Origin of the sequence: Coprococcus sp. TF11-13 (assembly GCF_003481085.1) — a bacterium.
GTDB lineage: Bacteria > Bacillota > Clostridia > Lachnospirales > Lachnospiraceae > Coprococcus > Coprococcus aceti.
Genome location: NZ_QUKK01000007.1, coordinates 464 through 58,134, shown reverse-complemented (window position 1 = coordinate 58,134; position 57,671 = coordinate 464). Strand labels below are relative to the sequence as shown.

At 40.5% G+C, this 57,671-nt stretch carries 50 protein-coding genes and 1 pseudogene (1 of these 51 cut by a window edge); 38 read left to right on the top strand and 13 right to left on the bottom strand.

All coding sequences use genetic code 11. From position 1 onward, the window contains the following. Positions 1–2,214, top strand: the 3' portion of a protein-coding gene (locus DXD11_RS11600) for an SIR2 family protein (protein ID WP_118758433.1). Its footprint begins 210 nt before the window's first position; 2,214 of the gene's 2,424 nt are visible here — the last part of the coding sequence; its start codon lies beyond the left edge, outside the window; it ends in the stop codon at positions 2,212–2,214. A gap of 99 nt (positions 2,215–2,313) precedes the next feature. Here DXD11_RS11600 and DXD11_RS11595 read toward each other — a convergent pair whose 3' ends face one another. After that, positions 2,314–2,739, bottom strand: coding sequence for a hypothetical protein (locus DXD11_RS11595; protein WP_022215937.1), 426 nt, complete (start codon positions 2,737–2,739; stop codon positions 2,314–2,316). 286 nt (positions 2,740–3,025) lie between these two features. On the opposite strand from DXD11_RS11595, the gene DXD11_RS11590 reads away from it, so the two are divergent. Beyond that, on the top strand, positions 3,026–3,946 hold the full coding sequence (locus DXD11_RS11590; RefSeq protein WP_055223542.1) for a hypothetical protein: 921 nt from the start codon (positions 3,026–3,028) through the stop codon (positions 3,944–3,946). A 99-nt stretch (positions 3,947–4,045) separates the two neighbouring features. Here DXD11_RS11590 and DXD11_RS11585 read toward each other — a convergent pair whose 3' ends face one another. Both DXD11_RS11585 and DXD11_RS11580 read right to left on the bottom strand, forming a co-directional pair. Continuing rightward, a complete protein-coding gene (locus tag DXD11_RS11585) occupies positions 4,046–5,527 on the bottom strand; it encodes a nucleotide sugar dehydrogenase (protein WP_022215939.1) in 1,482 nt (493 codons plus the stop codon). Positions 5,528–5,736: 209 nt separating this feature from the next. Then, positions 5,737–6,840 (bottom strand): endonuclease/exonuclease/phosphatase family protein, encoded by a 1,104-nt coding sequence (locus tag DXD11_RS11580; protein WP_118016818.1) that lies wholly within the window; start codon positions 6,838–6,840, stop codon positions 5,737–5,739. A gap of 195 nt (positions 6,841–7,035) precedes the next feature. On the opposite strand from DXD11_RS11580, the gene DXD11_RS11575 reads away from it, so the two are divergent. Genes DXD11_RS11575 through DXD11_RS11565 form a run of 3 tightly spaced genes read left to right on the top strand, consistent with a single transcriptional unit; the run spans position 7,036 to position 10,776 of the window. Next, positions 7,036–8,670 (top strand): hypothetical protein, encoded by a 1,635-nt coding sequence (locus DXD11_RS11575; protein ID WP_118758432.1) that lies wholly within the window; start codon positions 7,036–7,038, stop codon positions 8,668–8,670. Between the two features lie 24 nt (positions 8,671–8,694). Further along, entirely contained in the window at positions 8,695–9,267 is a 573-nt protein-coding gene (locus DXD11_RS11570; protein WP_118758431.1) for a VanZ family protein, read from the top strand. A 3-nt stretch (positions 9,268–9,270) separates the two neighbouring features. Continuing rightward, entirely contained in the window at positions 9,271–10,776 is a 1,506-nt protein-coding gene (locus tag DXD11_RS11565; protein ID WP_118758430.1) for a C69 family dipeptidase, read from the top strand. A 61-nt stretch (positions 10,777–10,837) separates the two neighbouring features. Here DXD11_RS11565 and DXD11_RS11560 read toward each other — a convergent pair whose 3' ends face one another. Continuing rightward, positions 10,838–11,722, bottom strand: a complete 885-nt coding sequence (locus DXD11_RS11560) for an AraC family transcriptional regulator (RefSeq protein ID WP_118758429.1) — start codon at positions 11,720–11,722, stop codon at positions 10,838–10,840. A 175-nt stretch (positions 11,723–11,897) separates the two neighbouring features. On the opposite strand from DXD11_RS11560, the pseudogene malQ reads away from it, so the two are divergent. The 23 genes and pseudogenes from malQ to DXD11_RS11440 all read left to right on the top strand — a co-directional run. Beyond that, positions 11,898–13,376: pseudogene (malQ, locus tag DXD11_RS14890) on the top strand (4-alpha-glucanotransferase); the annotation flags it as partial. A gap of 48 nt (positions 13,377–13,424) precedes the next feature. Then, complete coding sequence (locus DXD11_RS14885; protein WP_243105865.1) at positions 13,425–15,674, top strand: glycogen/starch/alpha-glucan phosphorylase; 2,250 nt, start codon at positions 13,425–13,427, stop codon at positions 15,672–15,674. Between the two features lie 204 nt (positions 15,675–15,878). Continuing rightward, complete coding sequence (locus tag DXD11_RS11550; protein WP_118758504.1) at positions 15,879–17,396, top strand: response regulator transcription factor; 1,518 nt, start codon at positions 15,879–15,881, stop codon at positions 17,394–17,396. 58 nt (positions 17,397–17,454) lie between these two features. Then, positions 17,455–19,167, top strand: coding sequence for a sensor histidine kinase (locus tag DXD11_RS11545; RefSeq protein ID WP_118758427.1), 1,713 nt, complete (start codon positions 17,455–17,457; stop codon positions 19,165–19,167). Between the two features lie 285 nt (positions 19,168–19,452). Further along, positions 19,453–20,754, top strand: a complete 1,302-nt coding sequence (locus tag DXD11_RS11540; protein WP_117550501.1) for an extracellular solute-binding protein — start codon at positions 19,453–19,455, stop codon at positions 20,752–20,754. A gap of 107 nt (positions 20,755–20,861) precedes the next feature. Next, entirely contained in the window at positions 20,862–22,256 is a 1,395-nt protein-coding gene (locus tag DXD11_RS11535) for a carbohydrate ABC transporter permease (protein WP_118650053.1), read from the top strand. Next, positions 22,256–23,134, top strand: a complete 879-nt coding sequence (locus DXD11_RS11530; RefSeq protein WP_117550505.1) for a sugar ABC transporter permease — start codon at positions 22,256–22,258, stop codon at positions 23,132–23,134. Before DXD11_RS11535 ends, DXD11_RS11530 begins: the two co-directional genes overlap by 1 nt. A 50-nt stretch (positions 23,135–23,184) precedes the next feature. Next, the gene (locus DXD11_RS11525) at positions 23,185–24,882 is read left to right on the top strand and encodes an extracellular solute-binding protein (protein ID WP_118758426.1); all 1,698 of its coding nucleotides are present in this window, start codon (positions 23,185–23,187) and stop codon (positions 24,880–24,882) included. Between the two features lie 2 nt (positions 24,883–24,884). Further along, on the top strand, positions 24,885–25,583 hold the full coding sequence (locus DXD11_RS11520; protein WP_118758425.1) for an HAD family hydrolase: 699 nt from the start codon (positions 24,885–24,887) through the stop codon (positions 25,581–25,583). A gap of 379 nt (positions 25,584–25,962) precedes the next feature. Then, positions 25,963–26,763, top strand: a complete 801-nt coding sequence (locus DXD11_RS11510) for an SDR family NAD(P)-dependent oxidoreductase (protein WP_004851555.1) — start codon at positions 25,963–25,965, stop codon at positions 26,761–26,763. Between the two features lie 423 nt (positions 26,764–27,186). Beyond that, entirely contained in the window at positions 27,187–29,583 is a 2,397-nt protein-coding gene (locus DXD11_RS11505) for a cation-translocating P-type ATPase (RefSeq protein ID WP_118758503.1), read from the top strand. Between the two features lie 121 nt (positions 29,584–29,704). Continuing rightward, complete coding sequence (locus tag DXD11_RS11500; RefSeq protein WP_117550511.1) at positions 29,705–30,265, top strand: TetR/AcrR family transcriptional regulator; 561 nt, start codon at positions 29,705–29,707, stop codon at positions 30,263–30,265. Positions 30,266–30,326: 61 nt separating this feature from the next. Next, positions 30,327–32,177, top strand: coding sequence for a GGDEF domain-containing protein (locus tag DXD11_RS11495; protein ID WP_118758424.1), 1,851 nt, complete (start codon positions 30,327–30,329; stop codon positions 32,175–32,177). A 150-nt stretch (positions 32,178–32,327) separates the two neighbouring features. After that, the gene (locus DXD11_RS11490; RefSeq protein ID WP_118758423.1) at positions 32,328–34,292 is read left to right on the top strand and encodes an oleate hydratase; all 1,965 of its coding nucleotides are present in this window, start codon (positions 32,328–32,330) and stop codon (positions 34,290–34,292) included. A 198-nt stretch (positions 34,293–34,490) separates the two neighbouring features. Further along, positions 34,491–34,952 carry an NUDIX hydrolase gene (locus tag DXD11_RS11485; protein WP_117875288.1) on the top strand — a complete coding sequence of 154 codons (462 nt, stop codon included), beginning with the start codon at positions 34,491–34,493 and terminating at the stop codon, positions 34,950–34,952. A 34-nt stretch (positions 34,953–34,986) separates the two neighbouring features. Next, positions 34,987–35,556 (top strand): hypothetical protein, encoded by a 570-nt coding sequence (locus tag DXD11_RS11480; RefSeq protein WP_147360982.1) that lies wholly within the window; start codon positions 34,987–34,989, stop codon positions 35,554–35,556. 55 nt (positions 35,557–35,611) lie between these two features. Continuing rightward, positions 35,612–36,565 carry a hypothetical protein gene (locus tag DXD11_RS11475; RefSeq protein WP_118758422.1) on the top strand — a complete coding sequence of 318 codons (954 nt, stop codon included), beginning with the start codon at positions 35,612–35,614 and terminating at the stop codon, positions 36,563–36,565. A 244-nt stretch (positions 36,566–36,809) separates the two neighbouring features. Further along, entirely contained in the window at positions 36,810–38,099 is a 1,290-nt protein-coding gene (locus DXD11_RS11470) for an ATP-binding protein (RefSeq protein WP_117875292.1), read from the top strand. 256 nt (positions 38,100–38,355) lie between these two features. Continuing rightward, positions 38,356–38,874 (top strand): cysteine hydrolase family protein, encoded by a 519-nt coding sequence (locus DXD11_RS11460; RefSeq protein ID WP_118235345.1) that lies wholly within the window; start codon positions 38,356–38,358, stop codon positions 38,872–38,874. Positions 38,875–38,897: 23 nt separating this feature from the next. Continuing rightward, entirely contained in the window at positions 38,898–39,446 is a 549-nt protein-coding gene (locus DXD11_RS11455) for a hypothetical protein (protein ID WP_015554548.1), read from the top strand. 207 nt (positions 39,447–39,653) lie between these two features. Beyond that, positions 39,654–40,517 carry an AraC family transcriptional regulator gene (locus DXD11_RS11450; RefSeq protein WP_117551434.1) on the top strand — a complete coding sequence of 288 codons (864 nt, stop codon included), beginning with the start codon at positions 39,654–39,656 and terminating at the stop codon, positions 40,515–40,517. 39 nt (positions 40,518–40,556) lie between these two features. Continuing rightward, entirely contained in the window at positions 40,557–41,075 is a 519-nt protein-coding gene (locus tag DXD11_RS11445; RefSeq protein WP_118758421.1) for a DUF6144 family protein, read from the top strand. Between the two features lie 298 nt (positions 41,076–41,373). Beyond that, on the top strand, positions 41,374–41,610 hold the full coding sequence (locus DXD11_RS11440) for a DUF6061 family protein (RefSeq protein WP_004843528.1): 237 nt from the start codon (positions 41,374–41,376) through the stop codon (positions 41,608–41,610). 151 nt (positions 41,611–41,761) lie between these two features. Here the strand turns inward: DXD11_RS11440 and DXD11_RS11435 are convergent, their stop codons facing one another. The 8 genes from DXD11_RS11435 to DXD11_RS11395 all read right to left on the bottom strand — a co-directional run bounded on the left by DXD11_RS11435 (position 41,762) and on the right by DXD11_RS11395 (position 48,641). Continuing rightward, a complete protein-coding gene (locus tag DXD11_RS11435) occupies positions 41,762–42,370 on the bottom strand; it encodes an ATP-binding cassette domain-containing protein (RefSeq protein ID WP_005608342.1) in 609 nt (202 codons plus the stop codon). Further along, complete coding sequence (locus tag DXD11_RS11430) at positions 42,367–44,307, bottom strand: DUF1430 domain-containing protein (RefSeq protein ID WP_005608344.1); 1,941 nt, start codon at positions 44,305–44,307, stop codon at positions 42,367–42,369. Before DXD11_RS11430 ends, DXD11_RS11435 begins: the two co-directional genes overlap by 4 nt. Continuing rightward, complete coding sequence (locus tag DXD11_RS11425) at positions 44,308–44,757, bottom strand: hypothetical protein (protein ID WP_004843525.1); 450 nt, start codon at positions 44,755–44,757, stop codon at positions 44,308–44,310. It lies immediately after the preceding gene. 67 nt (positions 44,758–44,824) lie between these two features. Beyond that, positions 44,825–45,169 carry a broad-spectrum bacteriocin mediterrocin MdcF gene (mdcF, locus tag DXD11_RS11420; protein ID WP_005608346.1) on the bottom strand — a complete coding sequence of 115 codons (345 nt, stop codon included), beginning with the start codon at positions 45,167–45,169 and terminating at the stop codon, positions 44,825–44,827. A 63-nt stretch (positions 45,170–45,232) separates the two neighbouring features. Then, positions 45,233–45,967, bottom strand: coding sequence for a DUF6040 family protein (locus tag DXD11_RS11415; RefSeq protein ID WP_005608347.1), 735 nt, complete (start codon positions 45,965–45,967; stop codon positions 45,233–45,235). After that, the gene (locus DXD11_RS11410; protein WP_040893156.1) at positions 45,906–47,627 is read right to left on the bottom strand and encodes a MobA/MobL family protein; all 1,722 of its coding nucleotides are present in this window, start codon (positions 47,625–47,627) and stop codon (positions 45,906–45,908) included. Before DXD11_RS11410 ends, DXD11_RS11415 begins: the two co-directional genes overlap by 62 nt. A 328-nt stretch (positions 47,628–47,955) precedes the next feature. Then, positions 47,956–48,270, bottom strand: coding sequence for a hypothetical protein (locus DXD11_RS11400; RefSeq protein ID WP_005608351.1), 315 nt, complete (start codon positions 48,268–48,270; stop codon positions 47,956–47,958). A gap of 140 nt (positions 48,271–48,410) precedes the next feature. Further along, positions 48,411–48,641, bottom strand: a complete 231-nt coding sequence (locus DXD11_RS11395; RefSeq protein WP_004843519.1) for a helix-turn-helix domain-containing protein — start codon at positions 48,639–48,641, stop codon at positions 48,411–48,413. A 171-nt stretch (positions 48,642–48,812) separates the two neighbouring features. On the opposite strand from DXD11_RS11395, the gene DXD11_RS11390 reads away from it, so the two are divergent. The 9 genes from DXD11_RS11390 to DXD11_RS11350 all read left to right on the top strand — a co-directional run bounded on the left by DXD11_RS11390 (position 48,813) and on the right by DXD11_RS11350 (position 56,571). After that, on the top strand, positions 48,813–49,442 hold the full coding sequence (locus tag DXD11_RS11390) for a helix-turn-helix domain-containing protein (RefSeq protein WP_005608353.1): 630 nt from the start codon (positions 48,813–48,815) through the stop codon (positions 49,440–49,442). Between the two features lie 86 nt (positions 49,443–49,528). After that, positions 49,529–50,824, top strand: a complete 1,296-nt coding sequence (locus tag DXD11_RS11385) for a tyrosine-type recombinase/integrase (RefSeq protein ID WP_005608354.1) — start codon at positions 49,529–49,531, stop codon at positions 50,822–50,824. Positions 50,825–50,997: 173 nt separating this feature from the next. Beyond that, a complete protein-coding gene (locus DXD11_RS11380) occupies positions 50,998–52,509 on the top strand; it encodes an SMI1/KNR4 family protein (RefSeq protein ID WP_117551463.1) in 1,512 nt (503 codons plus the stop codon). A 154-nt stretch (positions 52,510–52,663) separates the two neighbouring features. Beyond that, complete coding sequence (locus tag DXD11_RS11375; protein WP_118758420.1) at positions 52,664–53,092, top strand: contact-dependent growth inhibition system immunity protein; 429 nt, start codon at positions 52,664–52,666, stop codon at positions 53,090–53,092. Between the two features lie 80 nt (positions 53,093–53,172). Then, complete coding sequence (locus DXD11_RS11370; protein WP_118758419.1) at positions 53,173–53,589, top strand: hypothetical protein; 417 nt, start codon at positions 53,173–53,175, stop codon at positions 53,587–53,589. Between the two features lie 112 nt (positions 53,590–53,701). Beyond that, positions 53,702–54,436, top strand: coding sequence for a MerR family transcriptional regulator (locus DXD11_RS11365; RefSeq protein ID WP_118758418.1), 735 nt, complete (start codon positions 53,702–53,704; stop codon positions 54,434–54,436). Between the two features lie 115 nt (positions 54,437–54,551). Then, positions 54,552–54,989, top strand: coding sequence for a radical SAM mobile pair system MarR family transcriptional regulator (locus DXD11_RS11360; protein ID WP_055274716.1), 438 nt, complete (start codon positions 54,552–54,554; stop codon positions 54,987–54,989). After that, on the top strand, positions 54,986–55,675 hold the full coding sequence (locus DXD11_RS11355) for a radical SAM mobile pair protein A (RefSeq protein ID WP_117551453.1): 690 nt from the start codon (positions 54,986–54,988) through the stop codon (positions 55,673–55,675). Before DXD11_RS11360 ends, DXD11_RS11355 begins: the two co-directional genes overlap by 4 nt. Next, complete coding sequence (locus DXD11_RS11350; protein ID WP_118758417.1) at positions 55,663–56,571, top strand: radical SAM mobile pair protein B; 909 nt, start codon at positions 55,663–55,665, stop codon at positions 56,569–56,571. The genes DXD11_RS11355 and DXD11_RS11350 overlap by 13 nt, the downstream gene beginning before the upstream one ends. Before the next feature lie 165 nt (positions 56,572–56,736). On the opposite strand, the gene DXD11_RS11345 is transcribed toward DXD11_RS11350, so the two are convergent. After that, on the bottom strand, positions 56,737–57,090 hold the full coding sequence (locus DXD11_RS11345; RefSeq protein ID WP_015530645.1) for a cupin domain-containing protein: 354 nt from the start codon (positions 57,088–57,090) through the stop codon (positions 56,737–56,739). A gap of 140 nt (positions 57,091–57,230) precedes the next feature. Between DXD11_RS11345 and DXD11_RS11340 the strand changes: the two genes are divergently transcribed. Continuing rightward, positions 57,231–57,563, top strand: coding sequence for a winged helix-turn-helix transcriptional regulator (locus DXD11_RS11340; RefSeq protein ID WP_015534088.1), 333 nt, complete (start codon positions 57,231–57,233; stop codon positions 57,561–57,563). The last annotated feature ends 108 nt before the right edge of the window (positions 57,564–57,671 follow it).

Sequence of the window (57,671 nt, the reverse complement as noted above, 5' to 3'; positions counted from 1 at the left end):
AAACAAGTCTCAAAGTATTATAAGGAAATGGTTCCTAGAGATGTAAGAGTAAAATATTTAATGGATAAACTTACTGGTGTATCCTTGGAAAAAGAGAAAAAAAGATTTTTAGATATTAATTGGGAATATGTATATACTTTTAATATTGATACAGCAATAGAAGACAATAGTATATATAAGAATGTAATATTGCCAAACAAGCCCGGAGATGAAAAAACGATAGAGACACTTGGTAGTGGCTTGTTTAAAGTACATGGGGATGTGGTTGATTATTGCAAATACAAAAATAGCGAATGTTACATTTTTGATAGTAAAGAATATGCGAGGAGCATAGATGATAATAAATTTATCTTAAATAAAATGAAACATGATTTCACATTTAATAATTTGATTTTTGTAGGATGCAGTTTATCAGAAGAGCTTGATCTATTATCAATGAACATACCGGATACAGAGATGTTTAAAGCTTCTAGATATTATATTACTTCCACAAAGCCGGATAGATTTAGGGAAATAGATTTGGAAACATATGGTATAACTCATATTGTTCTTGTAACATCGTATGAAGATTTTTATAAAAAAATGTATGATATATATATAAAATCTTTAGAAATGCAAAAAGACGAATTGGATGATTTTAAAAATCCTAAAATAGAAATTGGAGAAATGGATATTAGCCTTAATAAGGACTACTTCTATTTTGGAAAAAAATTATTTGATAAACAGAACCAGCGTATACACTTTCCTGGATTTTTTGTACAAAGATCAGTAATATTAAATTCATTACTTCCTGAAATGGATAAATATAGCGTGCAATTTTTATGTGGTGGGCGAGTGTCAGGAAAATCATATGCTCTGGCCTCAATTCCTAAAATAATAAGAGATAGAAATGTATATATATTTGACAGTAGATACACAATTTCTAGACAATCGCTAGAAGAGTTAATGAAAAAAAATAATAGTGTAATTTGTTTTGATACTTCGACTTTACCCAAGGACATTATATTCCAAATTAAAGATAATGCCCAGTTACTATATGATAGAAATATAAACATTGTTATTGCCGTTAATCGTTCGGATAAAGATATAATAGCGTCAATAAAAAAATTATCAATGGGGAATAAAGTTGCCTATTACGAATTAGAGAATATTCTTGATGATTGCGAATTAGAAAATCTTAATAAGAATTTAGGAAGAATTTCTATTCCAATCTTTCATAGTAGAAAAACAATTTTAGATAATATTCTAATGGCAACAAGAGATAGTACAATACAATATAATAAATACCGAGATGCTTTTGAAGTAAAGAATATATACGAAATGATGATATTGATATTGTTGGCAATAAATGAGAAGATATCTTCTCAGGAATTTGTAGACTTTAATATCGAAAGAGATATATATGATTTGTTGAGCAAATTATCACCAATTATAGACGAGGATTATACGAGTTCGATTGAAAGGGACACTTTGAATTCATCATCGTATAAAGTATATGCAAATTCGAAATATTGGATATTAAGAAAATTAGGGGGATATGCCACTGATCCAAAGAAACATAAACTTATAATAGAAGCATATCATAAAATAATAGAAAAACTACTGATTAATCATGGATCGAATTACAAAGACTTAGAAGACTATATAAAGTATGATGTAATTAATGAAATATTTTTTAGACCACAAAGTGGAAATTTAACACTTATAAAGAATTTGTATGATGATTTAGATGATTTATTGTATTCGGAACCGCAGTTTTTTCACCAAAAAGCTAAATGTTATTTGTGGCATTGTGATTATAGTAATGATAAAAAGAATGAGATTAATGAGGCATTGAGATACGTAAAACTAGCAAAGCACAACTTGGAAATACAGGGGAATAGAGAGAATGAGAAAGTAAAAATAGCATTGGCACATATAGATTTTACAATAGCTCTGATTTATGCCAAAATTAACAATATCATGGAGTATAAGGACTTTGATAGATTTAAGGAAGGAATTAAGTATATTTCTGAAGGAATAAAAAATAAAACGAATGAAGATTATTTTTACGGGCTGTTAAAAAGAAATAATAAAAAAGTTAATGATGTTATAGAATTCTATAAGTATGTTGTAACTAATAATTTAGATATTTACAATTTGACAGCAATTGAAAGGAAGAATGTAGACGAATTTGTGACGTTTATGTTTAAGGCCCAAAACAATGAAAATTAGTTAATTGGGTTTGCCTGCTCAGGTAATGGTTAGGAAGAATTATATAAGATCCCCCTTTTCTTAGCAACAAGAAAGGGGGATCTTGTGATATAACGTCAATTATTTTATAAGAGATTCAACAAAGTCAAAAGAAAGTCCGATATTGTCATTTATAGTTAGAGGTTCCACACTAAAATGGCTAGTGCGCTCTAAATCTGGATAAGTACTAAAAATGTCATTAACTAATGATTTAGAGTGTATGACGGCTCCGTTTGTAAATGTTCCCTTGTATTTCTTTCGAGAGATAGGGATACTCTTAAATGTTTTATCATTTGTGAATTGTAGTCGTATTTTCTTAAGTTTTCCTTCGATAGATCCGCAATATACCTCCGCGTATTTTAATGAATAAAATCCAGGGATTAACTCGCAGGCAGTCGCATTTAAAGAAATACGACCATTGTCTTTTGAGATCGTTATTTGTGGAAGTGCCTGTGATGCTTTGTGGGCACGAGTAGAAATAAATGGTTCCCAGTTTATATCTGCCATGATAGTAACCTCTCTTTAGTGTTTTTGATTATAATATTACATATGTATAAAGAAGTCAATAATGAGTAAATGTGTGGAGTGCTAGAGCTTTAGAGTTTTGGAGCGTGAATAAAAGTGTGTTACAAAAAAATATAGATAGGAATATTTAATCAATGAGACATTTATGGAAAATCCAACCTTGAAATACCCCACCCGCTTCTATATAATTAAGATATATTTGTTACGGAAAATGAACTATTCAGCCCGGTTTTACAGGGCTGAAGTTCAATACCAGGGAGGATTTACTATGAGGTTGGTTACAAGATCGGATTTTGATGGACTTGCGTGTGGCGCACTGCTGAAGGAAGCGGGAATTATTGATCATTGGAAGTTTGCGCATCCGAAGGATCTTCAGGACGGATTGATCGAGGTTACGGAGGATGACTGCCTTGCAAATGTGCCATTTGTTGAGGGCTGTGGACTTTGGTTCGATCATCATTCAAGTGAGCATGAGAGACTGGCGCTTGAGGGTAAATACAAGGGGGAGAGTCGTATAACTCCATCGTGCGCTAGAATAATCTATGAGTATTATGGAGGCAGAGAGAGATTTCCGCAGTTTGACGATATGATGGAGGCTGTTGATAAGGTTGATTCAGGTAATCTTACCATCGATGAGGTACAGAATCCAAAGGGATGGATACTTATTGGATTCCTGATGGATCCTAGAACCGGACTTGGAAGATTCAGGAATTTCACCATATCAAACTACCAGCTTATGGAGAAGCTTATAGATGCATGTCGTACCATGACCACTGATGAGATACTTGCCATGCCGGATATACAGGAGAGAATAGTTCTGTATAATGAGCAGACAGAGAAGTTCAAGGAGATGGTCAAGGCACATACCATAGTGGACGGTAATCTTATCATAAGCGATCTTCGCGGAGTGGATCCGATATACACCGGCAATCGTTTCATGATATACAGTATGTATCCTGAACAGAATGTGTCAGCGTGGATAGTAAGCGGACGTGGTGGACAGGGATGTTCGGCAGCAGTTGGATACAGTATCCTGAACCGCACAGCGACCATGGATGTTGGAAGCCTTATGCTCAAGTATGGTGGCGGTGGACACAGGAAGGTTGGTACGTGTCAGTTCAAGGATGACGAGATGGATACAAGACTTCCTCAGATGCTTGAGGAGCTCAAGGCTCAGGCTAATTCATAAGAAATATTGACAAAAAATAACCGAATGATACAAGTTTTAATTCGTATCATTCGGTTATTTTTTATGTTATAAAAATGTTCTTAAAGGTCTTCTTAAAGATTAGTCTCTCTGGAACAGATCTCTTGTGTATACCTTGTCTTTGATGTCGTCGAGGCATGAATTGTACCTGTTGGCGATGACAGCGTCGGACATGGATTTGAATTTGTCTAGGTCATTTACAACTTTGCTTCCGAAGAATGTGGTTCCGTCTTCAAGGGTTGGCTCGTATACAACGACGGTTGCGCCCTTGGCTTTGATACGCTTCATGACACCCTGTATACTGCTCTGGCGGAAGTTGTCGGAGTTGCTCTTCATCGTCAGTCTGTATACACCTATGACACATTCCTTCTCCTGGGCTGCTGAGTAATCCCCGTTATTGTTGTAGTCGTAGTAGCCTGCGATGGAGAGAACGCGGTCTGCGATGAAGTCCTTTCTCGTTCTGTTGCTCTCAACGATGGCGCTCATCATATTCTGGGGCACGTCGTTGTAGTTGGCAAGGAGCTGCTTTGTATCCTTTGGCAGACAGTATCCGCCGTATCCAAATGATGGGTTGTTGTAGTGTGTTCCGATTCTTGGGTCGAGACATACGCCGTTTATGATGTCCTGTGTGTTAAGTCCCTTCATCTCTGCGTATGTGTCAAGCTCGTTGAAGTAGGACACGCGGAGTGCGAGATAGGTATTTGCAAATAACTTTACAGCCTCAGCTTCGGTGAAGCCCATGAACAGAGTGTCTATATCTTCCTTGAGGGCACCCTCCTGAAGCAGTGCGGCAAATGTATGGGATGCCTTAACTATCTTCTCGTCATTCTTGTCTGTGCTGACAATTATCCTTGATGGATAGAGGTTGTCGTACAGTGCCTTTGATTCACGAAGAAACTCTGGGCTGAAAATGATATTTGACGTGTTGTATTTCTTCCTTACGGACTCGGTATATCCAACTGGTATAGTTGATTTGATGACCATGATGGCATCCGGGTTGACCTTGAGGACGAGCTCGATAACGGCCTCAACGGCTGATGTGTCGAAATAGTTCTTGTTGCTGTCGTAGTTTGTCGGAGCAGCTATGATTACGAAATCTGCATCCTTGTATGCTGATTTGCCATCGAGAGTTGCTGTGAGATCAAGCTCCTTCTCGGCGAGATATTTCTCAATATAGTCGTCCTGTATAGGGGATTTCTTGTTGTTGATGAGATCAACCTTTTCAGGGATGATGTCAACTGCCGTTACATGGTTGTGCTGTGCCAGCAGGGTCGCAATGGACAGACCAACGTAACCGGTTCCTGCCACTGCAATGTTCAGTGGGGATGGAGACTCGAGCTTGTGTGCGCCAGCATTGATGAACATTTCTGTGAGGTCGAAGTTCAAAACCTCTGACAAACTTTCGAGCTGCTCTATAGAAGGAACAAAATCCTTCTGCTCTATTCTGGAAATGAGTGCTCTGTTGATACCGGTTGCATCGGCGAGCTGAGCCTGGGTCATACCCTTTTCTTTTCTTCCGTTCATGACAGTGTCAGCGAGACGTGACTGTGATAATTTCTTCATGATCAAAATTCCTTTCTCTGATGAGTATTCTCTATTATTCTTAGAAGTATTATTCAAAACTAGCAACAAATGTTAATATTTATAACATTTACAATGCCATAATACATGTAAAAACGGCATAAATCAAGAGAAAAATGTATTTTAAACATAAAGCCATACACAATTAATGTTAATTAAAATAACATGCATAAAACAACTGAAAATATAGTTTATTTCAACGCAACATCGAGTCTTATCGGATTGTGATCGCTGTTTTTAAAATCCAGATCTATGGTCTCTGTGGAGTTGATCTGCAAATTGCTCGATACTATGAATCCGTCGATGACATAATATTGGAAACTCTCGTGGTCGCTTCCTTCGTATGGTTTGTCCAGGGATCGGCATGTCGGAGCTGAGGAATCGGTGATGCAGGTGAAGGAATCTCCAAATTCAGATACATCTATACTCCCTGGTGCCCACAGGTCAGCGGATTGCTGAGGGTATGCGGACAGATTCACATTTGAAAATGTCTGGTTGAAGTCGCCTCCTGCGATAACGTAGTTCCCTGCTGCCGCCTCATTTTGGAGAATGTCGGCGAGCATCCTGGTCTGGGCGGCTTTGCCCTCGCCTGAGTCATAAGCCTCCAGGTGTAGATTTACTATGACGAGTTCGTGTTCACTTCCGGCGATCGGTATTCTGGACACGATCAGGCATCTTTTCAGGTTGCACAGTCTGATCGGATAGGTAAATGGACATGGAAGTTGTATTCTTTCTGCATCCGATACTTCAAATGTGCTGAGAGTCATTATCCCCGATGTCACTCTGCCGATCGGTGGAAGTGGATATGGAACCATGAGTGTTTTGTAGTTGTAGGCGTATGAGCTTGTGTATGACGGCAGCTTTTCCCTCAAAATATCGGCTTCGTTTATCTTGTGGCTTCTGGATGATCGTTCATCGACCTCCTGGAGAAGAAAGATGTCAGCGGCAAGTGAATTCAGCTCTGATGTGATGGCCTCCATATTGTCATTTACCTGCTTTGCGGTGGAAGTGTACACACTGTCTCCTCCGTCCATGAAAAAGTCAGCATTTGCACCGAGGGATCCGTAGCCGAGATTCCATGTCACGATGGATATGGAGTCGCCGACAGATGGTGAAAGCTTGGCTGAGTCGGTTGCATTTTTGCCAAATGTGCTTCCGGATGTGACCTCAAGGGATTCGGAATCGTCTGGCTTGTATTCTGTTATAGTGAGAACTCCTACAAATATTATGGCGGCCGCAAGGATTACGCCGAGGACGATACAAGTTATTTTTAGAATCTTTTTTGCTATTATCATGTTGGATATTTCCTGTTCTATATTTGTTCAGCCCGTCCAAATGGTTAGTTGGACTGACATGTAAAGTATATCAGACGCGGTGGGTGTAAACAATGTGTAAAATGACTGTCAGTTGCAACTGTGATATAATAATTAGTGGAACGTAACGTAATTACCGCAGGGGCGGGAGAATTGTTTTGGGAGTGGGTGATACATATGAAGAAATCTATTAGAATAACACATAGGTTGCGAAATTCAGATTATCCGATAGCAGAATATTTCGTGCCATATAAACCTGATGTCTTACAGAAAATTGTTAAAAGTAAATTGGTAAGTGAAGAATTGGATATAGTGGCAAGTAAATATGGTAGTTTTGAAGAGTATGCGAAATCGAAATCATTAGAAGCGCTTGACTTAAATTTGGAATCAGTGGAGGATGAAGGTGTCTGGATAAATGATGAGTACAATTTAAGTGAAAATAATATGTGGGATTATCTGGCAGATGTGACACTTATTAATGATACGGTCATGCAGGATAATAGTGATAGCGTTGAGGCACTAAATATGGAAGCACTGCAGACATTTGCCAGCAGGATAAAATATGATTACAGGCGTATCGCAATCTCTATTATGATTTATACAGAGAGATATGTGCATGAAGACTACGTAGATTTTAGTGAAAATAAAAAAACTATATTGACAGATATATACAGATTGATAGATAGGGCGAGCAAATGTAAGGTGCATGATATAGGAGAAATAGATGATATACACGAGAAGTTCCTAACAAGTTATAATAAATTTACTGCTACGAGCTGGAATGAAAATTTAGAGTTTGTACTGGAAAGAGCGGATTCCATAATGAAAAGTATGGTCTCAGATATTGGACAGGAAGAGAAAATAGGCTACTATACAAAGACGCTTAATATTATAAAAAAAGAAATTTTGAAAAGTAGCGGAGAGAAAGTGACGTTAAAAAAGAGATATATTAGGTTTATTTCTAATATAGCCCATGCGTTTAACATCGAAACACATGATATGCCAAAAGATGACAGTGCTATTTTTGAAGCTTGTATTTGGAAAGATAAATTAACAGAAATATATAGACATTTTTTTATTTCTCTGTCTCAAATAAATACAAATGATGAATTAGTGTCAACGGGATCAAACAATTTTGAAAGTATGACAAAACAGTTTACGGAAGAGATTGCAAAAATAAAGTCAGCGTTGAAATTAAAAAAGGATTTTAATCTGGTTAATAAATATTCGGGTAAAAAACAAGGCTGTTATACAATATTTGTATTGCCAAATGGAGAAAAGTATTGGGCATTGAGTGGGACAGATTCGTGGGATAGAAACAAAAGATTGCAGATGGAGATGCTGGTAAAATACATATTTGATAACACGTTTGGATTGCATCATGTTACCAATATTTATACAAAAAATCATGGCATCAGATACTGTCCTATTAGGAAGAAAACTATGCGTTATACAGAGGTAATAGAGCCTGATAGTAACAGCAAGATAAAGTATGTGAGTAAAAAAGAGAAGCTGGGGGACGATCTGAAGACGAGAAGAATCGATAAAAGGAAAGATGATTATTTGAGAAAGATTGGACTTACATATGGATGCTGCGAAAGAAAGATCATGTCATATTTATCGGATTTTAATGGTATAACGATATATTCAAGATGGGCTCCATGTGAAAAGTGTATGCCGGCTATATTCGAGTTAGGGAAATATACATATTATGCATATGCAAAGAATTATATGGAATGGATAAATGGTGGAAAACCAATGAAGTTGGAAAAGTACACTGTCGAGAAATCGTATTTGGTTTCAATAGAATAAATATAAAATTACTGAGGGGAATTTATGTTTGAACTTATTATAAAAGATATAATGGAGGTCGCGGGCTACCTTCCGATAGGCATTTTGTGCGGATGCATAGCAGTCGTGGTTTATCTCGTGTATACAGTGAGTCCTGCAGGAAAAAAGGTCAGTGCCGGCGGACGTGTGAAGAAGTCAATAGTGTGGTTTCTGCTGGTGGTGTATCTGGCGGTGATGGCAGTTACTGTGTTCATGTCCAGAGAGCCGGGCTCAAGGCAAGGCATTGACATGATGTTGTTTCAGACGTGGGGAGTGACGCCCCAGGAGCACGCATTTGTCATAGAAAATATATTGCTCTTTGTGCCGTTTGGCGTGCTTTTCCCGCTGGCGGTGGCTGGAAGTAAGAATGGCGATGGCAGGGCGGTAGACAGGTTGTCCAAATGCACTGTACTGTTTGGATTTCTGTGCAGTGTCTGCATAGAGACGGTTCAGCTTATAACGGAGCGCGGTTACTGCCAGCTCGATGATGTAGTTATGAATACCCTCGGAAGCCTTGCGGGATATATTATATTTTTAATTATAAAAAAGATGAAAAATATAAAAAAAATGGAGGAATAGATCATGCCATGTACAACAATATTGGTAGGAAAAAATGCGTCTTATGACGGTTCAACAATAATAGCGAGAAATGACGATTCGGGTGCCGGTTCGTACACGCCGAAGAAATATGTGGTTGTGAAGCCGGAGGAACAGCCAAGAATATACAAGTCGGAGATATCCCATGTGGAGATTGAACTTCCGGATGATCCGATGCGTTACACCTGTGTTCCAAATGCGCTGGCGGGCGAAGGAATCTGGGCGGCAAGCGGAGTGAATTCTGCAAATGTGGCTATGACGGCGACGGAGACCATAACCTCAAATCCAAGAGTGCTCGGCGCGGATCCACTGGTGTGCTATGAGCCTGCGGAAGGAGATAAGCCTGAGAAGGCTGGAGGTATAGGCGAGGAGGATATAGTCAGCATCACACTTCCATATATAAAGAGTGCAAGGGAGGGTGTTAAGAGACTTGGCAGCCTGCTTGAACGATATGGAACCTATGAGATGAACGGAATTGCATTTCAGGATGTAGACGAGATCTGGTGGCTTGAGACCATCGGAGGACATCATTGGATTGCGAGAAAAGTTCCTGATGATGTGTATGTTGTCATGCCAAACCAGTTTGGTATGGACGAATTTGATATGGCAGATGCAATGGGAGCGCAGAGCGAGTTCATGTGCTCGGCAGATCTTCCAGCATTTATAGAGAAGTATCATCTGAACGTGGAGAATATGGAGGACACGATCTGTCCACGGGATATATTCGGCAGTCACGACGATGCGGATCACGTGTACAACACCCCGAGGGCATGGTTCATGGAGCGGACGCTCAACCCGAATTCGGCAGTCTGGGACGGACCGGATGCGGACTTTACGCCGGTTTCGGATGACATTCCATGGTGCATGATACCAGAGAAGAAGATAACCATGGAGGATGTGAAGTATGTGCTTTCTTCGCATTATCAGGGAACTCCGTATGATCCGTACGGCAATTACGGCGACAATAAGATGCGCGGGGCATATAGATCGATAGGTGTGAACAGGACGGATTTCATGTCGGCGATCCAGATGAGACCATATGTTGGAGAGGAGATCTGCGCTGTACAGTGGATAGCATTTGCATCGAATGCATTCAATGTCATGGTTCCTTTCTATGCAAATGTAGACACGACTCCTGAGTATCTAGCAAATACAGGGGCGGATATTTCCACGGACAACTTCTACTGGACCAGCCGTATGATCGCGGCGATGGCGGACGCATCTTATGCGAAGTCGGTGTTCCATATTGAGAGATATGACGAGAAGGTCATGTCTAAGGCTCATGAGATCATATACAGGTATGATGATCTTCTCGGAGCTGATCGGGATGTGCAGACGGATGCTGTCAGTAAGTTGGGGCAGAAACTCAGACAGCAGGCCAATCAGGAGATGGCGGACATGGTAAGGCAGGCGGCAAGCGACACTCTTGGGAAGGTGCTTTATGAGCTGAGCAATCAGATGAAAAATTCATACTCCAGATCGGATGCGTAACTGAAGTATGCATGGCGCAGTTTGAGTGGTGACTTTTCAGTAGGGAATATACGCTCTGTTGTCAGTTGTGAGTTTCTCTGTACCGGCCCGGAGTCACGCCGTATTTCTTTTTGAACATTCTGTTGAAGTAGGAAAGGTTGAAGAATCCGCAGTTCTCCGCAACGGAGAGTATACTCTCGTCATTGGAGGAGAGAAGTCTTGCGGCGACATTCAGCCTGAAGTCGTTCAGGTATGACACAAATGACACCCCCATGGTGTTCTTGAAAAATCGCATAAAATGGGATTCAGAGAATCCACAGTAGGAGGCTATATCCGTTATGGATATGGCCTCTTTGTAATTTTCGTCTATGTAGGAGAGGATGAGTTTTGTTCTCTCCAGATCCCTGGCTCGGTTCTTCCTGTCTGCCTCATCCCTTGCGGTGGAGTTGGCATAGAGAATGTAGAAGAATTCAAAATAGCATCCCTTAAGTGCAAGGTGGTATCCCTTTGGCGTCTCTGAGCAGAGCTTGTCTACCCTGTTAAGACACGCGGAAAGAGACGGATATAATGGATCGTCCCTGTCATAAATACTCTTGATATCCAAGTCGCCCGCCAGCAGAGGCAGGAAAAACTCGCTGTCCAGTGAGTCGTGATTTCTGGATCTGAACATGTCGACGGAGAAAAGAATATTCTCATATTCCATTGAATAGCCTTCGTGCTGGGAGATTCCGTGAATGTGTCCTGGCAGGATAATGACTATGTCACCCTCCTCAACATAGTGAGTTGTGAAGTCCACAGTCACATTTCCCTTGCCTTTTTTGATATAGATAATCTCCATAAATTCATGCCAGTGCAGAGACACAGAATTGAAGTCAAGTGGTATGGAGCACAGGTAAGTATTGTACGGAAACATCGGGTCCGCATGGGTCTTATTCTCCAGAAGATTTTCGTATTCAAGACTGTTCATATAACCATGTGCCTCCTTTTTGTTCATAAATTCGACGATTTTTTACAGCTTTTACCTTTTGTACATCATCAAGATGATAGAATTGTACAATTAATTGCTTATATAATGCAAGCATAAAAGGGGAAATGCTAATAAAATACAAGCCATAACAGGAACTGTTTAGGAGGTATCAGAGATGAATAAAGCGTTGGAGCGTGGCGCAGGAATACTCCTGCCGATAAGCAGTCTCCCATCACCGTACGGAATAGGAACCATGGGAAAAGATGCTTACGAGTTTGTCGATATGTTGAAACGTGCAGGCCAGAAATACTGGCAGGTTCTTCCGATAGGACCTACAAGCTTTGGTGACAGTCCATATCAGTCATTTTCAGCATTTGCGGGCAATCCGTATTTTATCGATCTGGATACATTGATAGAGGAAGGACTTCTCACAAAGGAGGAGGTAGAATCCTACAAATGGGCTGACAGTGATGACGAGATCGACTATGCCAGACTGTACAGACAGAGATTTGAAGTACTCAGAAAAGCATTTGGCAGATCAGAGCACAAAGACAGCAGGGGTTACGCAGATTTCATAAAGGAAAATGAACAGTGGATAGATGACTATGCGCTGTATATGGCGATCAAAGCTGATCATAACAACAGAGAATGGCTTGCGTGGGAACCGGCGATCAAGAAGAGAAAGCCGGAGGCTATGGCAGCTTACAGAGAAAAGCTTGGTGAAGACGTGGAATTCTACAAATTCCTTCAGTTCAAGTTCTACGAGCAGTGGATGCCATTAAAAGGGTACGCCAACAGAAACGGCATAAGCATCATTGGAGATATTCCGATCTATGTGGCACTGGACAGTGCTGATGTGTGGGCGAACACGGACCAGTTCCAGCTGTCCGGAAGCCTTGCACCGGCGGTTGTGGCAGGATGCCCACCGGACATGTTCTCAAGCTACGGACAGAAGTGGGGCAACCCGATCTATGACTGGGATGTCATGGAGAAGGATGATTTCGCATGGTGGAAGAAGAGGATTGCTGCATCGGCAAAGCTCTACGATGTGATCCGTATAGATCACTTTATCGGAATAGTCAGATACTACAGCATCCCGGCAAATGGCGAGCCGAAGGATGGCTACTACAGACAGGGACCGGGAAAGAAGCTCATCGATGCGATAGACAGTGCGATCGGCTCATCCAAGGTCATCGCAGAGGATCTCGGTGTGGTTGTGCCTGAGGTTCAGAAGCTTGTGAATGAGTCAGGTTATCCGGGCATGAAGGTTCTGGAATTTGCATTTGACGGCAACACGGCAAATGAGTATCTGCCACACAATCACGCCAAGAACTACGTAGCATATATCGGAACCCACGACAATGACATGTTGAAAAGCTACATCAGCGGACAGAGTGAAGATCTTCAGGAATATATGATGAAATACCTCATGGCTGACAGTCTGGATGATGTGGCGGAGAAGATGATACACGCGCTTTACATGAGTTCAGCGGACACGGTCATACTTCAGATGCAGGATATTCTTGGCAAGGACAACAGTGCCAGAATGAACTATCCATCAACGCTTGGCGGCAACTGGAAGTGGCGGCTTACCAAGGGAGCAACATGGGAATTTACACAGAAACATATAGATAAATTAAGGGATCTCACCAGACTGTATGGAAGAAACAGGGTGAAGACGTATATTTGTAAGGAGGATATTATGTTAAAGGACATTTGCATGAAGAAATACAACAAGGAGATCAAGGATTGTACAAATGAGGAGATATACTTCGCACTCCTTGATATGACAAAGAAGCTAGCAGACGGAAAGGTTTCAGAGGAGGGACAGAAGAAGGTTTATTATATCTCAGCAGAGTTCCTCATTGGAAAGCTTCTCTCGAACAATCTCATCAACCTTGGTGTATTTGACGAGGTTAAACAGGTGCTTGCTGAGAATGGCAAGAGCATCTATGACATAGAGGAGGTTGAGCCGGAACCATCACTTGGAAATGGCGGACTTGGAAGACTTGCAGCATGCTTCCTCGACTCCATGGCAACCCTCGGACTTCACGGAGATGGAATTGGACTTAACTACCACATGGGCCTGTTCAAGCAGGTATTTGAGAACAACTATCAGAAGGAGACTGCAAATCCTTGGATTGAGGCAGACAGCTGGCTCGAGAAGACAGACGTTACCAACACGATCACATTTGGCAACCTGAAAGTCCAGTCAAGAATGTATGATATAGATGTAACCGGATACGAGAACAGAACAAATAAGCTCCACCTCTTCGATATCGAGAGCGTTGACGAGTCCATCATGGAGCCGGACGGAATTAACTTCGACAAGACAGACATTGCAAAGAACCTGACACTTTGCCTGTACCCGGACGACAGCGATGAGGCTGGAAATCTTCTCCGTATCTACCAGCAGTATTTCATGGTGGCAAATGGTGCAAAGCTCATTCTTGATGAGGCTAAGGCAAAGGGTTCAAATCTTCACGACCTGGCTGATTATGCAGCAGTTCAGATCAATGATACACATCCTTCAATGGTGATTCCTGAGTTCATCAGACTTCTTACCGCTGAGGGAATATCATTTGACGAGGCTACAGAGATCGTGACAGAGGTGTGCGCATACACCAACCACACTATCCTTGCAGAGGCTCTTGAGAAGTGGCCGCTTGCTTACCTTGAGAAGGTTGTTCCACAGCTTGTTCCTATCATCAAGAAACTGGATGAGAAGGTTCGTAACAGATATAAGGATGAGAGCGTATATATCATTGACAAGGATCAGAGAGTGCACATGGCACACATTGATATACACTATAGCCACAGCGTAAACGGTGTTGCATACCTTCACACAGAGATCCTCAAGGATTCTGAGCTGAACAACTTCTACAAGATCTATCCTGAGAAGTTCAACAACAAGACAAATGGTATCACATTCAGAAGATGGCTTCTCCACTGCAACGAGCAGCTTGCAGCATATATCACAGAGCTCATCGGTGACGGCTACAAGAAGGATGCAGAGAAACTGAATGACCTCGCTAAGTTCTATGATGATGACGCAGTCCTTGGCAAGATCATGGATATCAAGAAGCAGAACAAGGTCGTTCTCAAGGATTACCTTAAGGAGACACAGAACATTGACATAGATGAGAATTCTATCTTTGATATACAGGTTAAGAGACTTCATGAGTACAAGCGTCAGCAGATGAACGCACTCTGGGTTATCCACAAGTACTTCGATATCAAGGCAGGAAATCTTCCAAAGACTCCTGTGACTGTAATATTTGGTGCAAAGGCAGCTCCTGCATACACCATCGCAAAGGATATCATTCATCTCATCCTCTGCCTGCAGCAGCTCATCGATAATGACCCAGAGGTGAGCCCATACCTCAAGGTTGTCATGATCGAGAACTACAATGTGTCAAAGGCAGCAAAGATCATACCTGCATGTGACATTTCAGAGCAGATCTCACTTGCATCAAAGGAGGCATCAGGTACCGGAAACATGAAGTTCATGCTGAACGGCGCGCTTACACTCGGAACAAGAGATGGTGCAAATGTTGAGATTGGAGAGCTTGTCGGCGAGGATAACATTTACTTCTTCGGCGAGTCAAGCGAGGCAGTCATCGACCACTATGCAAAGGCTGATTATGTGTCAAAGGATTACTATGAGCAGCCTGAGATCAAGAAGCTTGTTGATTTTATCGTGAGCGATGAGCTCCTTGAGATTGGACAGAAGGAAAGCCTTGAGAGACTTCACAACGAACTTATCGTAAAGGATTGGTTCATGACACTCCTCGATGTTGAAGATTATATCAAGACCAAGGAGGGCGTACTTGTAGACTACGAGGACCGTAAGACTTGGGCAAAGAAGGCACTTGTCAACATAAGCAAGGCTGGTTTCTTCTCATCAGACAGAACAATAGCTGAGTACAATAAGGACATCTGGAGATTATAATATAAATCCAGGTTTATTTCCCATCAGGGGACGGAGGGATCAGGACCTCCGTCCCCTTTTGATGCCCCCATTTGATTTAAATAAAGAATTCCTGCGGCGGTTTTAGGTGGCATATAGGAAGTAAGTCGGTTATAATTAAATATACTAAAGTTGGAATGTGATACGAAATCAGTTCACATCAAGAAAAAGAAAGGCAGTGGAGAGATGTATAGAATACTGATCGTTGATGATGAGAGAATAGAGAGAAATGGGATAAGATTCCTTCTGAAAAAGCTGAATATGGAATTTGATATCGACGAGGCAGTAAACGGGCTTGATGCATTGGAGAAGATACGTCAGGCGGATTATGATATCCTCCTCACCGATGTGAAGATGCCTTTCATGGACGGTATAGAACTCATTGACAATGTGGTAAATGAGAAGAAGAAAATGAGATGCGTGATATTCAGCGGCTGCAATGAATTTGATTATGCTAAGAGAGCAATAAGGCTGGGAGTTGTGGATTATATACTGAAACCGGTCGATCCGAAGGAGTTTAAGGAGACGCTGGAGAAGGTTGTGGATGAGCTGGAGGCGGCTAAAGCCTCGGATGAGCTCAAGAGCAAGAGCATGGAATTCCTTTATGAGCATGCGCTATATATGCTTGTAAATGGCGAAGATATAGAGAGTATACGCAGAGAGTACAACGGTCTGAACCTGAATTTCGCCAGATTTAAGAGAATTCTGCTGGTTGAATTTAATCACGATTTCTTTGGAAGACGAGATGTAGATTTCAAGAAAAATGAGAAGATAATGGCACTTGGAATACAGAGATACCTCAATCTGAATCAACAACAGGAACTTATTTTTCTGGGAGATGAAACAGATGCGGTTTACACGGCCCAGGAGCTTGCCAGGATAATTAAAAGTGATTACGATGAGGAATGTTTTATAGCAGTTTCATCGGATATAGAGAACCCTGAGGATATGAAACAGAAGGTTGATGAGCTTGATGAACTTATGGATAATAAATTTTACCATCCGGAGATCAGAGTTTTCTATCCGAATATGGAGAGCGATTCATCGGGTATGATCCAATTTGATGATGACACACTCATGAAGCAGATGAAACAGGACATCAAGATGAAGGATGTGGAGGCACTCAGGGAACATTTTGACAAATTCTGTGAAAAGTACAGGCACAAGAATGAGTGTTCACAGATATATATAAAGTTTCTCTACTCAAATCTTTTGAAGGACATATATGGCAGTATAGATGGGACCAGTGAGGCGGATCTTAACAAAGATGTTGAAAAGATGTATATGACGACGGATTTTCAGAGCCTTACAGGTCTCGTTGAGGTTGCGATAGACAGACTGGCGGCCTGCTTTGAGGACAAGAGTCAGACCGGACATAAGGAAGTGGAGATAGTAAAGCAGTATATTTACAGGAATTACGGGAGCGAGCTTGGCATAGATATGCTTGCGGATATGGTATATCTTGCCCCAAGTTATCTCAGCACAGTGTTTAAGAAAGAGACAGGACAGAACCTGAGCAAATTTATCAAGTCATACAGAATGGAGCGGGCAAGGGATATGCTTGAGAATAGTATGGCGAAGATTGTAGATATAGGTGCGATGTGTGGTTATCAGAATGTATCCTACTTTTGCTCGAGTTTCAGGGAGTTTTATGGAGTGAGCCCTCAGAAATTCAGGGAGAGCGGTGTTGCAGGCGGTGAGTAGACATACAGCAGACTTGGAAAAGGACGATTGCAGAACTCGTTAAGCAGGGGGATCGTAGATGAACAAAGGTGGAGTCAAGAAGAGATTTCGTGATATGAAGCTGACTGGCAAAATGGTTGTTATTTATCTGCTGGCCGGACTTGTGCCTGTTATGATAATACTGGGTATAACATATATGGAGATGAAAAAGATCCTGTGGGCCCGGGAGACAACAATCTTGGAGTCTTATGTCAGCCAGACCACGGATTCCATGGACAATGAATTGGAGATATACAACAACCTCTCTAAATATATATCGTATAACCAGTCGATTGCAAAGATACTGAGCGCAGATCAATCGGCATATCAGAATTATGAGCAGTTCAGTACGGTGATCGATCCTCTGCTGGCATCAATCATGTATTTCCATGAGGATGTAAACCAGGTCACGATATATACTGATGCCAGTGATGTGAAACATGGGTCAACAGTTGCACCATTAAAAGATCTGGCGGATGGAACGCATGCATATGATGATCTGGATAACAATATACACTGGCATATTGATCTGGAAAGCCGAACTGCATTTTCAGTCAGCCGGATGGCTATGCTGGAGCAGAAAGGTGCCAAGGGCGTTTTGTATGTAGGCGTGGATTATGACAGTGTATTTCAACCGTTTTATACAGAGACAATGTTTGATAATTATGGGCTTATCATAGAGGATGAGTATGGACATATGATATTCAACAAGAATACATTTGCCGATGAGCAGTCAGCATATGAATTGGATGTGGATAAATTCGATGTTCTGAGAGAGATGGATAATTCAGGGTATCAGTTTATAGATAAGACATCCAAGGCGACCGGCTGGAACATATGTGTATACAAGCCGAACAAACTTATAATCTCATCGGTTCGACCGATACTTATAATAGCGGTGGTGGCACTTCTGGTAAGTATGCTTGCATGTATATTATGTATACATATGGTATCAGAATTTATAACGAAGCGAATCAAAAATCTTCAGAAGACTATGAAGGCCACCGAGACAGGAAATCTGGGCATGGTTATAGGAAATGACAGTACAGATGAGATCGGTGATCTTATAAACGGCTATAACAGCATGAGTAAGCGCCTTGATGAGACTGTCAATGAGGTATATCAGAGCAAGATCAAGGAAAAAGAATACGAGATGAGGGCACTTCAGGCGCAGATCAATCCGCATTTCCTGTATAATTCTCTGTCTATGATTAATTGGAAAGCCCTTGAGGCGGAGCAGGAAGACATAAGCCGGATCACCCTGTCTCTGTCCACATTCTACAGGACGGCCCTGAACAAAGGAAAAAACATCCTGCTTGTCAAAGATGAGATAGCAAATATCAAGTCGTATCTTGATATCCAGCTTGCCATGCATGACAACAGCTTTGATGTGGTGTACGACATAGATGACAGTATTCTGAAGTATGAAACATTGAATCTGATACTTCAGCCGCTGCTTGAAAACGCGATAGGGCATGGAATTGACGTTAAGACTGATGGCAGAGGAGAGATACGCATAGAGGGAAAGGAGAATGGAGATTTTCTTGATTTCACTGTGTCAGACAACGGAGTTGGAATGACAAAGACCCAGGCCGCCCTGATCCTGTCCAAGTCGTCCAATGGCTACGGTGTGTCAAATGTAAACGAGAGGATCAAGCTATATTATGGAGAGAAGTACGCGGTGAAGATCGAAAGCACCCCGGGAGCCGGCACGAAAGTAATGCTCCACTTCCCAAAGAGAGTAGAAAACTAGAAAAATTATAAAAAATACGAAGAGTGGATGTACCTTTTGAAGCTTATTAAAGCTCAAGAGGTACATTTTTTGTATACTGTTAATAAAATCTACATATGTGCGCATAATAACATTGCTAACATTCTTTCGATTAAAACAGAGTATATCTAAAAAATCCAACATGATTCTAAAATCATTGATATATACGGATTGGAAACGTTTTCCTATAATAATGACATAAGGTAAAGGTACTGCAAAGGTGTTAAAAACATTCAGTCAAAACTATATTTTTAAGGAGGAACGATTATGAGAGTTAAGAGATTTGCAGCAGTTGCACTTGCGGGTGTAATGGGAATGTCAATGCTGGCAGGATGTGGAGATTCAGGAAAGGATGAGTCAACAACAGCAGCAAAGAGTGATGCAACAGAGGCTACAGATGCAACAGAGGCAGCTTCAGAGGAAGAGGCAATCAAGACAACACTTACAGTATGGGGACCAGCTGAGGATCAGTCACCTGATTACGGCGAGTGGTTACAGACAACATGTGAGGCATTCAAGAAAGAGCATCCAAACTGGGATATCACATTTGAGTATGGTACATGTAGTGAGGGTGATGCAGGAAAGACTGTTACACAGGATGTTTCAGCGTCAGCAGATGTATACATGTTCGCAAATGACCAGTTACAGACTCTGATCGATGCAGGTGCTATCTCAGAGCTCGGCGGAAGCACAGCAGATTACGTTAAGTCAACAAATTCACAGGCGATCGTAGATTCTATCACAGTTGATGGCGGTATCTATGGTGTGCCATTTACAACAAATACATGGTTTATGTACTACAATAAGAAGACATTTTCAGAGGATGATGTAAAGAGCCTTGATACAATGCTTGAGAAGGGTAAGGTTTCATTCCCACTCACAAACTCATGGTACATCGCAGCATTCTACCTTGCAAATGGCGGAACATTATTCGGTGATGGTACAGACAATGATGCAGGAATCAACTTCGGTGGCGACAACGGCAAGGCTGTTACAGACTACCTTGTAGATCTTGTAAACAACAAGAACTTTGTAAACGATGAGTCAGGTGTTGGTATCTCAGGTATGACAGATGGTTCAATATCAGCAATGTTCTCAGGCTCATGGGACTACGCAGCATTACACGATGCACTTGGCGATGATCTCGGAATCGCAGTTATGCCAACAGCCAAGATCGGTGGTGAGGACAAGCAGCTCCTCTCATTTGCAGGATCAAAGGCAATCGCTGTAAATCCTAACTGTGAGTATCCACAGGTTGCAGTTGCACTTGCACTCTACCTTGGAAATGAGGCATCACAGGAGTCACACTACACAGCAAGAAACATCGTTCCATGTAACACAAGCCTTCTTGAGAGCGATGCAGTTAAGGGCGATGCACTTGTAGCAGCTCAGAATGCAACATTCGATACAACAGCATTCATCCAGCCATTTGTTCCTAAGATGGGCAACTACTGGACACCAGCAGAGAACTTTGGTAAGTCTCTCGTAAATGGTGAGGTTACACATGACAACGCAGCAGATATGACAGAGTCATTCAACACATCACTTAACACTGATGTAGCACAGTAAAAAATACTAGTTATATATTTCAAAAACAGGTGCTCCATTCATCTACAGGTGATGGGGCACTTGTAATAAGAAGAGATAATGATTTACTTTGAGACGGAGGTGTTAGGATGGCTCAGGCTATAACAAATAAAAAAAGTAAAATGAAGAAAATACGAAGATCTGATTACCCATATACCGTTGCACAGGCAGTGGCAAATGGAGACATAGCTACCAGAATTTCATTTCTGATCTTGGGGTTTGGAAGCATAGTCAGAAAACAGTTTGTAAAGGGATTTTCGTACCTGGTACTTGAGGTACTGTTTATATGGTTTATGATAAAGCACGGAGCATCACTCCTGGTGGATCTCTTCCATCTGGGTGGTCAGGAACAGCAGAAGGTCTGGAATGATGCAAAGGGTGTATTTGAATATACACAGGGTGACAACTCTCTGCTCATGCTCCTGTACGGTGTGGCAACACTGTTTATAATTTTCGCATTCATCTGCCTTTGGGTAGTAAGTATAGAGAGCGCATACAAAGCGTATTGCCTGTGGGATAAAGGCAAAAAGGTTCCAAAGTTCAAGGACGATGTGAAGAGTCTGTTTGACAGCAATCTTCATGCTTTTCTTCTTCCTCTTCCTGTACTTGGAGTTGTTGTATTTACGATATTGCCATTGGTTTTCATGATCTTTATGGCATTTACGAATTACAGCAAGCTTGATTCACATACAGTTATATTCAACTGGGTTGGACTGAAGAATTTTGCAAAGATATTGAACTTTAGTGATGCAATAGGAAGTACATTCTGGTCAGTGCTTGGCTGGACGCTTGTTTGGGCTGTGGCAGCCACATTCAGTAACTACTTCCTTGGAATGATACTCGCAATGGTGATCAACAGAAAGGGAACCAGGGCAAAAGGTATGTGGAGAGCGATTTTCATGCTCTCAGCAGCGGTTCCGCAGTTTGTATCACTTCTTCTGATGAGGACTATCTTCAGCCAGAATGGTATCGTCAATACATTACTTATAAATAACGGAATAATCGACAATGCTATTCCATTCTGGAGCAATGCAACACTTGCCAGAGTCATGGTAATTGTCATCAATATCTGGATAGGAATTCCATTTACCGTCATGCAGGTCACAGGAATTCTCCAGAGCATACCGGAGGAGATATACGAGGCTGCGAGAGTTGACGGCGCAGGCCCGGTAAAGATCTTCTTCAAGATCACTCTTCCTTATATGTTGTTTGTCACAGCACCATATCTGATAACAACATTTGCGGGAAATATCAACAACTTCAACGTTATCTACCTTCTGTCAAATGGAGCGCCTACTCCGGTTGGAAAGACTGCCGGAAAGACAGACCTTCTTGTCACATGGCTCTATAAGCTGACGGTTGATAACCAGTACTATAACTTAGGTGCTGTTATAGGTATCATGACATTCATAGTTCTCGCTGTTGTGTCACTGGTAACTTACCACAACACCGCATCATATAAAGATGAGGAGGGATTTCAGTAATGGCTAAATCAAATAATAATGAGATTAAAGCAAGAAGCAAATGGACACTGGGAGACATCGTGGTTCATATCATACTGGTAATCCTTTCGGTTATCTGGGTACTGCCGATCGCATGGATAATCATGATAAGCTTCAGAGGAGAGAAAGGACAGTATGTTTCAACTCTGTTGCCAAAGTCTTTGACTCTGGCGAACTACACAAAGCTTTTTACAGACACAGGTATCCTGAACTTTATGCAGATGTTCAAGAATACTTTGATAATAGCAATTTTCTCATGTATAATATCAACAGCGTTCGTGCTTGCAGTTTCATACTGTATGTCAAGAATGCGTTTCAGACTGAGAAAGCCATTTATGAATGTGGCACTTATACTTGGAATGTTCCCGGGATTCATGGCTATGATAGCAGTGTATTACATCCTTAAGGTTCTGGGACTTTCAGAAGGCTCACTCATCAGGGTTGCTCTGGTACTCGTATATTCAGGCGGTTCAGGACTTGGATTCTATATCGCCAAAGGATTCTTTGATACTATACCAAAGTCGCTGGAAGAAGCAGCATACCTTGATGGTGCTACAAGATGGCAGTCATTTACAAGGATAATCATACCACTCAGCCGTCCGATCATAGTTTATACGGTTCTGAATTCGTTCCTTGCACCATGGATTGATTTCGTGTTTGCCAAGGTTATATGCAGAGCCAACAAGGACTATTACACAGTATCCATCGGACTTTGGAACATGCTCGAGAAAGAGTATGTGTACAACTGGTTCAACTCATTTGCGGCTGGTGCAGTGCTGATATCCGTACCGATTATCATTCTCTTTATGTTAATGCAGAAGTGCTACAAGGATAGCATGTCTGGAGGCGTAAAGGGTTAAGGATAATATATGAAATTATTTGCAAAACCTAAGTGGAATGAGGAAAGCATATGCCAGCAATGAAGTATCTGAAAAAAATAATAACATGTGTGCTAACAATTACCCTTATAATAATATGTGGCTGCCAGGACAATAACCCCCCCTCCAACCCGTCTAAGGCGACCACAGATGCAGAATATGAGTCTGCCATGCATATTGCGGAGACAACGCCGCTTGGAAGGTATCCGGAACAGCTCACCTATACCCTGGGCAAGCTGTCCGGTGCAAATAATTCAAATCTCCCACAGGGAGAAACGTATGAAAATAACGCATACACACAGATATTAAATGAAATCTTAAATGTGCAGAACCAGGATATATTTGAGGCTGCTGATGATCAGTATGATGACAATGTATCCATGGTGATAGCACAGAAGGATCTTCCGGATGTGATGATCGTCCAAGATATGGATGAGCTGCAGTATCTGGTGGAAAATGACATGATCGAGGATCTCACAGACAGTTATAACAACTGCATGAGTGAAACGGTAAAGAACATATATAAGAGTTATGGCAGCAGTATCATGGATGTGGTCACATTTGATGACCGTATCATGGCCATACCTGAGACAAATATATCAGATGGACCAAATCTGATATGGCTTAGAAAAGACTGGATGGATAAGCTGGGACTTGAGGCTCCGAGAACACTTTCGGATGCGGAGGAGATCATCAGGCAGTTTATTGAGAAAGATCCGGGAAATAATGGTGTAGGAAGTACCGTAGGGCTGGTGGCAGACACAAGTCTCTGCGGCGGTTGTGGTTATAGCAGCGAGTACACGCTCGACATTGTATTTGCCGCATATGGGGCATTTCCAAAACAGTGGATAAAGGATGAGGACGGAAATGTTGTGTATGGTTCTGTACAGCCGGAGGCAAAGAAGGCTCTGGAGCATATACATGAGATGTACGAGGAAGGGATTCTGGATCAGAATTTCCTCATGCGGACAAGCAGCAACATAATAGAACTCATAGTGAATGGACAGTGTGGTTCGTTCTTCGGACCATGGTGGGCTCCAAATAATCCTCTCATGGACGCTGTGGCGGCCGATCCAACAGCAAAGTGGGAACCATATCTGCTTGCCACAGAGGAAAACGGCTCAACGAGTTATCACACTCAGGTTCCGTATGGCAACTTCGTGGTTGTCAAAAAGGGATATGAGCACCCGGAGATAGTGTGCAAGATAATAAGTGTGCTGTTTGACTATGTAAGATATGAGGATAAAGACAATCAGGCTATAAAGGATTACTACAAACTCAATGTGGATCCTACCGCAAGACCACTTGCGATGAACGTGGATTACAACAATGCACTTCAGATATGTTATGGCGAGCTGAACCATGTGTTCTCTGGCGTAAGGCAGCCAGATGATCTGAATCTGCTGGAACAGTCTTATTATGAAGCATGTGATTCATATCTTAAGAATGAAGACAATGCGTCATCGGAGGACTGGGCGGCATATACATCCCGTATAACTGCGTGCAAGATCCTCAATGATGCGCGTACAAATAAAGTCGAATCTCTGTACTTCGGGGAGACCGAGACCATGGTGTCAGACTGGTGGTACCTTGAGAATCTGGAGAGCGACACTTACCTGAAGATAGTTACAGGTGAAGCAGATCTGGATGAATTTGACAGTTTTGTGGACAATTGGTACAAGACCGGTGGAACAACGATCACCAAGGAAGTTCGAAGGGAGTGCCAGTAGATATGATAAGAGCAATAGTATTTGATTTAGATGATACATTATACGACTGCCTTCACGAGAATGATAAGGCAGTGGAAGACACTGTGAGATATGTGGCAAATGAACTTCTTCATATAGATGAAGTGACAGTGATGAAAGCCTTTGAAGAAGGCAGAGACATGGTAAAGGATCAGCTCTCTGCCTGGGATATGGCGGCGCAGCACAATAGGGTGCTGTACTTCCAGAAGATGCTGGAGATCCTGGGGGTATCACCATTTAGATATGACCTGCAGGTGTACAACTATTTCTGGAACAATTTCCTGAACAAGATATCCATATTCCCCGGGGCATTGGAGTTTATAGATGATATGAAAGCCAGAGGAATAAAGATTGGTATCTGTACAGATATGACTGCGCATATCCAGTTTAGGAAGATAGACAGACTTGGACTTACGGGCAGACTTGACGCAATGATAACAAGCGAGGAGGCTGGTATAGAAAAGCCGAACCGCAGGATGTTTGATATGATAGCTACAAAGCTGGGCGTAAAGAACGATGAGGTCATCTATGTGGGCGATAGCTACAAGAAGGATGTCATGGGAGCGAAAAATGCCGGAATGACACCAGTGTGGTATCTGTCGCTGCAGAACAAGACGGACGAGGATGTACTGGCTGTGTCCAGCTATCCGGAACTTAAGAACATAGTGAATAGGGCGATGTAAAAATGCCGGAGTGCGTGATAATTAAAAATCACATACTCCGGCTTATTTTGTTTAATATCCGTATTTTTTTTTATTTTTTACAAGGAAGGTGATAGTTATGACAAGGGTCACAGCCTCCGCTACGGCCACAGCACACCAGATTCCATTGATGTCAAACACCATAGGAAGCAATAAAACTGCTGCAAGCTGTATCACCAGTGTTCTGAGGAACGATATGCATAAATATTTTCATTTAAAGGTATGTGAAGGAGTTGTTTTGGGGCGGCCGTGTGGCTATAATAATAGACATGGGCTATGAAATTATAGATATATGTTATGGTTGACAGAAATCTATGCGGTGTGAAGAAAGTAGTCATGGCCAGGGAAGGAGTGTACACATATGGGTTTTTTAACAGGTAAGACAGCGATAATAACAGGAGGCGGACGTGCAGTTCTCAGCGATGGAAGCTGTGGATCCATCGGATACGGAATAGCGACAGCATATGCCAAGGAAGGTGCCAATCTGGTGCTTACAGGTCGTAATGTCCAGAAGCTTGAGGATGCAAAGGCAGAGCTTGAGAGCAAATATGGGATCAAGGTTCTTGCAGTCCAGGCTGATGTAAACGCAGGTGCGGACAACGAGAGCGTCGTCAAGAACGTTGTGGAGCAGGCAGTTAAGGAATTTGGAAGAATAGATGTGCTCATCAACAATGCGCAGGCATCTGCATCAGGCGTTACCATCGCAGATCACACAACAGCACAGTTTGACCTTGCCATATATTCAGGTCTTTACGCTGCATTTTACTATATGCAGGCATGCTATCCATATCTGAAGGAGACAAAGGGTTCAGTCATTAACTTTGCATCAGGCGCAGGTCTCTTTGGAAATTACGGACAGTGCGCATATGCGGCAGCGAAGGAAGGCATTAGGGGCCTTACAAGAGTTGCAGCTACAGAGTGGGCAGCTGATGGAATAAATGTCAATATAGTATGTCCTCTCGCATGGACATCACAGCTTGAGAACTTTGAGAAGGCATATCCGGATGCGTTCAAGGCAAATGTAAAGATGCCGCCTATGGGACACTTCGGAGATGTAGAGAAGGAGATCGGACGTGCGTGCGTGGCACTCGCATCACCGGATTTCAAGTACATGAGTGGTGAGACCATCACACTTGAGGGAGCGATGGGACAGAGACCATAGAGCAGTCAATATATCAAATATGGCTTATGCTATGATAATAGAATATGACGTAGATGCGGATCCTGATTCGCGGCTTGCATAAAAAATGAGCGTAACACAATAATACCCAGATGGGAAATGTGTTATGCTCATTTTGTTTAGCCGACTCAGTCATCAACTATATCTCAAACCAGATGGCCGTCCGTTTATCGTTAAGGAGAAACAAGGTTTCTTAAAAAAATATGAAATATCTGCCATCCTTCTTGAATAACCTTACACGGAGTACTTATAATAGAATTTTGTTAAAGAAATAATGAGATGTCATGGACAGTCGATGCAAAATGCTGCTCGATGCATAACATTTGCCGACCATATACACAGGAAGAGGTGTTTTATTTGGATACAAACTCAGGAAACAATCTGGATACGCGGGGAGTCCCGATCATGGGTCTTACCTCGGAGGAAGTAAGGGAACGGATCGACAATGGACAGACCAATCACACAGATATAAGTACGCAGAAGACTGTGGGGCAGATCGTCAAGTCCAATCTGCTCACATACTTCAATCTTATATTCCTCATACTTACGGTGCTGCTATGTATCGTTGGTTCATTCAGAAATCTGACTTTCCTGCCGGTCATCATAGGCAACACGGTTATAGGAATATTTCAGGAGCTGCGTGCCAAAAAGACTCTTGACAAGATGAGTATGTTAAATGCGCCGCATTCGATAGTTGTGAGAGACGGAGAACAGCAGCAGATACAATCAGAGGAACTGGTTAAGGACGATATCATCATTCTGTCGGCAGGCAATCAGATATGTGCTGACGCTACGGTGCTCAGCGGCAGTATATCGGTAAATGAAGCCCTGCTCACCGGTGAGTCGGATGAGATCAAGAAGAAATCAGGTGATCGACTCATGTCCGGAAGCTTTGTGGTGTCCGGACAGTGCTATGCCAAGCTTGACAAGGTGGGCAATGAGTCATACATATCACAGCTCACAGCCCAGGCGAAGGCCATGGGTGACGGCGAACAGTCAGAGATGATCAGGTACATCAACAAGCTTGTAAAATGGGTTGGAATCATCATCATACCAGTGGGAATCATATTGTTCTGCCAGGCGTATATCATGAATGGAGAGACATTCAAGAAGAGTGTTGTATCGATGGTTGCGGCGGTTCTCGGAATGATCCCTGAAGGACTTTATCTGCTCACAACTGTTGCGCTTGCGCTCAGCACAATAAGACTTGCGAAGAAACAAGTGTTACTGCATGACATGAAGAGTATAGAGACACTCGCGAGAGTCGATGTACTCTGTGTGGATAAGACCGGAACCATCACTGAGCCGGGTATGCAGGTTACAGAGCTGGTGATAAGCGGCAGATGCGGCGATGCCGAGATGGACAAGAGAGCATTTGCGCACTTGCTGGCGGATTACTCGGCGGTCATTGAGGACAACAATGCCACAATGGAGGCGATCAGAGCCTATGTGGCTAAGAATGAGATAGAGAAGGGCAGCAGGACACTGCTCAAGACACAGCCTTTCACATCGGCGAACAAATACAGTAAGGTGTCATTTGTCGAGGGAGACTATATGCTTGGTGCTCCGGAGTTTATAATGAAGGATAGGTATGAGGAGATATCCGAAGAGATAGAGGAGTACCAGAGCAAGGGATACAGAGTCCTTCTTATGGCGGAGTCAGGCGATGATTCCACTGGTTCGGTAAGACCATTAGGAGGCATATCTCCTATTGGTTATATAGTGCTTTCAAATCCAATAAGGGAAAATGCAGAGAGCACATTTACATATTTCAAAGAGCAGGGCGTTGCCATAAAAGTCATATCCGGAGATAACCCTGCCACAGTATCAGAGGTGGCAAAGCGGGCAGGCATAGATGGAGCGGAGAACTATGTGGATGCTTCCACTTTGGCGTCTGAGAAGGATATAACTGAGGCTGTGGATAAATATACAGTATTTGGAAGAGTTACGCCTAAACAGAAGCAGCTCATAGTCAGGGCGCTCCAGAAACAGAAACACACGGTTGCCATGACTGGTGATGGTGTAAATGATATACTCGCAATGAAGGATGCTGATTGCAGTATTGCAATGGCATCTGGAAGTGAAGCGGCTGCGCAGGCGGCACAGACGGTGCTTCTGGATTCGGATTTCGGACGTATGCCATATGTGGTGTTTGAGGGAAGACAGGTGGTCAACAATATACAGAGATCAGCAAGCCTCTTCCTTGTTAAGAATATATTCTCACTGCTGATGGCCATATTCTCAGCGATATTTGCGATCACATATCCGCTGGAGCCATCACAGATATCGCTCATAAGCATGTTCACCATAGGATTGCCGGGATTCCTGCTGGCACTTGAGCCGAACAGGAATCGTATAGAGGGAAACTTTATGGTAAATGTCATGTTAAAAGCATTGCCTGCAGGACTCACGGATGTGTTGTCGGTCGGAGCACTTGTAATCTGCGGACAGGTCTTCAACCTCCCGAGTGAGGACATAGCCACAGCCGGCACAATGCTTCTTGCGGTTGTCGGATTCATGATAATAATCAAGATCAGCCATCCGTTCAACAAGATGAAGTATGGTGTACTTCTTATCAACATAATCGGACTGCTGTTCTGTGGCCTTTTCCTCGGCAGGCTGTTTGCCATAGAGTCGATATCCAACATATGTTTCCTGCTCATGGTTGTATTTGCATTTGCGGCGGAATCTATGTTCAGGTATTTGACATTGTTTGTTGAAAAGCTCAGCAGCTTCTTTGGAGACGAGAAGAACAGACGTAAGATCAGAAGAAAGATAAGGAAATATAACATTTTTAAGTAGAGAATTGTCGAAAAAAGAATATAATAAATATTAAGATATACTCATAAGAAGCAATATTGTTTTTTATGAGTATGTTTGTTTATAAGGATGATATGTACAACTTGGATAACAGGAGGTAAGCATGGCAAATTCAACTAAAAAAGCACTTGAGGTATCTCTGAAAAAGCTTCTTAAGGACAAGCCATTTGACAAGATAACAATAGCGGATCTCACCGGAGACTGCGGGATAAGCAGGATGACATTCTATTATCATTTTCAGGATATATATGAGCTTGCCGAGTGGGTGTGCATAGAGGATGGCAAGCAGGCACTGAAGGATAAGAAGACCTACGATACCTGGCAGGAGGGCATGATACAGGTGTTTGAGGCTGTGCTGGAGAACAAGCCATTTATCGCAAATATATACAGGTCGGTGGATAAGGCTAAGATAGAAAACTATCTGTATAAGCTGTCGTATCAGCTCATAGCGGATGTAGTAGAAGAGAAATGCGAAGGGGATAACCTCTCGGAGGCTGATAAGCAGTTCATAGCAGACTTTTACAAGTATGGATTTGTGGGGATTATGCTTGACTGGGTAGACAAGGGGATGAAGGACGATTATCATAAAATAGTGGAGCAGCTTAGCACCACGCTTCGTGGAAATATAGCAAATTCTATTCATAATTTTGAAATCGAGATGTAAAAGCATAGGACGGATCAGGATAAAGAAATCTATTACTGTGAGATATGCGGGGAGAGCGCTTATGAGTCAAACATCAGATATGAAAAAGAGATTGCCAGGGATAATATTGATAACGGGGGGAATCGTGCTGGTTGCGATGGTCATCCAGGCGGTCATACTCAGCTTTATCAATAACAGGGGTTTTGACAGGACCTCGCAGGTGCTGTTGGATCAGGTCAGCAATATAATCGAGAAGAATAAGGCAAGTGAGGAAGATCTGATAGACTCCCTCAAGGAAGATTATATGGTCAGGGCTAAGGCTGTGGCGTATATAGTTGATGCAAAGCCTGAGGTGGCAAATGATGTGGAGGAGCTCCGCAAGATTGCTGCACTTATATCTGTTGATGAGGTGCATTTGTTTAATACGGATGGCGTGATATATGCTGGTACCAATCCCGAATATTTTGGATATAGCTTTGATTCCGGGGAGCAGATGGCGTATTTTAAGCCTATGCTGGATGATAAGAATCTCACCATGTGTCAGGATGTCACTCCGAACACATCAAAGGGTAAGAAGATGATGTATGCAATAACATGGAACGACGATGGAACCAAGATGATACAGGTTGGAATCGAGCCGAGAAGACTTCTGAATGAAGTAAAACAGAATGAGATATCCACGGTGGTTGCCAATATGCCTATGTATGATGGACTGAGTGTTGTAGTGGCAGATGGCGAATCGGGAGAAATATATGGATGTTCATATGAACCGGTAGTAGGGCTTACTCTTGATGAGATCGGCATTTCGGTGACTGATGATATGCTGCCGGACGATGAAGACAGTTTTACAGGCATAAGAAGGATTAATGGATTTAGAAACAGATGTGTATTCCGAAGATCCGGAGAGTATGTGATCGGGGTCATATATAGAATGGATGTGAATAGCCGGAGTAATATGGCAATCATGGTTATCATGGCACTGTATCTGTGTTTTGCCGCCGGCCTGGTGGTAAGCATGGTGATGAAGGTGATACATGCGAATCGGGAGAGAAATGAACAGCTGTCAATATTGACATCCATGTCGGGGATGTATTACAGCATGCATATGCTTGATCTTAGGCATGATACATTTGCCCTCTATACCGCAGGAGACCTGATACTTAGGGCTGGTGAGCGGGCAGCAGGGGCGAAGGAACTTATGAGGAAGATCGTTCATAAGGTGGTTGTGGATGAACATCAGGCAAGTGCCCAGGAATTCATGGATCTGGATAGTCTGGGGGACAGACTGATCAAGAAAAAGATTGTATCAGGTGAGTTCATGGTGAAGGATCTTGGATGGTTCAGACTGTCATTTATATCGATAGATGTTGACGAGGACGGACGTCCTTTAAAAGTCATATTTACCACCAGAAACATAGATGAAGATAAGAAACGGGAGCAGAAGCTGATAAGACGGTCTTATACAGATGAGCTCACAAAATGTTATAACAGGAGCGCATATATAGATGATGTCAGGGAGCTGCCGGGAGATTCTGTATATGTGTATGTGTCCATGGATGTAAATGGGCTTAAGCCAGTGAATGATACCCTGGGACATGCGGCTGGAGATGAACTGCTTCAGGGTGCTGCCGAGTGTATGGAGCAGTGTTTTGGAAACTATGGTAAGGTGTACAGGATGGGCGGTGATGAATTTGCAGCTATCATCTTTGTAAATACCAGGAGGCTGAAGAGAGTGCAGCAGGAATTTGATGACGTTGTAGGTGGATGGTCCGGACAGCTGGTGAAGTCCATATCAATATCATGTGGCTATGTGTCAAGTGATGAGAAGGACTGGGAGTCATTTGACGAGATAGTAAAGGCTGCAGATGAGAGAATGTACGAGAACAAGGCGGCATATTACAGGCAGAAGGGCGTCGACAGAAGGTATCACTAGAGTACATATGCAATATAAAGTTATACAAAATGAGTGGAATGATAAAATTTTTATCATTCCACTTTTTTTGTAAATATGAAATAAAAATTGGGTAAGCTATTATAGGGACATGAGATGGAAATAGACGGCAGACTGAAAGGAGAATTGCTTATGTCAAAGAAGAAATTGGGAATCGGGATAGCAGCGGTGGCAGCAGCCGGCGCAGGAGCAGCAGCTCTCACAGTTAAAAATCGTAATAAGGCAAAAGTTCAGAAGGAGAAGGCTGCGGCTGAACATGCTGAGTACCGCAATACGGAGCGCGGAAAGCATGAGAAGAACAGTAAGGGAATCTATTATACAAATGGTAACTATGAGGCATTTGCCAGACCGAGAAAGCCGGAGGGTGTGGATGACAAGAACGCATATATAGTGGGAAGTGGTCTTGCATCACTGGCAGCAGCTTGTTTCCTTGTACGTGACGGACAGATGCCGGGCTCACATATCCATATTCTTGAGGCTATGGATATAGCGGGCGGTGCGTGCGATGGAATATTTGATCCTGCCAGAGGCTACGTCATGAGAGGTGGACGTGAGATGGAGAACCATTTCGAGTGCCTGTGGGATCTGTTCAGAAGTATACCTTCCATAGAGACACCAGGGGTATCGGTTCTTGACGAGTATTACTGGCTGAACAAGGAGGATCCAAATTACTCACTGTGCAGAGCAACAGTGAACAGAGGCAAGGATGCCCACACAGATGGCAAATTCAATCTGAGCCAGAAGGGCTGCATGGAGATCATGAAGCTCTTCATGACAAGGGATGAGGATCTGTATGACAAGACGATAGAGGATGTATTCGACGATGAGGTATTTGATTCAACATTCTGGCTGTACTGGAGGACGATGTTCGCATTTGAGAACTGGCACAGTGCACTGGAGATGAAACTCTACTTCCAGAGATTCATACATCACATCTCAGGACTTCCGGATTTCTCAGCACTCAAGTTCACAAAGTACAACCAGTATGAGTCGCTGATCCTTCCTATGGTGAAGTATCTTGAGGATGCGGGCGTGACATTCCAGTACAATACGGAGGTCACAAATGTCATATTTGATATGAGAGACGGCAAGAAGATAGCAAAGACCATCGAGTGCAGGGTAAATGGAGCTGAGAAGGGTATTCCGCTCACTGAGAACGATCTTGTATTTGTCACAAATGGAAGCTGCACGGAGGGGACTATCTACGGCGATCAGAACCATGCGCCAAATGGTGATGCAGAGGTGAGAACAAGCGGCTGCTGGAGCCTGTGGAAGAACATAGCCGCGCAGGATCCTTCATTTGGCCATCCGGAGAAGTTCTGCTCTGATATATCAAAGACAAACTGGGAGTCAGCCACAGTTACAACGCTTGACGACAAAATCATCCCATACATCGTGGATATCTGCAAGCGTGACCCTAGAACCGGAAAGGTTGTCACGGGTGGTATTGTGAGCTGTCAGGATTCAAGCTGGCTGATGAGCTGGACCATCAACAGACAGGGACAGTTCAAGACCCAGGACAAGGATAAGGTGTGTGTATGGGTATATGGCCTGTTCACAGATGTTCCGGGCGATTATATCAAGAAGCCTATGAAGGACTGCACAGGTAAGGAGATCACGGAGGAGTGGCTGTATCACCTTGGGGTTCCAGAGGATGAGATCGAGGAACTGGCGACAAACAGCGCAGTCTGTGTGCCAACTATGATGCCGTATATCACCGCGTTCTTCATGCCTAGAGCAAAGGGTGACAGACCGGACGTAATTCCGGACGGATGTACCAACTTTGCATTCCTTGGACAGTTCGCCGACACTCCTCGAGACACAGTGTTCACCACAGAGTATTCCGTCAGAACTGCCATGGAGGCGGTGTATGGACTACTCGGTGTGGACAGAGGTGTTCCTGAAGTTTGGGGAAGTGTGTACGATATCCGTGAACTGCTGGACAGCAGCGTGAAACTCATGGATGGCAAATCTCCGCTTGAGATAAATCTCGGACCACTGAACAAGCTCAAGAGACCTATACTGAAGAAGATCCAGGGCACGGTGATCGAGAAGGTGCTGAGAGACCACGACATCATCAAAGAGGGTATGCTGTAGGTTGAAGTTAATATAGAGTAATAAGAAAGTTCCATGTGTCTGCACGGTGCAGATGCATGGAACTTTTTATGTGGTGAAGACAGTGGGGACGGAGGGACCTGTCCCCTCCGTCCCCACTGGAAAATAAATTGACTTTTCCCGTGTATAAAAATATACTTTTGGATATTGAATAAGAAGGGACGTTCCTGGGAGGTTAATATGAAGATGACAACACTTTGTTACATAGAGAAAGATGGAAGATACCTGATGCTCCACAGGACAAAGAAGGAGAAGGACATTAATAAAGGCAAATGGATCGGTGTAGGTGGACATGCCGAGGAGGGTGAGAGCCCTGAGGACTGCCTTCTGAGGGAGATAAAGGAGGAGACGGGACTTACGCTTACATCGTACAGATTCAGAGGGCTGGTGACATTTATCAGCAATGAGTGTGAGAATGAGCTTATGTGCCTGTTCACCGCAGATGGATTTGATGGGGAAGTTCAGATATGCGATGAGGGGGATCTTCAATGGATAGATAAAGAAATCGTGCCAATACTTCCGACGTGGAGCGGGGATGCGATATTTCTGAAACTGCTGCTTGAAGGAGAGAAGAGATTTTTCTCACTCAAGCTCGTATATGAGGGAAGCGAGCTGGTGGAGCACAGGCTGGAATTCTATTGATAATGAATATGAGATATAGTGAAGGGAAATATAATTGCGAAAAACAGCACTGGGATTTATAGTGTCTTGCATGGGATGGGGAATAATTCCCCTTCTTGGAGATGATGTACATGTCATAAGTGTACCGAGAATTGTGCTTAGCCTATTTGGCATTATGGGAATAGTCGCGATGGTAAAGAGCGTGAAGGATTATATAGCGGTGAAGAATGGCAAAGCACCTGAAGTGCAAGATCGCGGCAGATCTTCGCAGTACCAGTATGAGGCAAATGCGCGTATGGCGATGTCCTGGGATGGAAATGGTGCAGTGGACAATCCGGTCACGGATTTCTACAGAGAACATAAAGAGGGCATAGACACGACCATAAGAACTGTACAAAAGGGAAGGAATATTGCGGGAAATATAGTCATGATCGCGGTAGGGGGGATGTTCACATTTTCAGCTCTGCTCATGATAGGTGGCAATATCTTAGTTCTCATGGCAAACAGGGATTCAGGCACGGTATCTTTGTCGGCTTATATAATGCCAATCGTGATGGAGGGAATATTTCTGGCAGTTGGAATATTTGTGATAGTAAAAGGAGTAAAAGGTTTGCTTGGAAAGTGATTCGTGACAAAAGGAACGTCCCCACAAGAATGCCCACAAGAATGGAGGATTATATATGACTTACAAAAAGAATGTTTCAAATATGGTGATTGCCATTGTGTGTGTCGTATTGTTTGTTGTGACTGCGTTTTATTGTGTGCCGAGATTTTCTTTGCTTTCATCGAATGCATTGTCAGCAACGGTTGTGAGTGCAGACATGCATGGGACAAGCGACTATGCAGTATTGAAGGTAGACGGAGCCAGAGAGGATGGAGGAACGATATTCTTCCACTATTATTATCCCGGAAGCAAGTCACATCTAAAACAGGATGAAAAGGTGCTGGTAAGTGGTAACATCACATTTATGGATGAATCGACAGAACAGGGAGTGAACGCAGACCTGATTATCGGAACAAAGACACCGGTACTTATATGTTTGATTTTATCCTTGCTGGGGTTGGTTGGCGCAATCTGCCTGTTGCCATCAGCAATTCGCAATTTCCGTAGTAAACCATGGAGTCGTGATGAGGAGATAGAAACGAAGAGCAAATTGGTGAATGCATTCTATACGGCTGAGATTTTGGCACTTGTAGTTGCTTTGATTTTCTTTGTGGCGGGTATGACGCAGGTGGTCGGATATGCCTGCGCGAAGAATCATACAACAGGAACTGTAACATATCAAAGTTCTCGGCTGAGCTCCAATCATGTCAAGGTATATAGCGGAAATGATGTCAGAAATTACAAATCACTTTATGGGAAAGGCATTCGGTCAACTTATACGGTGCTGCAGATTAAGGCGGATTCACCGGTCAATGGTGCCAATGTGTTCTGGTATGAGGGAAATTGCAGTATTCTGGGCAGTAAGAATGTTTATATAGGCTATAATGATAATTCCATGTCAGTCTTATCACAGTTTGAACTGGTGATGACGCTCATAAGCGGTGCATTTTTATTATTCCATGCAGCTTCAGCACGGTTGCTCAGTAAGAAAAATCCATATGGCGGGAAGCTTTTCTGGTTTTTAAAATAATGTAGAATTGTGCGATAGAAGTCCGGGAACACCCGGACTTCTTCTTATTTTGATAGAATCGACATGTGTGGCTATTAAAAACGTAACAAATTTACTACCAGTAATGGAAAAATGTGATATCACAGCGATACAAGGCCGGAAAAAATGCAAAGACAAAGCCGACAAGGTCGGAAAAAGTGCTGAAACAATGCTAGAATAGACCATAAAAAATGTGGTATACTATCAGAGAAAGGACGGTGTGATAATGTTTCGATTTGCAATGAATGATCTGTTACAGTGGAAAGGGAAGAAAAATAGAAAACCTTTAATTATAATGGGAGCCAGACAGGTGGGAAAGACCTGGTTGATGAAGGAATTTGGAAAGAACTGTTATGAGAAAACAGCATACATTTCTTTTTATAACAACCAACGTATGAATGCGGTTTTTGAAAATGATTTTGATATTGAACGAATCATAATGAATTTAAATATTGAGTCAGGAGTAACAATTACTCCAGGGAATACATTGATTATTCTTGATGAGATCCAGAACACACCAAAAGCTTTAGAATCCTTGAAATATTTCTGCGAAGAAGCACCAGAATACCATATTATAGCAGCAGGGTCACTGCTGGGAGTGGCAATTCATGAGGGAGTGTCGTATCCGGTTGGTAAAGTTGATTTGTTGGATCTATATCCGCTTAACTTTAGAGAGTTTTTATATGCTATGGGCGAGAAAAAACTGGCAGATGAATTAAAGATAAAAGACTATTCCATTATTGATAATTTTTCTGACAAATACCTTTTCTGGTTAAAAAACTATTATTACACGGGAGGAATGCCTGCGGTAGTTGATGCTTTTCGACTAGACAAAGATTATACAGAAGTAAGGCAGATTCAAAGCGATATATTAAGACAGTATGAAGGGGATTTTGGAAAGCATATTGAAAGCAGGGTGCTTCCAAGAATCAGAATGGTGTGGAATTCTATCCCAATGCAGTTGGCAAAAGAAAACAAAAAATTCTTTTTTGGTCAGATAAAAAAGGGGGCTCGTAGCAGCGAGTTTGAAATAGCAATTCAATGGCTGCTTGACTGTGGACTGATTTATAAAGTTAATCGTGTAAATGAACCTCATATGCCTCTAAAAGCATATCAAAGCATGAATGCGTATAAATTGTTTATGCTGGATGTCGGATTGTTGGGGGCATTAAGTGAGTTGCCAGCGACATCCATATTGGAAGGAAATGATATTTTTATAGAATTTAAGGGTGCGCTTACAGAGCAATATGTGTTGCAGCAGTTGATTTCAGATACGCCGTACACACCATATTACTATGGGACAGAAAAAGCTACGTTTGAACAGGATTTTTTGATCCAAAAAGAGGCTGCAATTATACCTATTGAAGTAAAGGCAGAAACGAATATAAGGTCGCAGAGTCTAAAAGCATATTGCGATAAATTCCATCCTGAGAAAGCTGTACGTTTTTCAACTCTAAAGTATATGGATCAGGAATGGATGGTAAATATACCACTATATGCGGTATGTAATTTGTAAATTTTGGTTTGAAGGAGCAACAATAAAAGAACTTTGCCAATATTTGAACAACGCCTGTTTCCATGAACTTGCGAAAACAGGTCATGAAGCAAACATAGAAGCTCCGGAAGAGTTGGCGATCGTGTTGCAGAGATTTTATGATAATTAACATTCCCGGAACATGGTTCAGTGTTTGATATGAAACCATAGGGAATTAAAACTAAGTGAAAAAGTGCAGTAAGTTTTAATTTGAGGAGGCAAATCCGTGGAAAAAGGAATGAAACTACTTGTGATAGATATACAAAAAGGAATAACAGATAGTAGACTTTTTAATTTTGAAGCGTTTATTGATGATACTATAAGAATTATAAAAGCAGCTAGAGATAATCAAATAGAGGTTATCTATTTTCAACATGATGATGGACCAGGAACGGGGTTTTCAATCGGTGATGAAGACTTCGAAATTGCAGAACAAGTGATTCCCAAGGAAGGGGAAAAGATATTTATAAAAAATATCAATAGTTGTTTTGGAAATAAAGATTTTACAGATTATGTTAAAGATGATAATACATTAATGATAGTGGGACTACAGACAAACTTCTGTATAGATGCAACTGTGAAATCTGCTTTTGAAAGAGGATATAAAGTAATTGTTCCACAAGGGGCAAATTCAACATTTGATAACGACTATATGACTGGAGAAGAAACATATAAATATTACAATGATATGATGTGGCCAAAGAGATTTGCTACATGTGTATCCGTTGATGAAGCAATTAAATTGATGGAAAGTTAAATCGGAATTTGGAGGTAAAAAGCATGATGAAGCTCGATAATTTTATTAATATGATGACGGGACACTTTAATAACAAAGAGCAGTTTGATAATATGCAGAGAGAAGGGAAAACATATCCTTATGCAGAACACATTAATACAATCTGTAATGAGAAAATTTTAAACCTTCCTAAAGATTTTAATGGTAAATTTGTTGTTGAAGAAAGCTACTATGAGACAAATGGTAAACGCCATGCTTCCCCACATCTTTTCCTTATTACAGAGAAAGAAGACGGAATTGTGTTGTATTCTTATGAAATACCAGAAGGAGAAGATAAAAGTACGTTTTCATATGATTCTATGAAAAATGCTGACTACACTGAATTGAAAAAATCTGAAAAATTCACTCCGGCGCTCTATCATGAGAAAGATGGAATCTGGGAAGGAGGCAGTACAAGCCAGTTTTCACCGGTAATGACATTTAAGCTTTGGGAAAAGTTTTCTGATAGTTGTCTGGAGGTATCTGAAAGCATGGAAGTTAATGGAAAGAAAACTTTTGGATATGATGAACCAATTATCTATAAGCGAGTATAATCCAAGAATGAAATATTGCGATAAATTCCAGTAAGCTGGTGTGTTTAACCGAGAGACGAATTTGATTTTTACTAATTGTTTATGTAAAGGAATGCCTTGTGATTATATCTGCGATAGTTGTGTAATTGGACAAAAGAGAGCAAAATATGTCGGGACAAAAATATGCTTTGGAGATAAGATGTGTTTTGTAGGAAGGAGTAAATAAGCATGAGCTGGTTGGAAGATATCACTTCATCAATCAAATATATTGAAGGACATCTTACAGATGAACTTACTCTGGAAAAAATTGCTGCAAAGATTAATCTTTCGCCATTTTATTTTCAAAAAGGGTTTTCGATTCTTTGTGGAATTACGGTATCCGAATATATAAGAAATAGAAGATTATCACTTGCCGGCAGAGATTTGCAAACAGATGGTGTTAAGGTTATAGATGTAGCAATGAAATATGGCTATGATTCTCCAGACAGCTTTACGAAAGCCTTCACCAGATTTCACGGTATTACGCCTGCACAGGCGAAGTCCGGAGACGGTGAACTCAAAAACTACCTTCCTCTAAAAATACATGTATCTATGAAAGGTGGATTTGAAATGGAATGTAAAATTGTTAAAAAACCGGCATTTACTGTTGTCGGAAGTGCCAAAATTATTAAAAATGAAGAAGGGTATAAAGAATGCCCACAATTTTGGACAGAGCATTATGAAAAGGGAAACGGTAAGTATATTTGTGGTATGTATGGAATCTGTTTAGATGATGGAGCACCGGAAGGATTCTTCAAGTACATGATTGCTGATGATTATATCCCTTCAAAAGACATACCGGAAGAATTTGAAACGGTAGTTATTCCTGAAAATACATGGGCAGTATTTCCATGTAAAGGATCTATGCCGGAAGCGTTACAAAAAGTGAATACAGAGATTTTTAAGGAATGGCTTCCTGGGAATAGTGATTATGAAATTGCAGGAATGTATAATATAGAATACTACACCGCACCTTGTGATTATCCGAAAGGAAATCAGGATGAGAATTATTATTGCGAAATTTGGATGCCGGTGAAATCAAAAGAACAGTAGATTTTAGAATAATTAGTTAAATTCTTGCGAGGATATGATATGAATAAGGCCAAAAGAATAGTAGATAATATGGATTCTGAAAATGCATTTGCGGTTTGTTCGGAGATTGGAATTATTGATGAAAATGCAACACCGCTTAAGCAGGCAAGATATATTAATGAGCTTTTAAATACCACTGAGAGTATGAAGATATATATGACTGATACTATGCGAAAATGTGGTGGGTGCTGCTTGTCAACCAATGCTATAAAAATAGCAAAAAAATTATACGCTAAATCTAACGATATAGCAGAATTTTTGAATCTTCTGAATGAAGCAGATATTGGCGGAAGGAACTTACATATTTTTGATGGAAAGATTATTGCTGTATACAAAAAATGTTATTGTAATATACCTAAAAAAGTTGAGCATATGAATAAAAAGTATTGTGAATGTTCTGCTGGTTGGTATATGCGATTGTTCTCTGAGGTTTTTGAAAAGAGTGTAACAGTTACTATTGTTGATACAATTGTCAATGGAGCTTCTGAATGTGTATTTGAAATATCAGATTATGTATAGACAGACAAATTTCAGTTGATATTTCACATATTTTAGGAAATTTAATAACTGTTATATTTAATTATCAAATTCTTCGCAAACCCTTGAAAATACTAAGTTTGTAGCAAGTGAGCTTTCCCTTACTCTTTCCCTTGTGTTATATTCTCACATTGGTTTTCATGAACCTTAATATGGGAAAAAATAAGGGAAAGAAAATTTCATAACACAGTATAACAATAACGACATGGTGAACTGATTGAAATGTTTTCGATATTTAACTCTATAACTGATTATTAAAAGAAAATGGAGATAAGATACGATGAGAACAATTTATGCAGAATACAACATAAATCACGATAGTATTGATGTTTACACAAGTGCCGGATATATGCTTCGCATTGATTGCTGGAAAGCTGAAAAAAATCTAAAAACCACATACGGATCAGAATGTGCGCTTACTTCATTGGCTGTGGATGAGCCTTTGGAATATGCAAGATTATATCTTGAGGGTAATTTACAGATGTGGGTAGATGCAGAAGACTCACTAGAGTTATAATCCTTATCCATATAAATAATATGCAAATATATATCCCATCAATATAGCGAATATACTGAAATAAAAGTATCTTTATAATCAATTTTAACCAAAAGAATATGTTCTTAGAGGAGGTGTCTCCCGAAAGAACATATTCTTCTATTATGGGTAATTATAAATATAGAACATGCTTTTCTTGTGCTACAATTTCTTCACTATGAGTTACAACAATAACTGTTTTTCCCTGTTCACTTAACTCATGCAATATATTCATAACAATCTCACTATTTTTTTTGTCTAAGGAACCAGTTGGTTCGTCTGCTAATACAATCGAACATTTCTTTAGCATTAAACGAGCTAACGCAACTCTCTGCTGTTCGCCACCAGATAATTGATAGACTTTTTTGTTAATTACTTTCTGTAAACCAACTTTTTCAAGAGCTTCATTTATTGAAATATCCGTTCTACCTGATTTTTTTATTATTTCTAGATTTTCTTTTACTGTTTTGTTTTCCAAAAGGGCAAAATTTTGAAATAAAAATCCAACAACTTCTTTGAAATATTTCTGCTTTTTTCCTTTTTTTGCCACATCAAAACCATTCACAATAATAGAACCTTTGTCAGGAGTTTCAATACCTCCAATCATATTAAGTAAAGTACTTTTTCCGCATCCACTTTCGCCACTAATTACCAAAAAACGGCTATCTGGAATTTCCAAATGAAAATTTTTGAACAAAATTTTATCATTATATGCTTTGCATAGATTTTCAATTGTTATCATAAGCAACCTCCTTTTAATGATTTCGGTATGTTTGTTTTTTCAACAATTGTGATATTAAAGAAAATAATTGTAAATTCTATTAGTGCCATAAATGAACTAACAAGAATGCTAATTCCTACTTCAGTCTGTACCGATAATAAAGAATAGATAAGCATACCTACTAATATCACAAAATTTTCCACTACAATCATTTTAAGAAGTGTTTTGTGCCGTTCAAATAAACTATATCCAAAGATTTTCATCAAGGAAATTTTCATTGCATTTTCTCGGAACTCTAGTCTACTTACTGTAACAATAATCATAATATTTAAAAGCAATACAATCGTACAAAGAGAACTTAAAAATCCCACGAGTTTTATTAAAAATGTGTGATTATATAAATACTGTTCATGTACGTTTGTAATTACTAGCTGATAATTTCCAAGCATATCTTCATACTTTTTGCTGATATTTCTTAGCTGTTTTTCATCACATTGAAATAAAACTGCTCCTGCTTTATAGCTTTCAAGATACCCACCATTGACTGCTAAATCTTTGTTTGCCTGATAAATAATTATCGGATTTTTGCTTTTTTCGATACCATTTATTCTACTTGTATCTAAATAGGAAAAGTATTCTGTTTCGCTATACTCTATGTACTGAATATTTAATTGTTGTAAATTATCATGATTTAAAACATGGCTCAAGGAGTCATAGGCTAATTGCTTGTTTTTAGCAAAATATCTATTCTTTGGAATGAAAATAATCAAATCAGAAGATTCATTCTCTACTGCATTTATCTGCTTCGTAAAACCTTGTAACATATCTTTTGCATGATTATTTACATATATCACATCATTTTTATCATTTAAAATATTCAAGCATATTACAGGCTTTAATGTGTTATATTCATTCTTGTATAGTTTATTCCAAAAAGCTTCTTCTTTTTCAGCATTAAAATCAGTAGTCTTTACGGTAAAATAATTTGCATCATAATATTCTTCTAACAAATGTTCATTTGTAAATAGGTTATTATGAATACTACTAATATTAGTGGTAATTGTAAAAACAGCGGCTACCCCTGCTATAAATTTTAACGAATAAATTAAAAAATCCACTCCTCTTTTGTGTGTTGCATTTGCGAATGCCTTTCTAATATCAAAAAAGCAAAAAGAACAATATGGAATAGTGGAAAGAATAATTCCAATGGAATATAAAATTGTGACGAGTCTATTCTCATATGCTCCCGATATATAATTTGACAGCAATATTTTTGCAACAATAAATAATGCAATGTCAAAAGTTACATCGAATAAAGCAGCCTTAAATGCTATGAAACCAGCACTTTCTCCTAAGGAAACTCGTACAACAACCTCTTTTTTTCGCCTAACCACTTCAATTACATTTAGAACAATCATCAATGCAATAATCATACCCCATATAATAAAAATCATGTCCTTTTCCGTAGAATTCCAATATTCTGGATAAGTTAAGCTATATTTTTCTGATAATTTCTGATATGCAGAGATAATATTGTCCTCATTTCCTATGTATGAGATAAAGTTTTCATAACCCACAGAGGTACTTTGCAATTCTGAGAGATTATGAAATTTTACTTTCGTAATTCCGGAAACTAAAGCGGTATATTCTGATTCTTCTATGTTTGCAGTATTTTTTAATGTTTGTCTGATTACTTTATCATCGCCATAAATATGAAGTGTTGAAAGGTATTTATTATTGATTTCATTGTACTGAGAAAAAATATGTACATCATTCTCCGTTGCAGTTTCTGATACATCTTTCAGAAACTGCGACATATCTTCACTAGCAACTTCATAGCGTGATGACGTAAAATATGCTGTAGAAAAGTTCCAAAGCTGATCTTGAAATATTTCAGATTGCATAAGTATTCCAAAAATCAGGAAACAAAACAAACATAAGTTTTTAATTGCTTTCATTTATTTCAACCCCAGATTCCATACTTTATTTGCTTTTTCAAATATCGTAGTCAATATTGTGCTATTTTCATCAACAATCCATTGATCTTCTTGATCTTCAGCTTTTTTGCTACTTGACAACATAATTTGAGTATTCAAATCCTTATAGTCATTAAATAGCACGCCTTGACTTATTCCTTGGTGAAATGGTTTTATCCAAATAATTAGTGCATATCGAACATCTGACTCAGCTATCGCAAGATTTCCATTCCAAAGCAAATAATCAGGGACAGACACACTATACTGGAATCCATCTTTATCTGTGTAAATTTTTACTCCAGATTCTTCTATTTCAGGGAAGTCTTTCTGAAATTCGTTATATGGTTTATAACTCCCGAAGTACCAAAATAAATTATAGCAACAGAACAAAATAACCAAAACAATTCCTATATATTTTATTTTTTTCTTCATTTATATACACTCCACAAAAAAGAGTGGTTGGAATTTCAACCACTCAGCCATTATCCCGAACCTTTGTTTAGTAGCTATTACCGTAGGTAATACTATTTCCTTTATGAGCAACCTCAATTTTAGACCAATTACCTTTACCAACATTTGAACCCGAAAAAGAACCATTTCCATTCTTGACATATGCGTAATGATCTTTAGTTGAATGATATGCGTGTGCATAATCTTCATTAATAGCAAGAGTATTATAACCATAAGTCAAAACACCTTTTCCGCCATCAGATGTAGTGCTCAATTCCCACTTTTTATCAAATGTCTTATTCCCGTTTGTAACAGAAAATGCCATTACTGGAATTGATGAAGAAATTAACATTGCACTAATAGCTACCCCTACAATCACTTTCTTTGCTCTCATAAGTTTTACCTCCTTTGATCTGCTGTATTTCTATTTATATTTTATCAAATATTTTGTATCAAGTCAATCAGTATCTTGACTTATATAGCGTCGAATTGTAAGATATATTCCTTGTAAAATTAACCAAAAGAACAACAGATTTATTGATAATGCTTTTTTAATTACTTCTCCAAAATAAATGATGACAGCCGCACTTGTCAGTATCATCAGTAGGGTAATAACATCCCAACAGTTTTTCTTATATAATTCTATAACCTTTATTTCTATCAGTATTGCCAGTATCCCTGTCCCTGCCACACATATTCCAACAACCAATATCATCAATAACCAATATATGATTCCGGCTATAATCTCATTTGGAATTTTTGTGCTGATTTGTGCCACAGATTGCCCGGCATCAATCGTCCAACCGATAAAAGTTTGTATGAATGATGCTGCATCATGGAAGAATGATTTGCAATCGGAAAGGAACACATCTGACTGTACTGCCTGAAAAAGAGTGGTTGTCAGCGAATACCATGCAAGAAGGAACAAGGTTGTTTGGAACATTACCGTTTTTGCTTTATATTGTCCTGCAAGTTGCTCTTTTTGTGTTTCGTATCTTGCTTTTGCATTCTGATAGGCTGTCCGGTCACAGGCTTCGCATTTTTTATAGAGTACCGGCTTTTCTACCGGTATCTCTACGATTTTCTGATGTGTCCGGGCATAATCCCGTTGTTGTGTTAAGCATCGTATTTTATCTTGACATTCCTCTATCGTGACGTTTGCGCTTCGCAGCTTCTCTTTCTCGCTCCGCAATGCTCTGTCTGCCAGCTTCAAGTCGTTCTTTAATGCTTGAATATTCCCGGCTCTGTTCTCTTTGTTTAATTTCTCGTTCAAGGTCAGAGATTCGTTGAGCTGCGTCTTCAGTTCCACGATAAGCTGGTCTTTCTGTTCCAACTCTTCTTGTATCTCCTCGGTCAAGAGCAGAAGTTCTTCCAACTGTTCGGCGTTCTTTAATTCTCTGGATTCGTTCATCTATATCACGTCCTTTCTCTACCTGCTGTTCCAGTTCAGCAATTCGGTGTTCTGTTTCAGTAATAAACTGTTTTCGCTGTTCAGCTTCTGTGCCAATATCTGCCATTGCTGATTTTCGTTTTCCAAAAGTTCTATCTTCGTTTTCTGTTCTTCCATCTTGGAAAGTAGTTCCTCGGTATTTGGCAAAATGTTGAGCAGCTCGGATAACTCGCTGTTTAATTTTTGCAATTTCTGATTCTGTTCCTGCATAAGAGAGAGTTGGGTGTCCCGGTTCTGCATTTCCAGAAGCATTTCTGCCATTAAGGTCTGCTGTTCTTCGATTTGCCCAATCATGGACTCCATTAAGGGTATAATTTCCCGGCTTTCTTCTAATGTCATTTAATCGCTCCTTCCATAATGATAATGCACCTGATACTTTCCCAAAGGTGTCCAGTATCTTTTGCAATAACGTGTTTTGTTGTTTTATGATTTGATTTTCCGCTACTTTCCACGAACCTTTTATTTCCTGCCCGGCAAGAAACTTTTGTTCAATCTTTCTTGCGTCAGCACCTTCATGGATGGTAGGAATCTGGAGTTTTCCCTGCTTTTCGTAAGAACGGTGATCGACCTGATTATGCAAAGGCAGATGTTCATTACACACCTTTGCCCACTCGCTCCGCCACAGTTCACAGTTTTTTGGATTGTTCCATCCCGTAGCATCGGTCAGTACCCGTTTCCATTGCAGGCGGTTTCTTGCACCAATCTTCTGGATTCCGTTTTCATCTAATACAGGGATACGGATTCCATGACGGTCAGGGTTTTTCTTATCCTGCCACCAGTTCGGATGGGATTCATCAATCACGATATTTCCGCTTTTATCTCTGACAAAATCCCAATCTTTGACTTCTTTCTTCCCCCAAGAATGATCCGGGTTAAAAGGGCGCATTGTCAGAAGCAGATGGACATGAGGATTGCCATCCCCTTTGTCGTGGATACTCCAATCAGCACACATTCCCTTATCCACAAATGTTTTTTTGATATAGTCGGCTGTATATTGAATCTGTTCCTGTCTGCTCCATTCTTTGGGGAGGGCAAATTCAAATGACCTGCCAAGTTGGGCATCTGCACTTTTTTCAATCTTCAATACCTCATTCCATAACCGTTGTTTCTGAAATGTGATTTTAAATTTTTCTAAAGCAGCTTCTTTATCTTCTGACCTTTTGTATCGGACAGATTTTTGAAAGCGTTTTATATTTTCTTCTGGTACTATCTGCCATTCAGGAGGTGCGTTTTCGCACATCATCAGACTGGTGTAGACCACTTCTTTTTTAGAAGTGTAATAACTGATTCGCCCGGTTTCCTCGTTTTTCATCACATCCCCATTGAGATATGCGGAAGCGGAGATAACAGATTTCCCTTTACTTCGTCCGACTATTTTGATTGTGTAATGAAAAATCGCCATGTCTGGATTCCCCCTTTCTGCACATCCGGCATAGATTTCCGGCAACATTGCTTTCAGTTTTAGAAAAAGCAGTATTGCCGGAACGCCCTCTGCGTAAGAGTGCCCTGCGCATAGCAGCCTGCATGGAATGCGCCCCTCTGGCGAAGAGTGCCTCCTGCGGCATGAGCAGGTCTGGCTGAAAGCCCCGCCGACGGAACGAGCCCGGCAAGCGTGAGCGAAGACCGGTTGCCACTTGTGGCAAACTTATTGGGACGACCTCTGGTTGTCCATAAGTGCGCCCTTCATGAAAAAGCAATGAAGGGAATGAAAAACTCATCCCCCCCCGCCATTACACTTCCTCCATATCGGTATGTGTTTCTTTCTGCATTGCCTTTGAAAAAAATTTCCCATTGGCTTCCTGCTTTTTCAGAAAACCAATCAGCTTTGGGATGTCCTCTTCCTCGATAGGCGCACCGAGAACGGATTCCACCGCACCGCCAACCTGACAGAGCCTATGGGTTCGTTTTTTACTTTCTTCGGCTTTCTTTCGTTTCAGAAGTTCTTTCTTCTGTGCTGCATATCGTTTTGCTTTTTCAAGGCTTTCCTGTTCCTTCTTTTCCATTTCAAGCATTCGTTCTTCATAACTTTTTGTTGATTTTGCCATGATTACATTCCCCTTTCTTTTACAAACATAAGTTCTCGGTTGCGTATCAGAAGAAGCACATGGTATAATCTTCTTGCGTGTAGGTATATCATGGCTTCGGTCTGATAGAACCTTTGGCGGTTTCTTTGGAAGCCGCCTTTTTAATTTGCCGCAGTTCTTGTTACGGCTTTTACATTTCCTCTATCCCTCAAATCACGACCTTCATTCGCTTCCATAAACATTTCCAGAATATCGGTTTTAATCAGGACTTTGCGACCAACCTTTAATACTGGAAGTTTCTTCCATTCTACAAGCTGTCTTAAGGTGTTTCTGCCGATTCCCGTATAGTCAGCAGCTTCTTCGATGGATAATGCAATTTTTCTTTGCGTCATATAATCACCTCCTTATAAATTGCATTATGCAATTCTTGTGATGTAAGTATATCCTTTTCATATCTTTTTGTCAAGCGTTACGAAATATTAAAAATAATTTTTAAGTTGCATATTGCAATTACAGAAAAACAATGCTATAATTCATACATACCGAAAAAGGAGGCAGTCAGCATGAAAGATAAAGAACTACGCAAGCTGATAGGCAGCAGAGTAAAACAGCGCCGTCTGGAATTGAATCTGACACAGCCTTATGTCGCAGAAAAGATGGGTGTTACCGCTTCTACAATCCTGCGTTATGAGAATGGTTCGATTGACAATACGAAAAAAATGGTGCTGGAAGGTCTTTCGGAAGCACTCCATGTATCTGTGGAATGGCTCAAAGGGGAAACAGATGAATATGAAACCGACATTACGGATAAGAGAGAGTTACAGATTCGTGATGCGATGGGAGATATTCTGGAACAGTTACCGCTTGCCCTTACCAAAGAAGAAGATGCTTTTTCAAAAGATTTATTACTGCTGATGTTAAAACAATATGGTCTGTTTTTGGATTCCTTCCAGTTCGCCTGCAAAAACTTCAAGGGGAATGCTGGTCAGACGGATATTGCCAAAACAATAGGGTTTGAATCGAATGATGAATATAATGAGATTATGTTCTTAAGGGAAATCACTCACACCATCAATGCTTTTAATGAGATGGCAGACGTTGTAAGGCTCTATTCCAAGAAACCAAAAACAGCAGAACAAAGGCTTGCAAATCTTTTATCAGAAGTCTTATACGAAGATTCCGAATCGGTATAGTAAGACAACCGGAGTTATGATATACTTACACGCACGAAGCATTTCATCAGTTCCGATTGTCTAATATCGAAAGGAGACATACGATTATGGCAAAAGGATCTGTAAGAAAAAAAGGAAAGAAATGGTACTACCGCTTCTATGTAGAGGACGCAAGCGGCAATCTTGTTCAGAAAGAATGCGTTGGAACAGAAAGCAAAAGTGAAACTGAAAAGCTGCTCCGTCAGGCAATGGATGATTATGAGAAAAAGAAATTTGTTGCCAAAGCGGAAAATCTCACAGTCGGACAGCTTTTGGATGTGTGGGCAGAGGAGGAATTAAAAACAGGTACGCTCAGCAATGGTACGGTGGAGAATTACCTCGGAACAATCCGAAATATCAAGAAACACCCATTGGCAGAACGGAAACTGAAAAATGTAACCTCTGAACATTTGCAATCCTTCTTCGATTTGCTTTCCTTCGGGGGAGTTCATCCCGACGGAAAAGAGAGAAAGGGTTACAGCAAAGATTATATCCATTCTTTTTCCGCAGTCATGCAGCAGTCCTTCCGTTTTGCAGTATTTCCAAAGCAGTATATTACGTTCAATCCCATGCAGTATATTAAACTGCGGTATCAGACGGATGAAGTGGATTTGTTTTCCGATGAGGATATGGACGGAAATGTCCAACCAATTTCACGAGAAGATTATGAAAGATTGCTTGCTTATCTGCAAAAAAAGAACCCAGCCGCAATACTTCCAATCCAGATAGCCTATTATGCCGGGCTTCGTATTGGAGAAGCCTGCGGTTTGGCATGGCAGGACGTAAATCTGGAAGAACAATGCCTTACCATAAGACGCAGCATCCGATATGATGGCTCAAAGCGCAAATATATCATCGGACCAACCAAGCGGAAAAAAGTAAGGGTTGTTGATTTTGGAGATACACTGGTAGAGATTTTCCGTAATGCCCGGAAAGAGCAGTTAAAAAATCGAATGCAGTACGGAGAACTTTATCACACGAACTACTACAAAGAGGTCAAAGAGAAAAACAGAGTGTACTACGAATATTATTGTTTAGACAGAACAGAGGAAGTCCCGACAGATTATAAAGAAATTTCTTTCGTCTGTTTAAGACCGGATGGTTGTTTGGAACTTCCAACTACTTTGGGGACTGTTTGCAGAAAGGTGGCAAAAACATTAGAGGGATTTGAAGGCTTTCATTTCCACCAGTTACGTCACACCTATACAAGCAACCTTTTAGCAAATGGAGCTGCCCCAAAAGATGTGCAGGAATTGTTGGGACACTCAGATGTCAGTACCACAATGAACGTCTATGCTCACTCCACAAGAGATGCGAAACGAAAATCAGTTCGGCTTCTTGATAAAGTGGTGGGCAATGACTAAAAAATTTCCCTTATTTCCCTTGTGATTATCTCATAAGGGCAAAAATAAGGGAAACTACATATCATTTCACTAATGGACAGGCGGGAAAGCCTATAAAATGGGGAAAGTTAGAGGAATAATTATATAAATTTCAGTTTTTGAAACTGAGAAATCGGAATTTGTGAGGGAAAGAAATGAAGAAAAATACTCCAAGCGATGATGAAATAAAGAATTATAGCCATAAGAAGATGACATTGCCATTGATGGAACATGCTTCTGAAGAAATGAAGGAACCTGTATGGAAGCTTGTTAAAAAGTTAGCGTCTTATGCTCGTGTACCGGGCGCTATGTCAGATTTTAAGAAAATGGCGGTGTTCGCTGAGGATGATGCAATTGTCGATGTAGTTCTGGATACATTACAGGATATGAAATATCCTTTTAAAAACACAGATTTTATACCGGATATCATGGGCTATTATTACTCGATTGCATTGATTTCGCAAAGCATGCATAGAAGGGAAGAAACGATTAAGCTGTTCAATGAGCTTGTTGATTATGCAATCAGTATTAAATCTAACAGCGCATTGCCACTTGCGAGAAATATGGATGTTTTGTCAAAGGAATATCCCGATCTGTCAGATTTATTTGAAAAAGCAAAGACTATCTATAGATTTGATGCAATAGATAGTATAAAAGAAAGGGTGCCTATACAGGTCAATAAGCTTTATCACGATTATACAAATGCAGATAAAATAGAAGCAGAATACATTAATGTTGAAAATCCTGAGGATGGTAAGGTTTTTGTCGAAGTGGATGAAAATGGATATGTCGTAAGAATAGTAGAAAAGGGGAAAAACATTTATACAAAGATATTTAAACATTATAGCTATGACATGATTAATTATGCGATAGTCAGAGATGTTTTGTTGAGAAAACACATGGAAGAAATGCGAATCAATGATATTGCGGATGCAAGAGTTGTCGAAGCTACGAGAACGGATCTTAAGAAACTGTATAGTGATATTGAGATATCTGTAAATAATAAGGAGTTTGCATATATATTAGATGGGCATGAAAAATTCAATAATACTGATTTACCGAAGGATGTCCAAGACTTTCTGGAAGAAATATATAATGATGAAGACTTGAAAGATGCATTTTTCGATTGTGATATTGAAATCTATGATGAGGCATGGGTTAAGGATCTTGAGGAGGATGATTCGTGGTTTGAAGATCTTATGGGATCGGGAGAATCCAGTTATAAGAATATTAAACCGTTTGCACGTGACGGCTTAGGTGGATTATGGGTAGTGTTAGATGATGAAATGATCGGATATATCGGTACAGAGGGCGAATGTGGAATCATAGCCCGCAATATAAATGAGTTCATGAATATTGTTGCGGTACAGAGAGGATATATAGATGATTTCTGTAATGCTGATATATTAAAATCTGTGGATGCATTTATAGAGGAATATGAAGAACCTCGTGATTCAGATTATAATAGGGAATTTAATAGATTTATAAAGAAGCATGGTTTTACTAAAGATTTAAAGAAAATATATGAATATATTATAAAAGGAGTCACAATAAAACCGTTTTTCCAAGTTGTCGCTACAGATGATGAATATGAAGATTCCTACTCAATACTTGGAAGCGATGATGGACAAGAAGCATTGGAGTCTCTTATAGAGATGCTTGAATAAGTTTGGGTTATTTCCTGTTTTAGGTGGAAAGTTGTAAAATAACTCGATAACTTCCAGTTTTTGAAACTGAGAAATCGGAATTTGTAAATGAGGTGAATTTATGATGTTACATTCATATCCGTTATTAATATCTATATATAAGGGAGAGGGACGAATGTTAATTGTTCCGCTTATTGACCATATTGCAGGATATTCGATTGATTCAGATTGGTTCATAAATTTATCAGATTTGGACAATGCTGTTTCTGTCGGTGAAGGTGTAAAAAGTGCTATTGATTACATAAGAAACAGTCCTTTATCTTCGCTGACGCCTAATGAGCGAAAAGAAAATGCTGCATGGAAGAAAAATACGAAATATAGAAGCCGAGTATCTTTTTGGAAAAATAATCATTATGTTCGTGTTAAAATCACTGAAGATAATCAGTATATAATACATTCGATGAAAAAATCACATAAAAGACAATATGCATATGATGAAATCATCAAAGAATTTATACTATTTGCTGATGCAGATGCTGAGGAAATAGGCAAAGCGGTTATTGAGTCTTTTATGGAATCAGAACGATATTACAACATGGGTTAGAGTTTGGTTGTAATAATATATCATACATGATATTGGGAGCTTATGCTGAGCCTATAAGTATAAATTACAGGAGGGTTCAAATGGGATTATTTGATAGATTTAAGAGGACATCAAAGGAAAGTTTATTAGGATATTTGCAAAATAGCATTTCAGATAATTCTAGTCTGGAACACATAGTAAGCGTGTTTGAAGAGATGTGTAATATGCCACTTAAAGAAGATATGATTTTATTTGAAACAGGAACCTATTCTTTTACAGGAAAACCTATGTTTAACTTTTCTTTGGTTAGACAATTTCCTAATGATGAGGAAGAGTATTATCAAATTCACGTGGATGTGTTATATATTCCAACGGAAGAAAATAAAGATTTTCAACGAACTATATGGAATGAGGACATTGAAGAAGATATATTCAGCTATATCAAAAAGACTCCTGAGTTTAATTTCTGTAAAGATAAGGTATTCAGCAAAATAGAAATATATTTGGATGAAACCTAACGTGAAAATCGGAATTTATCAAGCTGCTAATTTTGAAAACTTCTTTGAAAAACTATTGACTCCTACGCAACGTAATAGTTTACGATATGTTTATCGAGAGGAGGAAATGACAATGATGACAGTGAATGAGGTAAGTAAATTAACAGGAGTGAGTATACGCACTCTGCAGTATTATGATACCATTGGTCTCTTAAAACCTATTGAATATACAGAGTCAGGTTATAGGTTGTATGACGATACATCCTTGGAAAGGCTGCAACAAATTTTACTGTTTAAAGAATTGAAATTTCCGCTTAAGGAGATTAAAAAGATAATTGATGCCCCTAACTTTGACAGGAACAAAGCATTAGAGCAGCAGATTGAATTGCTAACTATGAAAAAAGAGCATCTTGAAAATCTTATTAGTTTCGCTCGAGGAATAAAAGGAATAGGAGTGAAATATATGGATTTTAAAGTATTTGATACAACAAAGATTGATGAGTATTCTAAACGAGCAAAAGAACAATGGGGACAAACCTCTGAGTATAAGGAGTTTGAAGAGAAAACAAAGAACTGGACGAAAGACGATGAAGCTACTGTTGCAAATGAGTTTATGCAATTATTTGTTGAATTCGGACAAATGAAAGAAATGGATCCAGAAGATGAACAGGTGCAGTTGCAGGTAAGGAAACTTCAGGATTACATTACAGATCATTTTTATATATGTTCTGATAAGATTTTATGCGGTCTTGGAAGAATGTATGCCGGTGGAGGAGAACTTACGGAAAATATTGATGATGTTGGAGGAGTTGGCACAGCAGAGTTTGCAAGTAAAGCTATTGATATATTTTATATGAGCAGAAGGTAACTTCCAGTTTGGAGAATTGAAAAAAATGGAATTTACCTATTAAGACATGTAAACTGTTGACAATAAAGCTCCTATATAGTATGTTTTTAATAAACTACTATATAGGAGCTTTTGTATGGAAATGAATGGAGGATTTCTTGTCACCAAAATAAAACAGCTTGGAGACCGGATTTTCGAGAAGATTCTCAGTGAAAAGAATATTGATGCATTTAATGGAGCTCAGGGGCGTATTCTTTATGTGCTGTGGCAGGAGGATGGTATCTCAATCAGGTCACTCTCGACTAAATGCGGATTAGCGATAACATCTCTTACTACGATGTTGGAAAGAATGGAAAATCAAGGGCTGATAAGCCGTGTTCAGTCTGAAACGGACAAAAGGAAAACACTCCTGTTTCTGACTGAGAAAGCACATGCCTTGAAGGGCGAGTACGATTCTGTATCTGATGAGATGGGCAGTATTTACTACAAAGGTTTTTCAGAGGAAGAAATTACCCAGTTTGAGGAATGCCTAGACCGCATCAGAAAGAATCTTGAGGAGTGGCAGAAGTCATGAGTATTTGTATCAAAGATCAGATTCAGAACATGAATATCGTCATTGGCTGCACAGTGGGGTGTACATATTGCTATGCCCGCAACAACGTGAAACGCTGGCATATGATTGATGACTTCTCTGACCCTGAATTCTTTCCGGGTAAGCTCAAGATGATGGAAAAGAAACGTCCGAAGAACTTTCTTCTTACCGGGATGAGCGATCTCTCCGGATGGAAGCCGGAATGGAGAGACGAGGTATTTGCAAAGATCTGTGAAAACCCACAGCATCAGTTCCTGTTCCTTACCAAGCGACCTGATTTGCTGGATTTTGATACCGATCTGGAAAACGCATGGTTTGGCGTTACGGTGACGAGGAAAGCAGAACTGTGGCGTATCGACGCCCTTCGGAAAAATGTCAGAGCAAAACATTACCATGTTACCTTTGAGCCGTTATTCGACGATCCCGGCACAGTTGACCTTTCCGGAATCAATTGGATCGTTGTCGGCACCATGACCGGAGCTCAGAGCAGGAAGATTCATACGGAGCCGGAATGGGCATGGTCTCTGGCGGACCAGGCACATAAGCTCGGCATTCCGGTGTTTATGAAGGAAGACCTTGTCCCTATCATAGGGGATGAAATTATGATTCAGGAAATGCCGGAAGAATTTAATAAAGTGTTAGAGGAACAGAAATCATGGAAGAAGTAATAAATGGAATCCTCATTCGTGAGGTGGAAACAAAGAACATCATGACTAAGTCTAGTCTGCCGGTAGGCGGTTACTCGGTCAATCCCTATGTAGGCTGTACACATGCCTGCAAGTATTGCTATGCTTCTTTTATGAAGCGCTTTACCGGGCACAAGGAGGAATGGGGCACTTTCCTTGATGTGAAGCATTGGCCGGAAATTAAAAATCCGAAGAAATATGCCGGACAGCGGGTGGTCATCGGTTCTGTGACAGATGGCTACAATCCACAGGAGGAGCAATTCGGGAATACCAGAAAACTTCTGGAGCAGCTGATCGGCAGTGACGCAGATATTCTGATCTGCACAAAGTCGGATCTTGTGGTACGGGATATTGATCTGCTGAAGAAGCTTGGACGTGTAACCGTTTCATGGTCGATCAACACACTGGATGAAAATTTCAAGAACGATATGGACTTTGCTTCGAGCATTGAGCGCCGTATCGCTGCTATGAAGCAGGTGTATGAAGCAGGTATCCGTACAGTTTGTTTCGTATCCCCGGTATTCCCTGGTATCACGGATTTTGAAGCAATCTTTGAGCGGGTAAAGGATCAGTGCGATCTGTTCTGGCTCGAAAATCTCAATCTTCGAGGCGGTTTCAAAAAGACAATTATGGATTATATCGCCGAAAAATATCCTGATCTTGTACCACTTTACGACGAGATCTATAACAAGCATAACCGCAGCTACTTTGAAGCACTTGAAGTAAAAGCTGAGAAAATGGCTAAGAAGTATGATTGTGCCTTTGTGGATAATGAAATGCCTTATGGCAGAGTCCCGCAGGGACATCCGGTGATCGTAGATTATTTCTATCATGAGGAAATCCGTGGGACAGAGAATACCGGAAAAAGAAATCGTTAATCTAAACGAAAATTAAACTGATGATGGTGGAGAGATTTATTTATCGCCATTTGAAATCGAGAAGTTCTTGTTTGAAAAATTGAGAAATCGTAAAATTGAAAAAAAAGGAATGCACAGTTCTTAGCTTATCGGGAACTGTGCATTTTTGTAAATAAATACTTTTAATTAGCCGATTACGGCGTCCTCTGCTGTAAAATGTTTCAGAGAATTTTCTTTTACCTGAATGCAGATATAAGTAATTCCGGAAATATCGGATGCAAAAAACTGACGCTTTGCAGCAGGTGCGATTTTTATCCAGTCTCCAGTTGAAAGGCTGATTTCTTCTCCATCAATTATGGCCTTGCCGTTACCTGAAAGAATTCCATAGATTTCTTCATTTTCTTTATGAGAATGAACAAATGGGACATTTGCTCCTGCAGGTAGTTCGTTTAAACTGATTTCTGCACCTGTTAAAGACAACTTTTCATGCAGCTCAATTCGGTTTTCCTTTCCAATAGTTGTTTTTGTGTAATTTGCCATAATAACCTCCATAGTTAATTTGTAGTTTCTGGTTGCTTGGTATTAGTATAGTGTGAGACACATACAAAAACAAGTACGCACCTTTTTGTAACTGTGCACTCAAAAATGAATGTGTTACAATAGACTCGGAGGTGAGAATTATGCGAGCAAAAGAAGAATTACCGGAATGCCCAGTTGCAACAGCAGTATCTCTCATCGGAGGAAAATGGAAATTGCTGATTTTGCGTAACTTGAAAGAGCGTCCATGGAGATTCAATGAGCTACTACGAAGTATAGATGGTATTTCACAAAAGGTTTTGACAGATAGTTTAAGACAAATGATGAGTGATGGGCTGGCATATCGCCACGATTACCATGAGCAGCCACCGAGAGTTGAATACGGCTTAACGGAACTCGGAACAAAAATGCTTCCAATTGTTAATTCACTTGCTGACTTTGGTAACTACTATAAATCAATTATTGAACAAAATTAAGGACGTTAGTATTTGAAAAACTCGAACAATTCCAGTTTTTGAAACTGAGAAATCGGAATTTGTGGAGAGATTTCCTGAACTTTCCTTATTTTTCAAGGCTTACAGCCT

Coding starts and splice junctions, on each gene's coding strand:
- DXD11_RS11590 (WP_055223542.1), top strand. CDS start 3,026: ATGAGGTTGGTTACAAGATCGGATTTTGATGGACTTGCGTGTGGCGCA.
- DXD11_RS11410 (WP_040893156.1), bottom strand. CDS start 47,627: ATGGCGATTTTTCATTACACAATCAAAATAGTCGGACGAAGTAAAGGG.
- DXD11_RS11510 (WP_004851555.1), top strand. CDS start 25,963: ATGGGTTTTTTAACAGGTAAGACAGCGATAATAACAGGAGGCGGACGT.
- DXD11_RS11595 (WP_022215937.1), bottom strand. CDS start 2,739: ATGGCAGATATAAACTGGGAACCATTTATTTCTACTCGTGCCCACAAA.
- DXD11_RS11500 (WP_117550511.1), top strand. CDS start 29,705: ATGGCAAATTCAACTAAAAAAGCACTTGAGGTATCTCTGAAAAAGCTT.
- DXD11_RS11375 (WP_118758420.1), top strand. CDS start 52,664: ATGTTAATTGTTCCGCTTATTGACCATATTGCAGGATATTCGATTGAT.
- DXD11_RS11440 (WP_004843528.1), top strand. CDS start 41,374: ATGAGAACAATTTATGCAGAATACAACATAAATCACGATAGTATTGAT.
- DXD11_RS11345 (WP_015530645.1), bottom strand. CDS start 57,090: ATGGCAAATTACACAAAAACAACTATTGGAAAGGAAAACCGAATTGAG.
- DXD11_RS11525 (WP_118758426.1), top strand. CDS start 23,185: ATGCCAGCAATGAAGTATCTGAAAAAAATAATAACATGTGTGCTAACA.
- DXD11_RS11430 (WP_005608344.1), bottom strand. CDS start 44,307: ATGAAAGCAATTAAAAACTTATGTTTGTTTTGTTTCCTGATTTTTGGA.
- DXD11_RS11470 (WP_117875292.1), top strand. CDS start 36,810: ATGTTTCGATTTGCAATGAATGATCTGTTACAGTGGAAAGGGAAGAAA.
- DXD11_RS11450 (WP_117551434.1), top strand. CDS start 39,654: ATGAGCTGGTTGGAAGATATCACTTCATCAATCAAATATATTGAAGGA.
- DXD11_RS11390 (WP_005608353.1), top strand. CDS start 48,813: ATGAAAGATAAAGAACTACGCAAGCTGATAGGCAGCAGAGTAAAACAG.
- DXD11_RS11545 (WP_118758427.1), top strand. CDS start 17,455: ATGAACAAAGGTGGAGTCAAGAAGAGATTTCGTGATATGAAGCTGACT.
- DXD11_RS11350 (WP_118758417.1), top strand. CDS start 55,663: ATGGAAGAAGTAATAAATGGAATCCTCATTCGTGAGGTGGAAACAAAG.
- DXD11_RS11370 (WP_118758419.1), top strand. CDS start 53,173: ATGGGATTATTTGATAGATTTAAGAGGACATCAAAGGAAAGTTTATTA.
- DXD11_RS11535 (WP_118650053.1), top strand. CDS start 20,862: ATGGCTCAGGCTATAACAAATAAAAAAAGTAAAATGAAGAAAATACGA.
- DXD11_RS11580 (WP_118016818.1), bottom strand. CDS start 6,840: ATGATAATAGCAAAAAAGATTCTAAAAATAACTTGTATCGTCCTCGGC.
- DXD11_RS11445 (WP_118758421.1), top strand. CDS start 40,557: ATGAATAAGGCCAAAAGAATAGTAGATAATATGGATTCTGAAAATGCA.
- DXD11_RS11455 (WP_015554548.1), top strand. CDS start 38,898: ATGATGAAGCTCGATAATTTTATTAATATGATGACGGGACACTTTAAT.
- DXD11_RS14885 (WP_243105865.1), top strand. CDS start 13,425: ATGTTAAAGGACATTTGCATGAAGAAATACAACAAGGAGATCAAGGAT.
- DXD11_RS11505 (WP_118758503.1), top strand. CDS start 27,187: ATGGGTCTTACCTCGGAGGAAGTAAGGGAACGGATCGACAATGGACAG.
- DXD11_RS11385 (WP_005608354.1), top strand. CDS start 49,529: ATGGCAAAAGGATCTGTAAGAAAAAAAGGAAAGAAATGGTACTACCGC.
- DXD11_RS11340 (WP_015534088.1), top strand. CDS start 57,231: ATGCGAGCAAAAGAAGAATTACCGGAATGCCCAGTTGCAACAGCAGTA.
- DXD11_RS11550 (WP_118758504.1), top strand. CDS start 15,879: ATGTATAGAATACTGATCGTTGATGATGAGAGAATAGAGAGAAATGGG.
- DXD11_RS11540 (WP_117550501.1), top strand. CDS start 19,453: ATGAGAGTTAAGAGATTTGCAGCAGTTGCACTTGCGGGTGTAATGGGA.
- DXD11_RS11475 (WP_118758422.1), top strand. CDS start 35,612: ATGACTTACAAAAAGAATGTTTCAAATATGGTGATTGCCATTGTGTGT.
- DXD11_RS11530 (WP_117550505.1), top strand. CDS start 22,256: ATGGCTAAATCAAATAATAATGAGATTAAAGCAAGAAGCAAATGGACA.
- DXD11_RS11560 (WP_118758429.1), bottom strand. CDS start 11,722: ATGAACAGTCTTGAATACGAAAATCTTCTGGAGAATAAGACCCATGCG.
- DXD11_RS11520 (WP_118758425.1), top strand. CDS start 24,885: ATGATAAGAGCAATAGTATTTGATTTAGATGATACATTATACGACTGC.
- DXD11_RS11575 (WP_118758432.1), top strand. CDS start 7,036: ATGAAGAAATCTATTAGAATAACACATAGGTTGCGAAATTCAGATTAT.
- DXD11_RS11400 (WP_005608351.1), bottom strand. CDS start 48,270: ATGGCAAAATCAACAAAAAGTTATGAAGAACGAATGCTTGAAATGGAA.
- DXD11_RS11425 (WP_004843525.1), bottom strand. CDS start 44,757: ATGAAGAAAAAAATAAAATATATAGGAATTGTTTTGGTTATTTTGTTC.
- DXD11_RS11495 (WP_118758424.1), top strand. CDS start 30,327: ATGAGTCAAACATCAGATATGAAAAAGAGATTGCCAGGGATAATATTG.
- DXD11_RS11435 (WP_005608342.1), bottom strand. CDS start 42,370: ATGATAACAATTGAAAATCTATGCAAAGCATATAATGATAAAATTTTG.
- DXD11_RS11490 (WP_118758423.1), top strand. CDS start 32,328: ATGTCAAAGAAGAAATTGGGAATCGGGATAGCAGCGGTGGCAGCAGCC.
- DXD11_RS11485 (WP_117875288.1), top strand. CDS start 34,491: ATGAAGATGACAACACTTTGTTACATAGAGAAAGATGGAAGATACCTG.
- DXD11_RS11355 (WP_117551453.1), top strand. CDS start 54,986: ATGAGTATTTGTATCAAAGATCAGATTCAGAACATGAATATCGTCATT.
- mdcF (WP_005608346.1), bottom strand. CDS start 45,169: ATGAGAGCAAAGAAAGTGATTGTAGGGGTAGCTATTAGTGCAATGTTA.
- DXD11_RS11395 (WP_004843519.1), bottom strand. CDS start 48,641: ATGACGCAAAGAAAAATTGCATTATCCATCGAAGAAGCTGCTGACTAT.
- DXD11_RS11365 (WP_118758418.1), top strand. CDS start 53,702: ATGATGACAGTGAATGAGGTAAGTAAATTAACAGGAGTGAGTATACGC.
- DXD11_RS11380 (WP_117551463.1), top strand. CDS start 50,998: ATGAAGAAAAATACTCCAAGCGATGATGAAATAAAGAATTATAGCCAT.
- DXD11_RS11585 (WP_022215939.1), bottom strand. CDS start 5,527: ATGAAGAAATTATCACAGTCACGTCTCGCTGACACTGTCATGAACGGA.
- DXD11_RS11460 (WP_118235345.1), top strand. CDS start 38,356: ATGAAACTACTTGTGATAGATATACAAAAAGGAATAACAGATAGTAGA.
- DXD11_RS11360 (WP_055274716.1), top strand. CDS start 54,552: ATGGAAATGAATGGAGGATTTCTTGTCACCAAAATAAAACAGCTTGGA.
- DXD11_RS11570 (WP_118758431.1), top strand. CDS start 8,695: ATGTTTGAACTTATTATAAAAGATATAATGGAGGTCGCGGGCTACCTT.
- DXD11_RS11565 (WP_118758430.1), top strand. CDS start 9,271: ATGCCATGTACAACAATATTGGTAGGAAAAAATGCGTCTTATGACGGT.